The following is a 57671-nucleotide window of genomic DNA, read 5'->3' as shown; positions in this document are numbered from 1 at the left end:
GAGCTAGGTAAGAATAGTGCGGGTTTCTATATCGACTTTCAGACATCTTCTCCAGAGATTACTGTTCAGTATCAGGTGGCCGGCGGACTCAATATGCCACACATGCCAACAACTGCTGTCAGCGGCGTGGATCTTTATGCCTTTGATACAGCAAAAAAGGAATGGAAATGGGCATATGGCAACTATGATTTTTCGGACACCGTCTCTTATAAATGGAAGAATATCGGTCGTAATGAAAAGTTTAATTATCGCTTATATCTTCCATTATATAATACAGTTAAGTGGTTAAAAATCGGTATTCCAAGCACAGCCGAATTTTCATATACGCATACTACTCCAAAAAAGCCAATAGTCGTCTATGGAACATCAATTGGCCAGGGGGCCTGTACGAGTCGGCCAGGTTTGGCTTGGACCAATCAAGTTGGACGTGCATTTGATCACGAAGTAATAAACTTATGTTTCTCGGGAAATGGCCGATTGGAAAAGCCAATTTTGAATGTGATGAATAGTGTGGATGCTGCCTGTTATGTCCTGGATTGTATTCCCAATCTCGCTATTTCGAAGTTTTTAACAGAAAAGCAGTTGGATTCTTTGTTGGTCTATGCGGTAACATTTTTAAGAAAAGAACATCCGACTACGCCTATTATTTTGACACAACACAGTTCTGGAAATATTGAACAGGTTTTTAATGAAGATAAAAATGCTGAATATCAGCAAAGCAGCCGGGTATTGAAAGCCACGTTTAACAAATTACAGTCAAAGGGTGTTCGCCAGCTTTTTTTGTTATCGAGTCAAGAGCTTAATTTGGATCTGAACTCTACGGTTGACTACGCGCATCCAAATGATGAAGGGATGGAAAGAATTGCAAATGCTTATATAAAGTTGTTGAGAAAAGTTTTAAATTACCACTAAAAAGGGAAGTTTGGACTTCCCTTTTTAGTGGTAATTCTTTTTGAATTTCTATTTCTTTTTCATTTTCATGGTCATTTTCGCTTTTTCACCGCCGCCATAATTAAAAGTTTTGGCATTGCTTTCTTTCTTTTGGTGAAATGCTCCTCCACGAGAACTATCTGTCTGGTCTTCTTCCTTATTGACCTTTTTCTTCTTATCGGTGGTCGAGTTATATATGGAAACATCTTCGGGTAGCTCTAATATGTCCATCCTTTTACCAACGGCCTGTTCGATTTTTTTCACCATAGGTAATTCCAGGTCCGTAGCAAAAGTCAGTATTATCGTTTCTTCATTCTCTTCATTCTTGAGGAGGTGATTTAAGAATTGTTCCTTTTCATTTGGTAATTCAAATTGGAAAACGAACGGAATAGCGGAAAGATCGATATCATTTGTGTTTTCTCTCGCAATGATCAATACACGAGATAGATTATTTTCTTTGAAGTCTTCAATGGCTTCATAACCGAAATCGTCGTAAAATAATGGATTGAGTACTGCAATTTCTTCTTTATTGCTGCTGAATAAGTGACTGGCTAATTTCTGAGCCGTAAGTTTGGTGTTTACAAAAACGACTACTTTCTGAAATACTTCTTTATCTTGCAGCAGATGATTTAATAAATTGATTTTTGTTGTGAAATTAGGGACATGATATACGAGCAAATCCAAGGTGTCAACAGTATCGTTTTCGAGTTCGTCTACCTCTATGACGGCATAATCTTCATTCATGAAATTCTCTACCATGTCATAAAGTTTCTGGTGTTCAACCGTACTGAACACGATATGTTGCACTTTACCACAGCTTTCTGCCAATTCGCGTAAGGGCGTTTGCATCCCTTGTTTGATAATCTCTTCTGCATCATCGATAATTAACGTCTGAATTCGATTGAGATTTAATGCTAGTTTAAGATAAATCGCTCTAGCACGATTTGGTGTAGCTACAACAATGTCCTTTCCATCAACTAATTCTCCGATTTCCTCTTCCATACTGCCTGAAGCGCGTAATCCAATGATGCGAAGATCTCTATTTTTGCTTAGTTGGTGGAACTTTTCAACGATTTCGTCGATACGTTCTTCATTTGGCGCCAAGATCAAAAACTTTGGAGCTTCATCTGTTGTGAATTTCAACTTCATCAAGGTGGTTAAAACATAAGTTGTGGTTTTACCAGCTCCTTCAGGAGCGATGGCAATGACATCCTGTCCACCAAGAATTCTGGAAATGCACCTACTCTGAATTTCCTTTGGAGCCAGATAACCGAGTTCAGTCATCGTAGCAGTCAATCTTTTGCTAAGTTTTAGTTTCTCTAACGACACGTATCCTTTAATTTATGTAAGTTACAAAAATACAAATTTAGATCTTACATCACCTAATGTGTTCCCATTTTTGAAAACAGATTGATAACGATGACTCCAGCGATGATTAAGACCATACCAACAATGGCTGCTGTATCGGGCATCTGTTTAAATAAAAACATACCCACCAGTGTAATCGCTACAATTCCAACTCCTGACCAAATTGCGTAGGATATACCCACAGGTAAATATTTCAGGGTGATACTTAAAAAGTAGAAAGCAATGATATACCCTACAATACTGATAATAGTAGGTTTTATCAGGGTAAAGCCTGCAGACTTTTTGAGGAAAGTGGTTGCGAAGATCTCAGCAGCTATAGCAAGAAATAAATAGATATACTTCATTGTAGCAAAGGTATGATTTTTTGTTTAGCAAGTCCCGTCTGATTTGCATATCGAGCGCATCTGTTTAACTTGTATGTTCGATAATTTATTGTGTATAAAGCTAAATTTATCTAAGTTTGGACTATTCACATAGCTAGCTACAACAATTGATTTTATGGGGTATGTTCAGAATATTTGGTATTCAATTCTAATATTTTTTCTTTTTCTGTGTCCATGTTGTGCTGTATTTGCGCAAGAACAGCTGCAGGAGTTAAAGAAATCGTATTACAATCTTCCTTTAGGAAGCAGAGAGCGGTTTGTACTGACGGGAAAATACGCACAGGCCCTGTATTTTAATAATGATAAAGCCCTGGCTGGTCAACTACTCCATGACAATATTCAGTTGGCTAGAAACTATCCTGATAAGCAGTATTATGCTTACTTGAATTGTATTGCTGCGATGAATAGCTTTAATGATCATGCTTTTGAAAAATCGAGATTTTATTTGGAACATGCTAAATCTGTGCTTCCGATTGTCAATGAAAATGGAACAAAAGGATATGTATATTACTGTGATGGATGGATTATGACACGGCAGAATAGAGAAGATGAGGCAGTTGCCCAATTTCACAAAGCGATTTCTTATTTAGAGAAGGCACCGCAGACAGAGGCAAATATCGCTCGTAAATTGGCCGTTTATAAAGAACTAACAGCAATCTACGCCAATCAGCGTAATTATGATTTTCAAGAAAAGTATACTTCATTATTGTTGGAAACGGCTAAAGCAGGTGGGAATGTCAATAGCTTATTTGATGCCTACATGCAAGCTGGTTATTTGTTTGAAGAACAGTACAGGTTAAATAAAGCGAATTTTGATCTATTGCGTAAAGCTGAACAACACTATCTTGATGCGTATAGCTTGGTGAACAAGAATGATAAACATCTTATCAATCCAACGGATCTAGCCTATGTTTCCGTTAATCTTGCAAATTTATACCACGAGTTTTATTCGGATAGTGGTGTTAAAAAAGCGATAGCCTACGCTAAACAAGCTTTAGATATCGCTGCTGAAACTGGACAATATGCCATCACGATACCCGCTTATGGTATCCTCGCGGATGAAGCTTTCAAAGCTGGCGGTCGTGATGAAGGTAAGAAATACCTGCAAAAAGCTTTGGATAATCTTAATCGAGAGCCGCATTATGATTATCAGGTCGGGTTAAGTCTATTTAGCAGACTGGCTGAAGTAAGTGTTGAAGAAGGAAAATATAAAGAAGCGTTCAACTATCAAAAAAGCTATATTGATGTATTTGAAAAAGCTTTTAATTCGGATAAACTAGATAAGACCAAACAGCTGGAGCTGAAGTTTGAGCGAGAATTACAGAACCAAAAGTTAATGCGTCTTCGTTTGGAGGGAGAGAAAAAGGAACAGCAGATTAAGTTGATGAAAGCTTTGAATGACAGACAGCATCAACTGGTTGAGAATTTGAAATTGAATGAACTGAATCGTACCCAGCAGCTTAAAGTATTACAACTCGAAAGAGATAAAAAGGAGCAAGATTTGCAATTAAGCCGACTGGAAAATACGCAACGTTTACAAGAGCTTGACGTGTCAAAAAAGAAAATTGCTTTTAAGTCGCGAATGAATTCGATTTATATTTGGTTATTTATTAGTTGTTTGGTTGTCATCGTTTTGCTATTTTACGCCTATTGGCAGCGTTCCAATGCATTGAAACAGCGGGAGCATTTGCATCGATTAGAAATGGAAAAGAAAAATCAGCAACACGCGATTGAAAGCCTGACAGCAATGCTCGCTGGGGAAGAGAAGGAGCGGACGCGCCTTGCCCGTGACCTGCATGATGGGTTGGGTGGTTTACTGTCTAGTACGAAGTTAGGTTTATCGGAGCTTAATAAGGCTACTTTAGAAAAGGAATCCGTACAGGAAGGAATAGATCGAAGCATTGGTCTGTTGGATGGGGCGGTAGATGAACTTCGTCGGCTTGCCCATAACCTTATGCCTGATCTAATTGTGAAATATGGTTTGAAGGAGACTTTAAGAGACTATGCAAGTCGTATGAGCCAGGTTACATGTCTCGTTGAATGCGAATTTCTACAATTTGAATCAACGTTGAGTACTGAACAGGAAATTTCTTTATATCGAATTATTCAGGAATTGGTCAATAACGCATTGAAACATGCTAGTGCTTCCAATATTTTAATACAGCTTTCTTCACATAATGAGCGTTTACATATCACAATTGAAGATGATGGCAAGGGTTTTGATATAGAAAGTGTCGATTTGCAGCATGCAGCAGGAATGCATAATGTGCGTTCAAGACTTTCGTTTTTAAACGGCGAAATGAAGCTTATGTCTGATTACGGCTCGGGTACTACGATAGAGTTGGAAATACCCATGGTTTAACTTTTAGAAAAATGATAAAAATAGCGATTACAGACGATCATCCCTTGTTGCTTGAAGGATTGAAAAACATTATCAACGCGCATGAAGATTTTGAAGTTGTCGGCATGTATTCTAGCGCAACCGAGCTGTCGAAGAATATTGCTGTAGACATGCCAATGGTACTGCTCCTCGATATTAATCTACCGGACGCTAACGGAATAGATTTAGTTAAAGGCTTGAAAGAGAATAACAATGGTCTGAAAATAATCGCGTTTAGTGTACACAATGAATTTGCTGTCATCAATAGTATTCTAAACGAGGGAGCCGATGCCTATTTACAGAAAAATGCAAATGGCGATGAAATACTGACTGCTATTTCACATGTTATTGTTGGAAAGCGCTATATCTGTGAGAAAACCCGTACTATTTTGAATAAGAAATCGGAGATAGGGCTAAAGCAGGTGCCAAAATTGACACGTCGTGAAAAAGAAGTGCTCCGTTTCGTAGCGAAAGGTATGACAACTAATCAAATTGCTGAATCTCTCTTTATCAGTTCGCACACAGTAGAAAGTCATCGCAAAAATCTAATGGAGAAATTTCAAACGAAGAGCGTTACTGCCGCTGTAAAATCTGCCCTGGAATATGGTTTAATTCGAGAATCTTAAATGGAATTACCAATTCCCTGATTTCAGGGGTGAAAAAAGCGCTATTTGATTGATATTTTTGATCTCGTTATTTTTAGGTTGAACGTGTCAAACTCCAATATTGAAAACTAAACACATACTTTATGTCAAAAAGGCAAATAGTTTCATTAGCTGAATTGTAGGATTTTTATATTGAGTTTGCTTCAACCATACATAGTGTGGTATAGGTTTCTGTTAGCGTATCCAACGCGATAGATTTAATTCATTGGAAGACTAGGGTTCCCTTTTGACGGGTATTAGATAGGCAACTCACACTTATAGATTGAATCGATATGATAAAAAAGACAATAGTTTGGACGATAGGGATTGTTATACTTTTGATAATTACCGTATGGGGAATATACATACTCAGGCAGCAAGAGTCTTACAAATCATTGGTCCATAAAGAAAGTAAAGCATTATTAACGGTATCATTGGATGATATTTTGTTGAATCAGTTTTTTAATAAATGGAAGATATCACAAAAAGAAAGTTTGAATTTCGGCAAAAGGCTAAGTAAACTTCAAGATAATGGCATTGACATTAAAGCGAATGTCTTTCTTTTTGCTTTGGAGGAACATCCAAAAAATTTTTATGCTTTTTTTCAGCTAAAGGATAAACAGCAATTCTTATTTTTTCTAAAAGAAGTCATACAAGTAGATTCTATCGAAAGAGGCGACGATTCCGGGATGACGTATGCGTATGATCGGGCGAATAAAATGGCATTTGTGTGTAGAGGAAATGATTTATTGATTGGTGTAGGTTTTGATCTTGATAAAAAGAAGGAAGAGATGCTGCAGCTCATTCAATCAAAAGGCGATATGGTAATTATTAAACAATTTATCGCCGATCCGAGCACACTTACCGGCCAATCTGTACGTTATAGTGATTTATCCACTAAAAATTATGTTGAATTCACATTGAAAGGTGATCAAGTTGATGTTTATGGTGAATTTACCTCAAAAAATTGGAACTTTCCGAAAGAGTTCCTTGTCAGGGAACTTGCATCGACACAATATATTGCAAAAGCTTGGGTCAATATCCCTACGAATCAACTGAAAAATAAACTAAAACAAGCGTTTGCAGAATTTCCGATGATGACCGATTCTCTTATCAAACATTTGGACGGTAGTTATATTGATATTGAAATATTAAAAAATAAGGTAACTCAGACGGATACTATTATCAATTATGCGGTTGATGAGAATTTTGAAACGGTCGAAGAGAAAACGCTATATAACACACTTGTTCCAGAAATAAGAATTACCATGCGGGGAGATAGTAACCTCAACAAGTTTCTGCCAAATAAGCTGTTCTACCAATGGTTTAAAAAGCAAGATAAGGGATTCAGTATATTGTCGACATCACAGGACGTAAACAGACTAAACGGGAAGTATAAGAAGACTGATGTGTTATCTCATGTTGCGATTCATCTGGCGGACTGGCCAAATGAAGTCAAAGTGTCGACCATTTTAGTACTGAAAACCCTTGTTTCAGATCTCATCCTTAGTCTAAAAGTCGTAAAACAGGATCGATTGGTTCTGGAAGGTACTCTAAAAGACTATTCGCATTAAAACGTATAAAGGACAAACTTTCTCGACTACTTAATGGTTTGTTGTAGAGATAAAACGCGAAAATATGGATATCAGAACTAGGAGTAGCAGTAAAATAAAAACGTATTGGCGGATTTTGAAAAGTACTGTTGCGGGATTTCTCAATGAGGATTCAATGAAGTACAGTGCGTCACTATCTTATTATACGGTTTTCTCGATCGGTCCAATATTCGTTCTAATCATTGCCTTGGCTGGAATTTTTTATGGAGAGGATGCCATCGAGGGGAGGGTGTTTATGGAGTTACGCGGTTTTGTGGGGAATAGTGCTGCTAAGCAGATTCAGGAGGTTATTCAGAATTTACAATTGTCAGGAAAGTCAAATCTGGCATTGCTGATCAGCGGCGTTACCTTAGTTTTAGCGGCAACAACAGTTTTTGGGGATATCCAAAATTCCATCAACAAGATTTGGCACGTACGCGCGAAGCCAAAGAAAGGTTGGTTAAAATTAGTTCAGGACAGACTTTTGTCTTCATCATTGGTTATAGGATTGGGATTCTTACTGGTCGTTACACTTATTGTTAATGGTGTGATTTTGGCTTTAACGGATCAGCTGCAGCGTTACTTTCCAGATATGACAGTTATGTTAGTGAACGGGATTAACTTTGGTTTATCCTTTGGAACTATTTTTCTTTTGTTCAGTGTCATATTTAAAATACTGCCGGATGTCAATATTCATTGGAGAACGGTTCGTGCTGGGGCTTTATTTACCTCAATTTTATTTGTGGTAGGCAGGTACTTAATCGGGGTGTATTTAGAACATTCGGCTACACAAGATACTTATGGTGCAGCGGGCTCGTTTGTGTTGATCTTGTTATGGGTTTATTATACAGCCGCGATCCTGTATTTTGGTGCTATTTATACCAGAGAATATGCGACAGTAATGGGTATTCCAATAGAACCTTCGCCATATGCTGTTCATGTCGAAACTCAGGAAATCGAACGAGATGTTGCTGAAATTCCTCCAGCTCCACTAACGCAACAAGAACAAACTATAGTGATAGAGGAAGTTCCAAAGTATCCAAAAAAATAATAGCTGTTGAATAGAAATACTTCTATATACGCTGAGCAAAATGGGACGAAGCGTATATGCAAGAAACTTTATTCAAATGACGAGAACTATTTAAATTCGATGCGATAATCAAAAGTGAATTCGCTAAAATAGCAACCAATGTGGTTTCCCCGCCTGCGGGGGACACCACATTGGTTCTTTTATTTTATTAACTTAGGAAGTCAGTCCATTTTTGTTCAGATTCTGCTGAAGCAAGTACAGTTGCTAAAAACTTCATGCCCCGGACACCATCACTTACGGTCGGGAAGTCAGTCTCTTCTTCTGTAGGAACTTTACCTTCCATGGACGCTAAAAGTGTAGTTGCAAAATTTCTATAGATATTGGCAAATGCTTCAATATATCCTTCTGGGTGTCCAGCAGGTAAGCGTATATTATGTTGTGCAAGTGGCGAAAGGTATGGTTGGCCCGCTCTAAAAAGCTGAGTCGGCTGATCGATATGTTTGACGATTAGTGTATTGGCATCTTGTTGGTTCCATTCTAAACCGCCTTCCTCACCATATACTCTAATTTTTAAGGCATTTTCTTCTCCGGCAGCGACCTGCGAGGCAGATAACACTCCTGATGCACCGTTTTCAAATCGAAGTAAAATATTGCCGTCGTCTTCCAGTTTTCTCCCGTCGACGAAAGTTTGTAAGTCGGCACACATTTTAGTTATTTTCAGACCTGAGATATATTCTGCTAAATGTGCCGCGTGCGTTCCGATATCACCCATACATCCGCTTTTTCCACTTTTTTCGGGATCTGTGCGCCAGAATGCTAGTGAGAGGCCGTTTTCGATGAGTTTACTGAGCCAACCTTGTGGGTACTCAACCATAATCTTTCTGATTGGCCCTAGTCGACCTTCCTTCACCAGTTGACGGGCCTGTTTTACCATTGGATAAGCGGAGTATGTATATGTCACACAAAGGGTTAATCCTGTTTCCTCCACTTTTTCTTGAAGTAAACGTGCTTGTTCAAGTGTTAAAGTCATCGGTTTTTCGAGGACGACATGAAAGCCATGGTCTAAAGCCATCATCGCCGGTTCAAAATGAGCAAAGTTAGGGGTGACGATGCTGACGAAGTCCATGCGTTCTTGCGCAGGGCGCTTGCTTTCTTGGAAGATCATTTCCTGATAACTTCCATAACTTCTTTCTTTTGGAAGTCCCAAAAGTAATCCAGATTCTTTTGCAACAATAGGATCAGAGTTTAGCGCTCCACAACATAATTCAATATGGCCGTCGATTCCGGCAGCCATACGGTGAACAGCACCAATAAAAGCATTTTTTCCTCCGCCTATCATACCCATTTTAAGTTTTGTAGTGCTCATAAAGTTAAATTTATAATGACGAGATCATTTATTTTACAAACCCAATAGTTTGCGATTGAGGCTATCATTTGTTTCTACTGCCGCGAAATTATCGAATGCCTTATCGGTAACCCGTATAATGTAGTCTTTAATGTGGAGGGCACCTTCCCGAGCACCATCTTCAGCATTTTTAAATGCGCACTCCCATTCGAGTACAGCCCAGCCTTTAAAATCATACTGTGTAAGTTTGGTAAATATGGCTTTAAAGTCAACTTGTCCATCGCCAATTGATCTAAATCTACCAGCTCTAGCTTGCCAGTTCTGGTAGCCACCATAAACACCCTGACGGCCAGAAGGTGTAAATTCAGCATCTTTAACATGAAACATCTTAATTCGCTCGTGATAGATGTCAATAAATTCGAGGTAATTGAGGCATTGAAGGACAAAATGGGAGGGATCATAAAGGATGTTTGCCCGTTTGTGATTATTTACGTTCTCGAGAAACAGGTCGAAAGTAAAACCATCGTGCAGGTCCTCGCCCGGATGTAATTCATAACAGAGATCGACATCATACTGCTCGCATTCATCGAGTATGGGTAACCATAATTTGGCAAGTTCCGCAAATCCTGTTTCAATCAGGTTGGCTGGTCTTTGTGGCCAAGGGTATATAAATGGCCACAATAATGCGCCACTAAAGGTTGCTAATGCTTTCAGGCCAAGATTGTGAGAAGCCTGTACGGCATATTTTAATTGTTGTATGGCCCACTGTTGTCGGGCTTGAGGATCCTGATGCACCTGCTGTGGTGCAAAGGCATCAAAGAGATCATCAAAACTTGGGTTTACAGCGATTAGTTGCCCTTGAAGATGGGTTGAGAGTTCAGTGATTTCCAATCCATAGGACTGTACTTTAGCTTTTAGGTCGAGTGCATAGCTTTTATCGCACGCTGCTTTTTCCAGATCAATAAAACGAGCATCTAAGGTTGGCAACTGAATACCTTTATAGCCGAGCGCTGAGGCCCATTGGCAGATATTTTCTAAGGAATTAAACGGGGGTTCATCGCCGATAAATTGTGCGAGAAAGATGGCAGGACCTTTAATTGTTGTCATATTTATTATGTTTAGAAAAGACCATATCTCAGACTGAAAAGATTTATATTCTGATTAGTTTGAAGCAATGATTTAGTCTCTAGTTTATACTATTATAATCTGGTTATTCAAGTTACGTACTTGTTTAATACAATATTACAAAAATTCGCAACCGGTTGCAATTAAATCAAAAAAAAACCTTAAACTTGTTTAGGGAGTCTATTCTACTTTGGTGGTGGAGCGGATAAGCCCTCTGTGCAGGGTAAGTTTACCGACAAACTTTGCAATGTTTTATGTTGGAAAATAACTCATTTTGAAAAGGGAGTTTTCCAACAAGTAATAACCAATTAAACCAACTACAACTACATGGCTAATAATGTATATGATGCTATTGTCATCGGGTCTGGAATCACTGGTGGCTGGGCAGCGAAGGAACTAACAGAGCGGGGCCTTAAAACCATAATGTTAGAAAGAGGACGCAATATTGAACATATTAAAGATTATCCATCCCCCAACAAAGATCCATGGGATTTTCCACATAGTGGCCGTGTACCATTGGATATTGCGCAGCACTATTTGCCATTTGGAATTAGAAATCAATGGATAAACGAAGGAAATATTGATTTTTGGACCAATGAAACTGAAAGTCCATATAAGGAAATAAAACCCTTTAATTGGTTCAGAGGTTATCAGGTTGGAGGGCGGTCGCTTATGTGGGGGCGGCAGAGTTATCGTTTGTCAGATATTGATTTTGAGGCTAATAGCAAAGATGGTTACGGTATAGATTGGCCTGTACGTTATCGCGAAATAGCACCCTGGTACAGTTACGTTGAGAAATTTGCCGGCATCTCTGGTAATAAAGACGGAATAGCAGTGCTGCCCGACGGTGACTTTATGCCGCCGATGGATATGAACGTTGTGGAAAAAGATCTTGCTGCACGACTGAAATTGCATTACCAAGGCAAACGGCATTTTATAATTGGTAGGGTCGCCAACATAACAGTTCCGCATCATAACCGCATTAATTGCCAATACCAAAATAAATGCTGGCTTGGCTGTAATTTTGGCGCTTATTTTAGCACACAATCTGCAACATTACCTGCTGCGATGAAGACAGGGAAATTAACGTTACGTCCATTTGCCATCGTAAAGAATATTATTTATGACCCTGATACGCAGCGAGCTAAGGGAGTGGAAATAGTAGATTCGGAAACGAATCAGACGTATGAATATTTTGCCAAAATTGTTTTTGTATGTGCGTCGACTTTAAATTCCACCTGGTTATTAATGAATTCCGCTACTAATATATGGGAACATGGTCTCGGAAGTAGCAGTGGGGAGCTGGGGCATAATTTAATGGATCACATGTTAAATAGTGGTGCTGGCGGAAGCGTAGAGGGATTTGAAGACAAATATATTTTTGGACGAAGGGCTAATGGATTATATGTTCCCCGATTCGTTAATGTTCCCGGAGATCGTAAGAAGAGAGATTATGTTCGTGGTTTTGGCTATCAGGGCGGTGCTTCAAGGCCACAATGGACGGGTGAGGTGGACAATATGAGCGTGGGCGGGGCCTGGAAAGATGCTATTACTGAGCCTGGCGGCTGGAAAATCGGATTCACTGCTTTCGGGGAAATACTGCCATACCACGATAATAGAGTCGTATTGGATTCGTCTATTCGTGATAAATGGGGACTTCCTGTATTAGCAATAGATGCAACGATCAAGGAGAACGAGCGGAAGATAAGACGCGATGCCAGTAATGAAATGGTGGAAATGTTAACATCAATTGGTGTCAAAGATGTAAAGACCTACGATAATGGGTTCAGTATGGGGCAGGGAATTCACGAAATGGGCACAGCACGAATGGGCAATGATCCAAAAACATCCGTACTGAACAAATTTAATCAAGTATGGGATGCAAAAAATGTTTTTGTGACAGATGGGGCATTTATGACTTCTTCATCATGTGTGAATCCATCACTAACATATATGGCATTTACCGCAAGGGCGGTAGATTTTGCCGTCAATGAGCTAAAAAAAGGAAATCTTTAATATTTTCAAATTCTAACGCCCCCGTTAGCTTAATTGACTGCGGGGTCAATTAGCGAAATGGTTAAACTCATAAACTTTAAAAGATTTTTGTTATCAAAGATTAGCGTTGTAAAATGCGTTCCCGTTTTCATGGTCAAGCTGGTACCGCCAGGGTAAGCGCTTCCATCATCAAGCTTCTTCTGTTTGACTTCGTGACGACTGAATTTTGAGAGCGCCTCCTGGAGGGTTGTTTTGTTCATTGCTAGATCGAAAGGTAGCCCCTCTACAACCAAAAACTTATCTTCAGGAATATCAAAAAAAAGTTCAATAACAGTTTTATCATCGCCGTAATTGCTATACAGTTCTAAACCAGATTTAGTGATCCATTTTGCATACTTTTCCTCATTGGCATCTTCATAAAACTCCGTTTTGACATCCAACGCCGTAGCAATTTTATCCACTGTCTGCGGAAATATAAATTCTCGATTTTTATTTAACATGGTCCGTAGATCCACTCTGTTTTGGGCAAAAGCAGTTGTCGCAAGCAGTAAAAGAATCATGTTTAATGCGAAGCCTTTTATTTTTATCATCATCTTGTTGTGTATTTGAAGTTTTGTATTTCAATGCAATTAAAATAATTAAACGGATAAAAATATACAATAGTATGCTATATCTTTTTTTTAAAATCCACTAGACGTTCACCTATGGAAATTCAGATCGCTAATGGGATCGTATTCTATTATTTAATGTAACCCCAAAAGTGAATATAATAGGTCTTTTTTATTGCTGGCAATAGGAATAATTTTTCCATTCGAAAGCTGAACGATATTTCCATTTAGCGACTGAATATAATCTGTATTGACAATGAATGCTCTGTGAATTCGAAAGAAACTGGAATTGTGTAAAATTTCTTCCATGGCTTTCAAGGTAGATAATGTCTGATTCGTACCATTAAGCGTGACAATGGTCAAGTAATTTCCCTGAGCCTCGATATAAACAATATCCTTTAGCATTAATCTGATAAACTTACTTTCACTTTTTATGAAAATGCGATCTGTTTTTACAGCACTGTTTTTTAGCTTTTTAAGTGTATCTAGTTGTTCCTTTACTCTGTTTACAGCTTTTAAAAACCGATCGAAACGAACCGGTTTAATTAGGTAATCCGCGGCTCCTTTTTCAAATCCGTCAATGGCAAAATGCCGATGTGCTGTGATAAAAATAAAGATGGGTTGCTGCGCTAGGGTTTCCAATAGGTCTAAGCCCGTCAACTTGGGCATTTCAATATCACTAAACACCAAATCAATGGGATTATCTTGCAAGAAGCTCATGGCCTCGACTGGCTTTCCGAATGTTTTTCTCAGTTCCAGAAAGGGTATTTGATTGACGAAATCCGTAATGAGTTCAATTCCTAAAGGCTCGTCATCAATGACGATGCAGCTATACTTTTCAATCATGCTGTAATGTGATATTTAATACAACTTTAAATTCACCGCCAGTATCTGTGATTTGGAGATCGCTCTTTGTCGGATAAATGAGATGGAGACGTTTTCTTAAATTTTTAATACCGATACCTTTAGACGGAGCTATTTTTGTTCTATCTAAATTATCATAGTCATTTTTAATTTCAAAAATAAATTGATCTTTGGTAATGCTAATAAAAAGTTGGACAAATGAGTCCTCTCCATTTTTAAGTCCGTATTTAAAGGCGTTTTCGATTAGATTAAATGTCAATAATGGCGCAATTGTTAGGCAAGCAGCATACTGTCGGCCTTCGATTTTCAATACAATTTTATAGGTTTGCGGATGCCGCATTTTTTCCAGTGAGAAGTAATTCTCAATAAAATCGAGCTCTTTGCTTAAGGAGACATATTCTGTATCCGAGTCATATAACGTATATCCCATTATTTCCGATAAATTTAAAACAACCTCCGGCGCTGTTGGATCTTTTTTCATGGTCAAACGATAGAGATTATTAAGCGTATTGAATAGAAAATGTGGATTAAGTTGAGCTTTCAGAAAGTCTTTTTCTACTTGGATGTTTTCCAGTGACAACTTTAACTTCTGCTCTTGAATTCGCATCCTGTCTTTGTTTATTCTTCTCATATCAATTAATATTTTGGTAAAGAAAAAAGGAGACATCGAATAGATAGCAGATAATGCATTTAATGTAATCACCTTGAAACTGAAAACCGACCAAAGATTCGGAATGAAGTTTTTTTCTTTGCCCATTAATGGGTATAAATTAGATAGGTCATAACCGTATTTGTAGGCTAGTACATAAAAAAGATTATTAATAAATAACCAAATAAAAATACATACCGGCGATGCTACAAACGGTACTATCCATAATTTTGAATTTCGCGCATAGGGTATGATCCAATAGAAAAAGAGATAAAATACAACAAGTGATGAAATCAGGACGCGGATCGATAAAAATAAGGATTGATTTGGCGGAATTGCTAACACATAGTAGTAGTTGCAGAACAGGAGCACCGTAAATAAGAACCACATACCAAAATGTAACATGATTCGAACACTCGGCGTATAAAATGTTTCAATATCCTTTGTTTTAACGAATGGATCTACCTGAGCGATAAATTTGGCAAGCTTATACTTTTTCATTGACCCTTATTTATTTTAATTTAGTAGCTCGTTGAGCTGCAAAGATAAAAATTGTTAACATTTATAATCTTCCGTTTTCCTCCATATTACTAGATTCCATTTTTTTCGCCTTAAACGCCGTGCCTTTTTTGAAATTATATAGTAAGGAGATGGAGCAAACCCGTGATTGTTCTTTGTGACTTATCCAAATTTTAGTATCGTTGAAATAGCTTGTTGCTGTATAGTTATTCGTATAAAAGATATCACTGATGCTTGCCTTGGCCACCAATTTATCTTTAATAAACTTTTTCTGGATCCCTAAATCTACCGACCCTATGGCTTTAGTTACAATATTTCCAATTAACATTTGAGGTGTATAGAATGCGTTTATATTAATACTATAGCCTTTGCCACATTTAATTTCCTGTTCAGTCTGTACGAGGAAAGAGGCTTTTTTTAAATTAAAGTTTGGAGAAGTGGAGCGGGTATGTGTGAACAGAATGGTATTCGTGCTTGACCAGAAGGGCAAGAAGTTTACCGGCACACTGATGGTAGCGGTCCATACCTTTTGAGTACCGACGTTGTCTTTAATGACGGTCAATAGCTCTTCTTGTGCCTGGTTGCGTATGATTTGTGATATGGCATTTTTTGTCTGTGAATAATTTAATGCACTATAGTACTTTTCCTTCCACAACCCACCAATTTCTATTGAATTTGTAAATTGTGGTCTCAAATAGGGGTTTCCTGTTTGCACGGAATAATTATCTATATAATATTTATATGGATTCAAATCAAAGTATGAAGGACGTCTAATTCTTCGATTGTAGGAAAAAGTAAGGTAGTTGCTTCCTTCCATATTTAGATCTTTCTTCAGAAAGATGCTTGGAAACCAATTAAAATAATGTTGTGAAAGATCTGCCTGCTGTGCTCCCCAAAGTCGTCCCTGAACGATGGATTTCTCGCCTCTAAGCCCCAATTGATAATCAATTTTTGCCCATTTTCCCGTGTAATTTGCGTAGGTTGCATAAATTCTTTCTTTATAAGCGAATTCGAAATCGAGCGCTGGACTTGGTGTCCAATGTTGATCGAAGACCTGATAATTATTGGTGTTTATGATATCTGTCGCTGTAGACTTTAAGCCAATAGATAAATTGTTTCCGTTTTTTACTATCCAGTTGTATTTCGCTTCGCCCGTAAATATTTTTGCTGTACTTGGATAATCTAATCTAAACAACGTATCGCTAATAACGCTACCAGTTGCATTCCAATCCGTGCTGTTGCTGATACTATTTCCAGTGCGTTTATTATGCGTATAATCGGCGATTATAGTGACTTTAGAGTGTAAACTGTCTGTTTCCCTAGCATAATTGAATCCAAGGTTTTGATAATTGGATTTCGATTCGGAAGGAAAACTGCCCGACGAAATGATATTTTTAGCTGGATCTTCGTAGCGCACTGTCGCACGGGCGACGGAGGGCCCCGTAAAATTACTGTATTGGTCCGTGTAGGCTAATCCGAAAGATTCCCTTTTCGAACGATCATATGTCACAACTGTTCTTATTCGGCTATTGTTGTTTGTTTGTGTATTGTCTGTTGTTTGACTGTATAGACCATTATTGGAAAAGTTTCTCTGCTGTTTTAGTTCTTCATAGGATTTAGCGTGAGCGTAAGCATAGCTTGCGGTTAAACCAATTTTGCCCTTTCGATAATTTAAAGCGGTGTAAGGATTGTATGAGGCATATTTTCCGAGGCCTAGTCCATAGTCGTTACCGATATAGCCATTGATTCCTTGCTTATCATTTTTCTTCAAAATAATATTAATTATGCCACCGCTGCCTTCTGCATCAAATTCCGCTGAGGGATGCGCCATGATTTCAATGCTTTGGATATCACTGGAACGTAATGACTGAAGGTAATTCTTAAGATCGCTTCCTGCCAGATTAATACTTTTTCCGTCTACAAGAATGCGTGTGCCCATTATGCCGTTAATTGAAATTTGGCCGTTATTGACAAACACTCCTGGTGCTATTTTAAGCAAATCTAATGCTGATTTTCCAACAGCATTGGCTGTTTGCCCCACATTCATGATGAGGCGGTCGATTTTTCGCTGTATGACCGGTCTGCGATGGTTTACCGTTACTTCATCTAGCACGAGGTTGGTTAAGCGTGATTTGGGAACTACAAATGCCATGGTTTCATTCGATTCCTTAATATCGATTTTTTGCTGCATTTTGAGTATTTTTTCAATATGAACTGAAGCGAGGTAAGTTCCTTTTTCGTTGATGAATAACTGAAAGTTGCCATACTCATCGGCTATTTTCTCTATTGATGTATCTTTCATTGCATGTAATGGCTGAAAGGAAACGGTCGCGTAGGGGACTGGATTTCCAGATTGATCGGAGACCTTTCCGATGACTGTGCTTTGAGCGAATAGCAAACTGTTAGTGAAAAATGTGATAAGAGTTACTACTATTAATTTGTTCATAAGTTTCGAATAATTACCCAAAGCTATATTCAACGATGTTTTTATTCAATTTTTTGGGATATATATTGGTTTTTTCGGGACGAAAGGAGTAAATTTAATGATAAGCTATTTTGAAATCTAAAGCTTTAGTTTTGATAATAGGGCAAAGCTTTAGAAATAATTGCCTCGAAAACAAATTGATGTATTGAACAGTTATAAATTAAGTGTACTTTCACAGCGTTTTTTAATAATGAAAGATTTCCATTCTTTATGATCACAACCAAATATTTCAACTATAGGCAAATATTCAATTTAGCAGGGGCACATTTGATATGGCTTACACTTTGGTGCTCGCTCGTGGCGGTTATCTATTATTTTTTTAACTGGCAGTGGATGATAATTCCATGGGTTCCCTTGGCATTGATCGGGACGGCTGAAGCATTCTACGTTGGTTTTAAAAACAATCAGGCCTATGATCGACTTTGGGAAGCCCGAAAAATTTGGGGTTCAATTGTTAATTCTAGCCGGTCATTTACAGCCATGTTATATGCCTTTAACACCGAAAATGGTGATTCTACCGATTTAGTAGAACGGAGAAAAAGGATTGCTTACCGTCATATTGCCTGGCTGTATACGTTGAGGGAGCAATTGTTGGTCCCAACGGAATGGGAGCACATTAGTTTGAAAAAATATATTGGTTCTATGAATGTTAAAAGAAACAGACTTATAAAGGCTGGTTTTCCTGATTACAGTAGGACATCTATTTTTTTGAATAAATATCTTTCTACTGCGGAATTCAATGCACAGCGTCAATACAAAAACTTTGCTACATATTTGATTTCCCAACAAGCTAGGGAAGTAAATGCCTTGAAAAATGATAAGGTCATCTCTGATTTCAATCAAACTCAATTACAGAACTGTTTAAACCAATTTTATGATTATCAGGGGCAGGCAGAGAGAATCAAAAAATTTCCTTCGCCGCGGCAATTTGCGAGTACAGCATTTGTGTTCAATGTTATTCTTATCATCCTGCTTCCGTTGGGTTTAGTGAATGAATTTGCAAAATTGGGAGATTGGGGTATATGGACGAGTATTCCGTTTTGTGTGGTCATAGGATGGATTTATATTGTGATGGAACTGGTGGGTGACTACACCGAAAATCCTTTTGGAGGACTGATGTTTGATATACCGATGCTATCGATCTGTAGAACCATTGAGATTGATATGTTGCAGATCATAGGAGACGAAGATATTCCAGAACCTATTGCTTCAAAAAATGGAGTTTTAGTTTAAGTTTCTACAGCATTATAGCTATGGTATTTTTGACTTCGGCGATCATAAATGAGCTATGCGTGCTTGCGATATGTTTTAGACTGGTCAATTTTGTTAACATAAAATTACGATAGTCTGCCATGTCCTGCACACATATTTTTAATATATAGTCGAAATCTCCACTCACATGAAAGCATTCTGTTACTTCCTGAAGGTTCATCACCTCTTTTTCAAAATGTAGGATAAATTCTTTTTTATGTTGCACTAATTTAACGTGACATAATACCAAGAAATCTTTGGCTATTTTGTGTTTATCAAGTACTGCAACATATCCTTTAATAATTCCCGTATTTTCGAGTTTACGTACACGTTCGTAGACTGCTGTTGCTGATAAGTTAAGTTTGTGGGATAGCTCTTTGGTTGTTTGTTTTGCGTCTTGTTGTAGGAAGAGCAGTAATTTTCGGTCAATTTCGTCGAAATGCATAGATTTATTTTTGGTTTAATGATTCTTTTTTTTAATCAGGTAGATTTTTTCACTAACTATTCTTTATATAATAGATTTATACTCTAATATAGCTATAATTTATTGTAATATAATTTAAAATTCCTCAATTTTAAAGATAAAAACATGGAAGATTTTAACGCAGCAAATGAAATTCAAGATTTGCAATATTTTGGTGAGTTTGGAGGTGTGAATCCGTCGATATCGGACAGTTCTACTTATACATTTCTTTCGGCTAAAACGATGTTTGATACGTTCGAAGGAAATGGGGAAGGCTGTTATCTTTATTCGAGACATTCATCTCCAATGAATTTATACTTAGCGCAGGCATTGGCAAAAATGGAAAATACCGCTGCAGCTAATGTAACATCTTCTGGGATGGGAGCCATAACTACGGTTCTCTTACAGCTCTGTAAAAGTGGCGACCATATTATTTCAAGTAGGACAATCTATGGGGGAACGTATGCTTTCCTCAAAAATTTTCTCCCACCTTTCCAAATTGAGACGACATTCTTGGATATTGATGATTTCGAAGCATTAGAAAATTCGATAAGACCCAATACAAAAATTTTGTACTGTGAAAGTGTGAGCAATCCGTTGTTGCGTGTGGCGGATCTGAGAAGGTTATCGACTCTCTGTAAAAAGTATAAGCTAAAATTGATTGTTGACAACACCTTTTCTCCTTTGTCAATTTCACCGATACGGTTGGGTGCTGATATTGTCATTCATAGCTTAACAAAGTTTATCAACGGTAGCAGCGATAGCGTTGGTGGTGTGTATTGTGCAAGTCAGGAATTTATCGACGAAACCAAAAACGTGAATAGCGGAGCTTGCATGTTGCTGGGACCAACAATGGACAGCTTACGCTCGGCGAGTATATTGAAGAATTTGCGCACACTTCATATACGGATGAAACAACATAGCTATAACGCCCTTTATTTAGCGGAGCGGTTTGAGCAAGATGGATTAAAGATTTCTTACCCTGGACTGAATTCTCACCCCAATCATGAGTTAATGAAGAGCATGATGCATGAGGCGTATGGATTTGGTGGTTTAATGACGGTGGACGTGGAAACGACTGAGAGAGCTAATGAGCTGATGGAGTTGATGCAGGCTGAGAATTTAGGATATCTTGCTGTGAGTTTAGGTTTTTACAAAACACTATTTTCCTGCTCGGGTAGTTCGACCTCATCTGAAATCCCTGAGCAGGAACGTTTAACGATGGGGATTTCCGATGGATTGATCAGATTCTCTATTGGTTTAGATGACGATATTGAGCGGACTTATAGGAAAATGAGGGCATGTATGCAAAAAGTTGGCATATTGTAATGATCATCACTTAAAGAAACTTTAAGACATTATGGCATGTTTTGAATGAATGGAAGGAAATTTCGCTATCAAATGGGGTTGAAATAGAATCAATTGTCACGAGCACATCAGTATTTCGAGAGTTAGCTGCATGAGGTGCAACGATATATCTTTTGGCATATCATTAGCTGTTCAACATATGTATTTCGTACAATATGGCAAAAAGACTTCTATTCATTTTATTCCTATTCATCGTAGGGGATTTCTATTTTTTTCAGGCTTTCATTACCGTTGCTAAAAGTTCAGTTTTTCAGAGCATATATTGGTGTCTGGATTTATTGTTACTTCTTGGAGTTTTCGCTCTATTTTTCTTGCGGAAGGCAGGTCATGAAATCCAGCGGTCAGCGACTAGTTTGATTACGGCATTTTTGATTGTTTTTATACCTAAATTGATCGCTATTCCATTTTTGCTCCTCGAAGATCTTACGCGTATTTTCCGCTCTTATCCGCCGCGTAGTGTTCTCTTGAGCGAGATCATCCTACTCTGTGCGGTGCTCATGCTACTGATTATTTTTTTCGGGCTAACGAGAGGTCGTTATTTTTATAGAGTACGAGAAGAAATTGTGAGTTTTCCAGATCTCCCCGAGGCGTTTAACGGCTTTAAAATTACGCAACTATCAGATATCCATTCCGGAAGTTTATCCGATATGAAAAGAGTGCGTAAAGGTATTGAGTTAGCAAATGCTCAGAACAGTGATCTTGTATTGTTTACTGGCGATTTGGTCAATAATAGGGCTTCTGAAATGGAGCCATGGGTTTCAGAATTTAATCGATTGCAAGCTCCTTTCGGCAAGTTTTCAGTTCTTGGAAATCACGATTATGGGGATTATGTGCAATGGGATAGTGTCGAGTCAAAAATTTCAAACCTGAATAGACTTAAGGAAATTCACCATGAAATGGGATTTAAATTATTACTGAATGAATCAATAGCAATTGAAAAGCAAGGAGATCGTATTTCTCTAATTGGCGTTGAAAATTGGGGTAAAGGTGGATTTCATCAGTACGGCGATCTTGCTAAGGCTACTATTGGATTGAATAAGGATACTTTCAAAATTTTGATGTCTCATGATCCTTCCCATTGGGATCATGTTACCTTGGATCACGATCAACATGTCCATTTAACCCTCGCTGGGCATACACATGGTATGCAGTTTGGGATCGAATTGTTTGGATTTAAATGGAGTCCAATTCAATATTTCTACAAACAATGGGCTGGGCTGTATCAAAAGCACGGGAAATATCTCTATGTCAATCGTGGATTTGGTTTTCACGGTTTGAGAGGGCGAATAGGGGTATGGCCTGAAATCACTGTTGTTACCTTGAGAAAAAGCGATTAGACGCAAGAGATAGTCAAAAAAACACTAGTAAGATATGCGTTCTAACAGGCTCATATCTTACTAATGGAAATATTACTGACGACCTCAAAATCTGACATTCGATAATCGTCGTCAAAGAATAGCCCGTTTATATACCGTTGTATTGGGTAGAATAAATCTGCGGGCGCGTTACCGAAAAAGGTTTTAAAATCATTCGGAATAGAATACAATTTATTGTATTGACCTTTCCCCAAGCTGATACCACCGATTTTTTTTAAATAACCGGTTATTTTGTGTTTATGTTGATCAGAAAATATTTCTGTTGTTTCGACAAAATAATCTTCAATATAAAAATTACGGATGTCCTGAAGTTTGAGGGCACTTTTTGGGTCTGGTTTAATGCGTCTAGCGTAGGAGACATCCACTAAAGTGCAGCTGGCTTTTTGTACCTTTGAAACATCAATAAAATACCCTTCATCAACCATCAGATGTTTACTATCTTTATATATGCCTAGCAGCATCTCATTGATCTCCCGGTCGGAGTAATCCGATATATTAGAAGATCTTCCTAACTTCTCAAATGCAAGGCCACTATTACTCCAATGTTTTCTAATTCTATTAAGCTCGTGCTGTTGAAAAGTTTTTATTTTCTCCATAAATACTTTGTATAATTTATCTTTAGGAATTTTAAAGATAAATCTAAAACTTCACTTTCGTTAATTTTCAAGGACGTTAAGTGTAATTTGAAACAAATCTAATTTAACAGAATCCACGTTTCATACGTTTGAAAAATATTAACGATCGAATTTCAGTGTATTTGGAGACTAGAAACAGTCTTATTAAGGGCATTTTATTGAGCCGCTACGCTGCAACAGCTATTTTGTTCCTTTAATCTGTATATCCAATGTGAACTCGTCGTCTATTGCTCGGTTGCCTAAATCGGAGAAGAAACTCGCAGAACGATACTGTATATCAAAATCCAAACGATTTACTTTTACGTCGACAGCTTCTGCGGCTAGACCATCTACCGTCGTGGTGACTTTTGCCGGAAATGATATTGATTTTGTTTTATTCTTGATCGTAAGATTACCTGTTATGATTGGGTTTGCTTTGCTATTGTCAACTTTACTGATGACAAATTTCGCGGTGGGATAGCTCGGGACATTAAAAAAATCTTCATTTTTTAAATGTCCCGTCAACTTGGGGGCATCAGCACACGCCATGGAATTCATATCTATTGTAAAGTTACCGGCTATGATTTTTCCTTTATCGGTTTGTATGCTGCCTTCTTGTAGATTTATAATTCCTACATGTCCACCGACGACTTTTTTGGCGCTCCATTTGATCTTCGAAGATTGGGTGTTCACCTTGTAATCGATTTTTTGGGCAAAAGCCATAGATGTAAAGCAAAGAACAGCCAGCGTTAAATTGATTCTTTTCATTGAAATGATTTATATGTACTCAAATATACACTGGCTTTTGCTTAATGTATATGTTGAAACTTACTTTATTGTTTGTCGAATGTCAATATTCCAATTCGGCTTCTTCATTCATCAGCAAGACCTATTAACTTTACACCAGTTAAATGAGGATCGAAATCATTTTCGTATCCAAATGTGGTTTATAAAAAAAGATGATATGATTAAATCGAAAGGTTATGCGGCAAAAGACAGTACTTCTCCACTTGAATACTGGGAATTTGAAAGAAGGGAGCTGGGTGTGAACGATGTATTAATAGATATCTTGTATAGTGGCATCTGTCATTCAGATATTCATCAAGTGCATGATGAATGGGGCGGTACACACTACCCGATTGTACCAGGGCATGAGATTGTCGGCCGCATAAGTGCGGTTGGTGCTGAGGTAACTAAATTTAAAAAAGGTGATCTCGCCGGTGTAGGCTGCATGGTTGCCTCGTGCGGTACTTGCGAAAACTGTAAAGCAGATCAACAACAATTTTGCTCAGAAAAGAAGACCGTCTGGACCTATAATAGCAAAGATGTGATGCATGATCACAGCTATACCTTTGGTGGTTACAGCAATAATATTGTAGCGGACGCAAATTTCGTGCTTCATGTGCCAGAATCGTTGGATATTAAAAAAGTTGCCCCGTTGCTTTGCGCCGGGATTACAACATATTCTCCATTAAAAAGATGGAATGTCAGCAAAGGCCATAAAGTTGGTGTATTGGGACTAGGTGGATTAGGGCATATGGCTGTCAAGATTGCGGTAGCGATGGGGGCAGAAGTTACCATGATTAGTCATTCGCCACGTAAAAAAGACGATGCGGCTTTGCTTGGCGCGCATAAGTTTTTAAATACGCACGAGGCCAATGAGATCAACGAGTTTTCATCGTATTTTGATTTCATTATTGACACAGTATCGGCTCCTCATGATTACAACCTCTATTTAGCCCTGCTGAAAACCAAAGGGGTTTACATTTGTGTTGGAATTCCGGCTGCTCCTATGGAGATTAATGGCCGGTCTATTATGGGGGGCAATAAGGTCCTAACGGCGTCCAGTATTGGCGGAATACAAGAAACTCAGGATATGCTCGATTTTTGTGCAGAGCATAATATTCTGCCCGAGACAGAAATGATCGATATTGACTATGTCAATGAGGCTTACCAAAGGGTATTGGACAGTGATGTTAAATATCGATTTGTAATAGACATGTCATCTATCGAAAAATAAGATATATAAGGGTCGACTCTCATTAGAGTGACCCTTTTTTCTACCCATCATTCGTTACTCCTCCACCGGCGAATGTTCGTTTTACGCTAGATTATTGATCCAGATACCTAATTGGAGCTTCGTTGCTTTATTAGTTCTTTAAACAGAGAATTCTTAGATTCTTCTTTCGGAATTATGCTACTTATAATGCGTTGGAAGATTGTTTTGTTTACGCCAGTGTTACGTTTTCCGAATTCGTTTTATGACAATTTTATGTGACAGGTTTTTGCGCGAGCGCGCCTCTAATAATGTAACTTTAATTTCCACACAGCAGTGTGATCCAGTTTTTTTAATGAATGGAACAATAAATAAATTGAATGAAAAAGATAGAAATACAACACACAGATTTGCAGATAGCACCACTAAATTTCGGCGGAAATGTTTTTGGATGGACGCTGAACGAACAACAGTCGTTTGAGATTTTAGACCAATTTGTAGGCGCAGGATTTAATTTTATTGATACGGCGGATACCTATTCGTGGTGGGTAAATGGCATAGGGGGGCAATCCGAGGAAATAATTGGTAAATGGTTGAAGAGCCGTGGCAATCGACAGGATATGGTAATTGCTACGAAAGTTGGCTCAGAAACTCAAGAGCATGGTTACGATATTTCAAAAAAACATATTTTAAAATCTGCTGATGATTCTTTGAGACGATTGGGAGTAGATCATATTGATTTGTACTACACTCATTTTGATGATAAGTTAACACCAGTGGAAGAGACACTATCGGCTTATGATGAACTAATTAAAGCGGGTAAGGTTCGATATATTGCAGCATCTAATTTGTCGCCAACAAGATTGATTGAAAGCTTTGATGCTGCCGAGAAGAATGATTTACCAAAATATGTGGCCTTGCAACCACATTACAATCTCGTTGAAAGATCAAGTTTTGAAACGGATTACGCTCCATTGGTTGAAAAGTATGGTTTAAGTGTATTTCCCTATTGGTCACTTGCGGCTGGTTTTTTGACTGGTAAATACCGAACAGAAGCTGACTTCGACAATACTACTCGCGGCGGTGGGATAAAGAAGTATTTCGACAATAAAGGAAAAGCTGTCCTTAAAGCCTTAGACTCGATTGCTGAAAAACATGGAGTACAGCAGGCTACTGTGGCATTAGCTTGGTTGTTGGCCAAACCTTTGATCACAGCACCAATCGTAAGTGCTACAAGTGCAACCCAATTGGAAACATTATTTGCCGCTCCAACGCTTAAATTGGATACAGAAGATATTCAATTGTTGAATGAAGTGAGTAAATGATAACTCTCGGTTTTATCTTTTAAGAACGCTTTGGTTCCCAAGTAATTTTTTAAAATCTCCATCCTTCGTGGAGATTTTTTTATTTACTGCTGGGGTTGCAACAAATTAAACAAGTAGCTATTTACCAATAATATTGCAGTTTGTTTTAATAAACACTATAACTGATTATAGTTTTATTTAACTTCGGATTTTCAATTTTAATATGGATTTTAATGCGCTATTTTCGAAAAAAAATGCCCTTGATCGTCTTTCGGAAAAGGATATCTTACAGACCCATGACTATCTTGAGTTTGTAAAAGCTTTTTCGCGGATCACCTACCAAAGTATTTACCTGATAGATTATCAAAGTAAAGGCTTTGAATACGTTTCTGATAATCCTCTTTTTTTAGCTGGTTTGACTGCTATGGAAGTAATGGAAATGGGATATGCTTTTTATGAGAAATATGTTCCTGCTGATGATTTTAACATGCTTATCAACATCAACGAAGCGGGGTTTGCCTTTTATGAAAAAATACCCATTGAAGAGAGAAAATTATACGTTATATCTTATGATTTTCAAATACAAAATGCTCCAAATAGACCAGTTTTGATTAATCATAAGTTGACGCCTGTCTTTTTAACAGAGGAGGGAAAAATATGGAAAGCCATTTGTATTGTTTCGTTATCCACCAATGTTTCTTCAGGGAATGTAGTGATCGAGAAACTTCATACTGATTTATTATGGGAACTAGATCTGTTAACAGGAAAATGGAAATCCCGAAATAAGATAAATCTCACAGCGCGCGAAATAGAAATATTGCGCTTTTATCATCGTGGACTTAGTATTCATGAAACATCCGAACGAATTTTCGTTTCCATCGATACGGTGAAATTTCACCGGCGGAAATTGTTTGAAAAACTAGGGGTAAGTAATATGAATGAGGCACTCGTCATTGCACTGAACAATCGGTTATTGTAATGATGAATGGAGTTGTGATCTCCAAAATAGTTTAATCGTGCCTCTTTATGAGGCACGATTAAACTATTTTTTTACCAGCAGTGGCAGATATTTCTCATAGCCTTCTTCTTTCATTTTATCCTTTGGAATAAATCGGAGTGAAGCACTGTTTATACAATATCTCAATCCTCCTTTATCAGCCGGACCATCATTGAAAACGTGTCCAAGATGTGCATCTCCCGTTTTGCTACGGACCTCAGTTCTGCGCATTCCATAGGAATTGTCAGATAGCTCGTCAATGATACCATCACTGATCGGCTTGGAAAAGCTCGGCCATCCGCATCCAGATTCAAATTTATCAGTAGAAACAAATAGTGGTTCTCCAGTGGTAATATCGACATAGATACCCTCTCTAAATTCATCATTATATTCATTGTCGAATGCACGTTCAGTCGCGGCATTTTGTGTCACATCATATTGCAATGGTGTAAGTACTTTCTTTAGCGTCTCTTTATCAGCTTTTTTGTAGGGTTTCTCGTTGTCCTGTATCACTTTTTGCGGATTTGCTTTGCGAGCCAGCTCAAATAAATCAGGGCTTATGTGGCAGTAACCGCCGGGGTTTTTGTCCAGATATTTTTGATGGTAGGCTTCAGCATCATAAAAATTCTGTAAAGGCTCTACTTCTACGACTATTTCTTTTGGATATTGACTTGCCAGTGCGGCTACGCGTTCTTTGATAATAGGGGCGTCACTTGTATTGGTATAATATATACCCGTGCGATATTGTGTGCCAATGTCATTACCCTGTTTGTTCAGTGAAGTGGGATCGATCGTTTTGAAGAAAAGGTCGATTAGTAGGTTGAGATCTACAATTTGAGGATCGTAGTTCACCTTAACGGTTTCAGTAAAGCCAGTTGTTCCAGTGGAAACTTGTGTATAAGAAGGATTTTGAAGGTTTCCATTGGCATAGCCAACCTCGGTTGCGGTAACGCCACGGACTTGTTTAAAAAAATGTTCGGTTCCCCAAAAACAACCGCCTGCGAAATAAATTACGTGATCTGTTTGATTTATAGTATTCATAGTTATCTGTTTTGTCAATTTTAAATCATTCCCCTTTTGCGAAAAACACACCTTAACAATTAGAAATACACCAAAGGCTATCGTAAGGAGGGTTATGAAGTGTTTCATGAGTATGAGTCGTAAGTTGTGAAACAAAATTGTCTGTTATTTATAGTGAACAAAGACCGTACCTGTATGTAGTAGTATATTATTGGATTTTCATTTGTATAGATTCTATGTGCTCTTTTTACAATTGTAAGACTAAGCATATCAATTCACGCTAAACTCTGACAAAATGATAGTAAAGAATAGATTTACTCGCAGCATAGTTGGCAGGTCATTTCAATTACATCTTCGATGTTGGTTCTTATCGACGTTCGAAGTGTATGCCGTATTCCCTTCTAAGCAGTTGGTTTTTCTACTAACAGCATGAGGGTAATTCTACCTTAGTTTGGGTAATATGAGCTGGAGAGGAGGGTAGTCCAACGCTAAAAATGGATCCTTTATTAGGTATGCTTTGAATGTTTACAATGCCCTTATTTCTCTCAATCAGATCCTTGCACAATACAAGTCCAACACCCGATCCAGGTTCATGTTCAGTTCCAAAGGACTTTTGCTGAATCTCATTAAATAGCGCGGCAGATTTCAACGGATTTATACCTATACCTTCATCCTGAATATGGATATGTGTATAGAGATCGTCCACACTAATGTAAATGTTGATATTCCCATTAACATAACTAAATTTTATCGCATTACTGATCAAGTTGCGCAAAATGATTGTCGTATGATCTCTATTGGCAATTATTTGTGTATCTGGAGGTATATCCAAGTTGATTTTGAGTTGTTTAGCTTGCGCATTATCATTGAAGCTTTTAATAATGTGTTGGATAATGGGTTTAATCAATAGTTTTGATGTGCTACAGTTCATGCCTTGCATATTGCTGCTGCCCCATTGCAGTAGGTCATCTAACGCCTGATTCTGTTGCGCGATCTGTTGATAGATTTGCTGAATATATTCCTGTGACGTGGTACTGTCTAGCATTTGGTTACGAAACATAAATACCAGTGCTTCAAGGTTGGCAAAAGGGCTTTTGATGTCGTGAGCAATAATCGAAAATATTTTTTCCTTGTCGCGATTCATAGATTCTAAATTAAGGCGCTGCTGTTCGATCTTTTTCATATTCTTATAGATGATATCAAGAAAAAAGTTGACCGCAACCACGATAAAAGCAAGCGCATTGATAATATTGAACACAGATCTTGATCTCGGAACTTGCTGGCTTAGTGGAAGTATATCGGGTAGCAGATATAAAAGTGAAATTAGAAAAGCTATCGTAATACAAAGGACTATATGAACCTTTCGGTTTTCATACATCAACATCGCGACGATCAATGTGCACAATAAAAAATATTCTCCACCATTTCTATAGAGCAGAGCTCCTGCGAAGAAAAATACAGAATTACTTGTTAATAATGTGGCCTTAGCGATGTTGTATTTCCCGTAATATTGAAGGACAAGCACTGTAAAGGCACATGTTGAATTGGAAAAATTAATCGCAGATAAAATATAGCGTTGATCGATAAGATTAAGGATTGCAAAGAAAATTGTTGGAAATAAACATAACAATGCAATCAGATTGATCATGTACACGCGTTTTAAATCGATGTATGACATGCCAGGATGTGCACCAATATGGGAAAATAGTTTCCAATATTTACGAAATTTATTCATAAAGACGCGTCGGATTAACTTATAATGTCTTAATATTCAAAATTAACATAAATCAGGAGTTCAACAATGATTTTTCAATATTTCATTGTTTCTATACTACGCTATTTGTCTCCCATATTGATTGCAGATAATCCTTAATCTAGCCGCTGTTAATAATTAATCTTGTGATGGTAATTTTTCAGCCATTCTTAATACGCCCCAAAATCAGCAAGATGCGAATAGAAGAAATCGCCCCAAGAGCTGGTAGATTCTATTTTAAGATAACGCGTGCTAATTGATTCGTTGAGATCGACATTAATCCAAGAACCTGAAACTTTTGTCAATTGTGCTGTTTTGATTAGGGTCCAGGTCGTACCGTTTACACTTGAATAGATATTGACATCTTTCATTGCTCCATTTAAATTATCGCGATTACGAAATGCAAGCCCCTTAATAGTGCGTAGATCTCCCATATTCACGGAGAAGAAATGTGGTTGGGGTGTTTGGGTTGATGACCATGGGGTATGCCAAACAGTGCTTCGGTTCATATCCAGGACATTACTCGCTGTTGATCCAGGCTCATTGCTGTCGCTTCCGACGATGGACCAACCTGTCGTCGGCAATAGTTTATAAGTAACAACTTTGGATAGATCGGGGATATTGTTGGTAAAGTTATAGGCGTAACGTGTAGTTGTACGAACACCATTGATGTGCATAAAGCCAATTCTCATTTCATAATTGCCTGTGAGGTCATAAAAATCAGCGAGTGGACATTCGAATCTAAAGCTATCCTGACCGATGATTTTTGTCGCCCAATGTACGGCATCATAATCGTTGTTCCCACCGAAGGGTTCTCTATCATGCCAAACAACAATATCATTGACAGGCTTGTTCGCTGTAAATTTTCCGGATATGATAATTGTATTGTTTGTAAAGCTCGAAGACAAAGATATAATTTCTGCTGATGCAGATGCATACCAATCACTTCTAGTCACAGAACTGAATACTTGACTATTATTAAATGTCGCTGCAGTGCTACTTGTCAGGGAGGTTGTTGAGATTCCATACGTGGAATTTCCTGAGCCCATTAAGGCTGTGCCTAAAGTTGGTGCCAATGTCTTATTCATTCTGTTGTGGCTGGCATTCAAGCCATGACCCAATTCGTGAATCATACCACCAATCCATACCGTTGCCTTCCACCCAATATCGCCGCCAATTCCCAAATTTTTAGCGTCAAGATTTACATAGTCCAATGCATAACAACTAGTACCCGTACCATAGAATGGAGGGCCGCCTGGATTTGCAGGATCGGTGTTGTAAGTCGGAATAATAATCAGGTTATGCTCGCTCTTCTTTGCTGATGGATTTTGACCAAAATAGGCATCTACCTCAGTTTTTACTGCTCCGTTGCCCCCAGAATAAGGGTAAGTTGCTTTTCCAAATTGCCCAGTAATGTAATGAATATTTATTAGCGTGTCATTGACTAGATCTAAACCAAAAGATTTTCGGCCAAATCCCTCACGGTCCATATTATTGGCAAACATATTTTGCGCATCCAATAGAATTCTGCTTAAACGTTTTCGGAAATTGGGAATAGAATCCACATCATTGGGAACGAAATAGATCACGTTCAGTTTGTAAGGGTTGCTGTTCCACTCATTGATCACGGTTGCTGTTGAGTTTTTTGCTTTTAGAGTGCCGACGCTCTCTGTTGTGTTTATCAAAGTTTTGCTACAAGACGCAGTAAGTAGAGCGAGGGAAGCTACTATTAGATTTAAAAATTTTCTCATAATGGTTTATATTGTGTATCAATAAATATAAATGAAAGGTCTTTTATTTCGGTGTAAGAAAATGAAGTTTTCTTACAATCAGTTTAGTCAATCGATTGATTAGTCAAGTTTGAGAATTGTTTTGTAACATTTTAAATTTCTGTCAATGAATTGACTTAACCAGGGATTTGAAAAAAAATGGGACAGAAATTGAGCTATTTACTTGGTAGTAAGTTTTCAGGATAGATTTTAATCACTATAGGCAACCAGGCCACTTTGCTTGCTATTTGCGAGGTGGAGAATCGGGATTAATCGCTTAACGTCAGCATCCATTTCTAATCCCTTATCGGAAATAAGTTGAAGAATCTGTTTAGTCATAACGGTATCGAGCCTGAAGTCCGTATGATAGTCAAACTGCTGAGCAATTATTCCTTTTTGCTGAAGTCTGTTGAAAGTTTTGAAGTCGAGTTGTCCAGCAAATTCTAGCCCTATCTTTTCGGGGAAATCTGGTTTCATCTGATAATCCGCTATTGTGTAAAAGTCTAACATATCAGTATTTTTTATTTTTCCAACCCGACCGACTTATATATCGAGCGTTAAGGTATTAAAACAACAAAAGCTAATCGAAAGATTAGCTTTTGTTTGTGATCCCGCTGGGATTCGAACCCAGGACCCATACATTAAAAGTGTATTGCTCTACCAGCTGAGCTACGGAATCGTACTTCGTTTTAGAACTATTGTTCGTTGTTTGAAGTGATGCAAAAGTAGGGCTTTAATCCTATTCCTGCAAATGTTTTTGGCTTAAAATCACGTTTAAACAGATAATAACCTGATTTTAAGTCGAAAAAATTAATAGTTTTCCAAATCCATGATTTCTTCTGCCAACTGTTCCCAGCTTTCCTGAAATTGTATCAATAATGCTTTCGCCGAGTTATATGAGCGCGTAGTGTCCTGTAATTTAGCGGCATCCGAATAAACCGCTTCATCGGCAAGCTTTGACTCTAATGTTTTGACCAAAATTTCCTGTTCTTCTATTTTTTGTTCAAATGATGTGAGTTCTTTATTCTTTTTGCTCAATAAACGCGTTTTATCTTCCGTAAGCGGTTGCTTTTCTTTCTTTGCTTTCGGTTCTTCCTTGGCTTTCTTCTCCGTCTTACCTTCAGGTTTGACAATCCGTTTTGCCGCCCATTCTTCATATTCCTGGTATGTACCGGGGTACTCTTTGATTTGTTTATCTTCTATGTACCAGATTTTATTCGCGACATTATCCAAGAAATAACGGTCGTGGGATACGACAATAAATGTGCCTTCGTATTGTTGTAAAGCCTGGATCAGAATGTTGACCGACTGCATATCCAAATGGTTGGTAGGCTCATCGAGTGCCAAGAAGTTGGCATCTGCCGTTAATGCTTTAGCAAGCGCCACACGTGATTTCTCGCCTCCAGAAAGGACTTTAATTTTCTTGAAGGCATCATCACCTGTAAAAAGAAAACAGCCTAGGATAGAACGTAATTCAGTCTCTGTATGTTTTGGTGCAAAGGCTTGTAATTCTGCAAGGATGGAATTCTCTAGGTGTAAGGCCTCAAGCTGGTGTTGCGCAAAAAATGTTTGCGACACATTATGGCCTTGCTCTGCCTTTCCTTCAAACTCGTGATCCGCGTCAGCCACAATGCGTAATAGTGTCGATTTACCTTTACCATTGGCACCAATCAAAGCGATTTTATCACCCTTTTCAATAATTGCTGAGGTGTTTTTTAATATCTCTAGGTTAGGGTAGGACTTGGAGATATTTTCCAAAGTAACGACATGGCGACCTGAAGGTTTTGAAAATTTAAAACTAAAGTTTACCGTTGGATTATCATCATCCACGTCGTCAATTCTTTCTAAGCGATCCAAAGCCTTGATGCGTGACTGAGCCATTTTTGCTTTCGATGCCTTGGCTCGAAAGCGCTCAATTAAGCGTTCTTCCTGTTTTATTTTTGCCTGTTGGTTTTTGAATTGATTAGCCTGAAGTTCATTTCGTAGTTCTTTTTCTTCAAGGTAAAAACTGTAGTTACCTGCATAAAGTGTTAATTTCCCTTTACGCGATTCGACCGTTTTCTTGATGATACGGTCTAGAAAATATCTATCATGGGAAACAATCACAATGGCACCATCGAACGCCTGAAGATAGTTTTCAAGCCATTTAATCGACGGTAAGTCCATGTGGTTGGTAGGCTCATCAAGCAATAAAATATCCGGAGTCTGTAAAAGGATACGGGCTAGCATGACCCGCATTCGCCAACCCCCGGAGAACGTAGCTAGCGGTCTTTTTTGCTCTGCTTCAGAAAAGCCAAGACCCGCTAGAATTTCATGAGCTTTAAATTCAATGTTATACCCATCTAGCGCTTCGAATTCTACCTGTTTATCACTCAATTTATTCAGAATATCATCGGAGTAGTCTGTTTCTAATTTACTAAGTAACTCTTCGATTTCGGTATGTAATTGATTTTGGCGTTCGAAAGCTTCCATTGCAACATGCAAAATGCTTTTGTCAGAATGGTAAGATAATAAATCCTGGTTTAAATAGCCAATCTTCAGATCTTTCGCCATAGAAATCGATCCTGATGTCGGTGTGTATTGACCTACAATAAGCCGAAGCAAAGTAGATTTACCTGTACCATTAGCGCCGATCAGGCCAACTTTATCTCCTGGTTTGATATGCCAGTTTGCTTCATCATATAGGGCGCGAGATCCTATTTCAAATGTTAAATTATTTATTGATATCATTTCAACTGCAAAAGTACAAAAGTAATGAATATTTCTTCTTGTTTGAGTAACTTTGCGATTATGTATAAATTAGTCAAGCCTATATTCTTTACAATGAATCCCGAGACGGCTCACCACAAAGTGACCGGAGGATTAAATGTTTTCTCAAAAATTTGGGGTGCAAAACAACTATTGAATGCTTTTTTTACAGTCGAAGATCCACGTTTGGAGCGCGAAGTTTTTGGGTTGAAGTTTAAAAACGCCGTAGGTCTTGCAGCAGGATTTGATAAAAATGCGGAGTATATCGCTGATATGGCTAATTTGGGATTTGGTTTTATTGAAATTGGAACAGTAACTCCTAAACCGCAACCCGGTAATGATAAACCTAGAATGTTTCGTCTGGTACCGGATGAGGCCCTGATCAATAGGATGGGATTCAACAATCAGGGGGCTGATGTCGCTGCGAATAGATTAAAAAACTTGACAGATCGTCAGGGGTTATTGATTGGAGGGAATATCGGGAAGAATAAACTTACGCCTAATGAAGACGCAGTCAATGATTATATCTATTGTTTCAATGCACTATTTGACCATGTGGATTATTTTGTCGTAAACGTCAGTTCTCCCAACACGCCTGGTCTACGCGATTTACAGGAAAAGGAACCGCTAAAACACATCCTGAACACCTTGCAGGAATTGAATAACAACAAATTAACTCCGAAGCCTATTCTACTTAAAATCGCTCCCGATTTAACAAACAGTCAATTGGATGATATCGTGGAGATTGTTATGGAAACGCAGATTGCTGGCGTTATTGCAACCAATACCACCGTCTCAAGAGATGGATTAAAGAGTGCAACGGCATTAACAAAGGAAGCGGGTGGAGTGAGCGGACGTCCTTTGACCAAAAGATCTACGGAAGTTATTCGATACCTAAGTCAAAAATCGAATAAGGCTTTTCCAATTATTGGTGTTGGTGGGATTCATTCGGCTAAAGACGCAATTGAAAAATTAGATGCAGGTGCTAGCCTTGTTCAGGTTTACACGGGCTTTATTTATGAAGGACCTGGTTTGATCGCCAATATTTGTAAGGGTATATTGCAGACAGGAAGGTAATAATGACGATGGCAGCTGATTTTGATCTGAAAGATTTTTTGGATAAGAAAGTTGAGGAATATAACCAACCTAATTTTATACCCAATGACCCGATAGTTATTCCACATCAATTTTCTGCCAAGCAGGATATTGAGATCATGGGTTTCCTGGCTTCAATTATGGCTTGGGGCCAAAGGAAGACGATCATCAATAAATGCAAGGAGCTTATTGATCGAATGGATGGTTCACCGTACGACTATATTATGAATCATCAAGAGCAAGATCTAAAAAGTTTGCTGGGGTTTAAACACCGTACATTTAATGACACGGATATTCTTTACTTCATTGAATTCTTCAAATATCATTATGGTCATTTTGAATCTTTAGAAGATGCTTTTCTGGTAGGACAGGAGCACAATAAGCGTATTGATGTGGAACTGGCGCTTAATGCATTTAAAATGTATTTTTTTTCACTGCCGGACTATCCCTATCGCACACGTAAGCATATAAGTAGCCCAGCACAGAAATCTACCGTTAAAAGGATTAATATGTTTTTACGTTGGATGGTTAGGCAGGATGACAAAGGCGTGGATTTTGGTATCTGGAAGCGCCTTTCACCAAAAGATCTGATCTGCCCTTGTGATGTTCATGTGGAGCGTGTAGCGCGAAAATTTGGTTTGATTACACTTGATAAAGTCAATTGGAAGACAGCGCAGGAGTTAACAGCAAACTTACGTTTACTTGATCCTTCGGATCCCGTCAAATATGATTTTGCCTTATTTGGTCTGGGAGTAGAAAGGGAGCTATAATAAGAAAGCCTGTATTTAATACAGGCTTTCTTATTATATGCCACTTCTCATCAAATAAATCAGAATAGCTGTCTTTCATCAGTATAGCGGACAGCAGTTCATTTAGGGGAAAGACTTTTCATTTAAATGATCGATCTTAATCAGTAAATCAACCAATCGATTGGAATAACCAAATTCATTATCGTACCAACCCACCACTTTGACCAAGCCCCCAACAATAGAAGTGAGTTGAGCATCAAAAACACAGGAATATGGGTTATTGATAATATCAACTGAAACGATTGGATCCTCTGTGTAATACAGCACTTCCTTCAATTCATTTTCGGCTGCCCATCGAAAGGCCTTATTAATTTCTTCAACTGTGGTGTGTTTTTCAAGGGTGCAAGTAAAGTCCGTTAATGATCCATTTAGTACGGGTACACGTATTCCAGCGCCGCCGAGCTTATTCTGTAAATGGGGAAAAACGTTGGTGATTGCTTTAGCCGCACCTGTTGTTGTTGGAATGATTGCAGATGACGCTGCTCGCGCTCTCCGTAAATCTTTATGTGGTGCGTCATGAAGATTTTGATCACCCGTCATGGAGTGCACCGTGGTAATATAGCCATCTTTTATGCCCCAATGGTCATCTAAAATTTTTACTAAGGGAGCAACATTATTGGTCGTGCAAGAGGCATTGGATAAAATGGATGCCGAAAGATCGATAGTCCGATCATTGATGCCGAGTACCACTGTCGGAATATCCTTGTCTTGTGCCGGTGCTGAGATAATTACTTTTTTTGCACCTGCTTCTAAATGTAAAGCTGACTTGGCACGTGTCGTAAAATGCCCTGTTGATTCTATCACAACATCGATACCTAATTCTCTCCACGGTAGCGTCGAAGGATCTTTTTGATTGGTAACAAGGATAGCTTTGCCATTGATAATGATGTGATTTTCATCGTGAGACACAGTGCCGTAAAAAGGGCCGTGCACCGAATCATATTTAAATAAATGGGCAAGCGTCTTTGTATCTGTCAAATCATTTATTGCAATGATTTTTAGCTCATCAGAAGCTCCGCGAAGAAAAATATTACGCAATGTATTTCTGCCGATACGACCGAATCCGTTGATTGCTATGTTGAGCATTTCAGATTATTTATGAAATTGGCTTATTGCTTCGTTGATATTTTTTTCGCCCTCCCAATGTGCTTTCAGCTTTCCATCCGCTCCATAAACATAATTCGCTGGGAATTGTGTCGGCACATGGATTTTTTGAATAAACGTCTGGTCTTTATCGATCAATACTTCAACATTCGATGCTTTGGATAATTTTGGAGCAAAACTGTCAAAAAAGCCCAATACTAACGCCGGGTCATTCATGGAGATATAATAGATATTTACATCTTTTAAACGATCCATGTTTTTTTCTAACTCGATAGCCTCATGCTGACAGTGGCTACAGCCTGGATCAAAAAGAATAAATACGGTATTCTTGTCTTTGGCGACATTCTCGTTTGTAACTCTTATCCCGGAGCGAAGTTGATAAAAAGTAAAATTAGGGAGAATTGCAGCTGGTTCGGAAGATTGGGTAGGGGCCGTCTGCCCGTGATCATGTCCCGCATGGTCATGATTTTCTGAAGCAGCCTCTTGTGTAGGCATTGTTGTACCGTCAGTTTTTGTTTTATTGTTATCGCCACATGAGTAAAGGATTCCAGCCATGAATACCGCTGTTACTCCTAAAACTATTTTTTTGTTCATAGATTACATTTGCTTTTAAATCAGTATCAATGATTTGATCTTTTCTTTCGTTTGCATCCAATATTAGATTTTTAAATAAAATCAGCGATACTCCAATACATTAACGAACCAAAACTATGAAAAAAAGCGGATTTTATACCTTACAATTTCATTTATGACAGTTTACTGGATATCGAGTTTGATCGTTAGATAGACTTCGATAGATACACTGCGATCCGCCTAGCCTTGCTTATTCGATGATATCTGGTTTCTCGCCTACGGACTTAGGTTCTATTAAGGACGTTGACTGAATAATTTCTGGTGCGCTTTTTCCGAATTCGATACTGTAAACTTTGAGAAGTACGCCAACACAGGATAGAATTAAAGGACCAAATATTAATCCCAGCATACCGAACAGATTTAACCCAAGTAAGACACCAAATACCGTAATTAGGGGGTGTACATCACCCAGCTTTTTTAAAATGGTAAAGCGGAGAACATTATCTATACTTCCTATAATAATGATTCCATACAAAGCAAGACCTATAGCACTTCCGGATTGCCCATTGGCGAGTAGAAATAGTGCAGCTGGTAAATAGACCACCATTGTTCCCAAAATCGGTATTATCGTGGAGACAGCCGTTAATATTCCTAAGAAAATAGGACTTTCCAACCCAAAAAACCAATAGCCAAGCCCGGCAACAATACCTTGACACATGGCTAAAATTGGAATACCAATAGCGTTGGATTTGACCATCATATCGAATTCTTTCCATAACTCAGCCTTACTAGCTTTGGTAAACGGAATGGCGTGATAAATAGTTTCTTCCAGCTTCTTGCTGCTTACAAGCATAAAATAAAGTACAAATAATGCAACCAGTAAGTTGACTCCAACCTCTGCGACGGAATTAAGGATGTTGGGGATAAATTTAGCTGCTCGCTGGAGTGTTTGCATCAATGCAGAATCTGAAAGGTCAATATTACTGAAGTAGGGACTGGATTTTAAATAGCTCTTTACAGAATCGAATTTCTGCATCAGTTCGTCTTTGTTGCTAATGACCTCTGTAACCTGGGGTACCATGTAGTTGATTAGCAGATAAAGTGGGCCAACCAAAAAGACAATTGTCAGTAAGATTAAGAGAATACTTGCCGCCGACTTATTCCATCTTTTTTCTTCCGTAAGCTTATAGTTGATTTTTCTAAATAGAATGTACAGCGTTATCGCTCCTAAAAAACCGGGTAAATAATAAAATAAGCTCGTAAAGATCAATATGCATATCGCTAGGATGATAAGGATAAGCATAATTTGATTAATGGAGTTATTGTTGATTTGTTTATATTTCATATAGTTGACAAATATACTGTCTTTGACCTATTTTATCGTATGACAATATTTCTTTAGAAAAGTTTTACAATGTTAAATTAAACTTCTTTTTTTCAAATCTTAGTTTTGGTTGTGCGGCATAAGAATCTCTCTTAAGATAGTCAGGATATCATAGTGCTTGATAAATAGCATGGACTGCGGAATGTGCGGGGAATCGGAACCGCTTCCAGATTGGAAATTATTGCTGTTCGTCTTGCTTCCCTTATGAAAAAAAGGATGAGACCCTTTTCCTTTTTTGCTGTTTGAAAATAAGCCCATAATCTTTGTATATTAGTTATTGCGGCCTTTCTGTAACGGATATGACCGCAATAACTAATATACAAAATAACTTTTGATCTTAATTAATAAAAATTTGACTACCGCGCTCTTCATCTTTTTCTATGGAAAGGGATATCGGAATTCGTTCTTTAAGCTCCTCAACATGGGAAATGATCCCTACAATACGATTTTCGCGGCGTAGCTCTAACAGGGTTTCAAACACAATATTGACTGAAGCGGTGTCTTGTGTCCCAAAACCTTCATCAATAAAGAAAAAGTTTTTGCTCGCGCTCGTACTCGACTGTACGCTTTCCGCGAGCGCGAGCGCCAAGCTTAGCGATACTTGAAAAGCCTGGCCGCCGGATAAGGTTTTTACACTACGGCTCTTCCCTTCATTCAAATAATCTATAATCTCAAACTCATTGTTTTCGTTGATCTGTAGACTAAGTTGATTTCGTGTCATACGGTGAAAACGAATATTGGCGTGGCCGCACAATTGACGTAGATAAATTGAAGAAACATACTGTACAAAACCGGCACCTTTAAATAGATTGAAAAGCTGTTTCAAATTTTCATTACGGACGTTTAGCTTCATTTGTTGCTGCAGAAGCGTCTCTTTTTTAGCGTAAGCAATCATCAATTGGTTGAGTTCCTGCCTCAGCTTGGCAACATTTTCAGTACTTTCTTTCAATTGTCGAGCGCTTTCCTCCAGCGCCTTTTCTTGTTCAATAAAGATTGTTTCTTCATAAACTTGACCAGCAAGCTTGTGTTCCAGTTGAGCAATTTGCGCCTTTACAGTTTCAAAATCAATTTGAAACTGCTCCAGCTCAAGTCGGATTTGCTGTACGGGTAAGTTTTGTGCAAGTATATGCTTAACCTCCTCGATAGCGTTAAACGGCGAGGCTAAAAGATGCTGCTGCAACGTGCCGTCAACTTCCAGAATTTCACTTTTAATTGTTTGAAGTCGTTCCGAGATGGCATTCACCACGCTATTTTGCCCTGCGAATTGACTGTTTAACTCGCTTAACTTATCGTTTATCGCAACAAACTCTTTTTCTACCGTAATATTTGAGTTTTTGATCGTGTTGTATTCTTCTTCGACAGTTTGGGCGTCTTTCGATTGGTAATCGAACCAGCTGAGCAGTTTTAAATTTCCAATATTTTGATTGATCTGTGCTTGCTTGCTTACTTCGTCGCGTTCAAATTGCCCCAGGGCCTTGTTGTATTTCTCCAGATTTTCCTCTACAGAAGCTAAAGCAGTCTGATAATCTGCAAGCTGATTTTCGAGGGCCTGGATTAGGGTTTCAATTTTGGAAAGCTCCTGTTTTTTGGAAGCATAGATGGATTCATCTGTGCTGCTGTAGCCTGTCCATACAAATTCATTGAAATGCACTATTTTTATGGACTTATGCAATTGAATTTTCGTATTCAGCTCGTGTTTTTGATCTGTCAAGGATTGCAAACGAAGAACAAGTTTGTCCACTTGGAATTTTTGATCCTGTTTTAGTTTTAGGAGTTCAGTCGTGTCGGTCATTAATTTTTCATGAGCAAGGATTTCTAGCGAAATATCCTGCCCATGGTTGACCATGGGATGTTCAATTGCACCACATAGGGGGCAAGGCGACCCTTCTTTCAAATTTTTAGCATATTGTGTTAGCCGTTGCTGTAAAAGCAGATGGGCCCTTTCATCCTGTAGCTTATTGAGCTTTTGTTCCAATTCCTGAACAACATGGGCATGGGTTGATTGAAATTCTTCCAGGTTGCCGCTGAAATTTTGTAATTCTCGTCTAATTTCGCTGGCATTGTTTTCTAAATCGACCAATTGCTTATTAAGATCGTTTTCTTGTTGTTGTATCCCCTGTTGTCTAGTATACCATTGGCCTAATTCCATCAATTCATGCGGCGAAGGTTTAGCACGCTTTAAATTCGAAATTTCACTTTCAGTTCCCAGGATTTTTGCTTTATAATGTATTTGTTGTTTTTTCGCTTCTTCGACAAAATGGCGCCCTTTCTCTGCGCGATCTTGCAAGCCTTTAATTTCATTGGAAAAGGTAATCAATTGCTGTATTAATTCAAGATCTAATTCCTGAATACGACGTTGCGGTAGTAGTTCATACCCCGGTTTTAATATATTTAAACGAGATTGATGCTCCTGTATAAGCTGTTGTATTTCTGTTTTTTTTACTTCTTCGTTCGCCAATTTTCTTTGCGTTGATCCCTTTTCAAGATCTAATTTTTCTTTGGACTTGAGACTGTGTAAAAATTTGGTCTGGGCCTCCTCAAACTGATTTAATTGTAGCCTTAAATTCTCCTTTTGTCCTTTCTGTTCAAGTAATTCTTCGTAACGTAATTTCGTCCGGTTCAATTCAAGGAAATCCGCTTTAAGTTTTTGGAGCTGCATGAATTTTTCATGCTGTAATTTATGCGAAGATTCTATGGACGCGAAAGATTGAAGTTCAGCCTGTAACTTTTCGCTGGTGGCTGTTACAAGGTCTGAAGTGATCTCTTCAAATCCCGACAATTGACCGTTCAAGTGATCTAATTCGGATTGATTTTTCTTATATAACGTAGAAACTTTATCCTGTAGGTCAAACCGATGCAATTGAAAAATCTCTTTCATCATATCTGTGCGTTCCCTGGCGCCAAGTTCTATAAATTCTTTGAATTGTCCTTGTGGAATGATGATTGTTCTTTTGAAGTTTTCATAGCTTAGTCCTATTATTTGTTGTGTATTACTGCTTTCTAATGGAACCCATGTTTCATTTAATTTCTCATAGAGCACGACGGTTGGCGATTTTACGTCATCGAAGTTTTTGGAGTTGCGTTTAAATTCGCGAGTAACTTTAAATGTGCGTTCTTCAAAATTGACAAAATCAAGCTCTATATATGACTTATTTGACTTGAGATTCATCATGTTATATCCACGTTTGTCGCGTGCATTCAAACGTTCTGTTTCCCCATATAACGCATAAGTAATAGCTTCTAATATAGACGATTTACCAGAGCCCACTGCGCCGAAAATACCAAAAAGTCCAGCTTCGGAAAGTGCGGTAAAATCGATCGTCTGGCGATCCTGATAGGAATAGATGCCCTCTAGTGTTAGCTTTAATGGAATCATGTAATTAAGAATTTAAAATTTCGCGAAATAGATCAATGAGATCGTCGTTGGGTGCCTGGTTGGCATTTTTGGATTTGAAATAATCTTGAAACAATACAGATATGTCTTGCTTAAGATTGATTTCTTTGGTGTCTATAAATTCGCTATCCCGCTCTTTAACCACTGGGATCAAATAGATTATCCCTGAATGTGCCTGATAGATCCGCTTGCGATCTTCCGCTTTCAAAAAGGTGTCGGATTTAAATGTCAATTCTACCAAAGCGTCTGGATTTTCTTCTAGCCAGGAAATGCAACTTTCAATATCCTCAAATGTTTTTCTAAATAATGGCTTACCTTGTGTGAGTGGGATTGGGGTTACGGCGGCCTGTGTATCGGGCGATACATCGACTAGTGCTACAAATTTGGTTTGTCCAGCTTCTGAAAAGCTATAGCATAGGGGAGATGATGCGTAGATGACTGGTTTCTCTAGAGAACCTATATTTTGATAACCGTGTAGATGTCCTAATGCGGTATATTGGACTTGTTCCGGAATAGCTTGTGAATAGATCAAGTCTGCATTTCCTATTTTGACCGGCTTTTCACCATCCGGCTCTTCCAAAAGTGGACGACCTAACTTATTCATATAAAGATGGGCAATGAGGATGTTAATGCCTTTTTCATCGCAATAGGTATCGGCAATTTTTTTCCATTCGGAAGACAAAACCTCATTTAGCTTACTTTCTTTATCTTCACCTAAGTATTGTTTTAAGCGGATCTCATTCGCGTAAGCGGTATGAAGGATTCGAATCGGATGCTCATAGTGAGGTAATTTTAAGACGATAATGCCTTTGTCTGCATGTACGACAGCGAAGCCTTCCGTAGCAAAAGGAGAGACGACGGCGCGCGGATGGCCGATTAAGATGATACCGGATGCCCTTGCCAACGGATCGGGTGCATCAACCAAATGTGGTGAATCGTGATTGCCAGCAATAGCAATTACAGGACGCATACCATCCTTGCTAAGACGTTTGATTGTTCTATAGAACAGCTCAATTGCTTCGACTCCCGGGTTAAAAGCATCGAATAGATCTCCGGCGATCACAACTAGGTCGGCATTTTCCTGATCGGCAATCTGAACGATCTCATCCATTACCAGGGTCTGTTCGTCTATTCGAGAGAAACTTTCCAGTCGTTTTCCAAGGTGCCAATCGGCGGTATGTAATATTTTCATGTGAGAGCTTCGATTTGCGTCAACAGTTACAAACTAAGATAAATTTGATCTGAAATGCAATTATAATTGGATGGAATCGTATAAATTACTGCTCATTCCTTACTATAGATTTAGCTTCGTAGTGGTAGCTTTGTAAAATACAGCCTGCTTAAAATGTTAAAATTTGTTAAATACGGGTCTGAAAAACCATTTAATTGTATTTTTAATGTTCCAGATTAAGCTAAATTTTATATACATAACGTATGCGAAAAGTTTATTTATACCTATGTGTTTTCTTTATGCTACTGATGCGTGTAAATGCGCAGGATGTACAGGCGATTAGAGGAGAAACGACGTATCCCTTTTTATTGAAAAATTCCGGGCTAGATTCTTCCACCACTGAGAAGCAACCTGTTTTTGTATTTTTGCATGGGAGGAGTCTTTCTGGGACAAATTTGGATCGTGTAAAGCGCTATGGTGTACTGTATGCTATCAATAAGGGCCAGGAAGTTCCAGGGATTATTGTTGCGCCACAGTCAAAGGGCGGCTGGGATGCAGATAAAGTAATGGAAATTGTGGATTATGTCATCGGACATTATAATGCTGACCCGGACCGTATTTATGTGTGTGGCATGAGTATGGGGGCCTACGGTACTATGGATGTGGCTGGAAAATATCCGGAAAGGGTAGCGGCAGCGGTGGCCATATGTGGTGGTGGATCCAGTCAGTATGCGTCCAATTTGACTCAGGTTCCTATTTGGTTGCACCATGGTACAGCCGATCGGGCAGTGCCAATTTCGGAATCTAAAAAGATTATGCGGGCTATAAAAAAAGAGGATCCAGATGCTAATGTGAGTTTGAATGTAATAAAAGGAGGTACACATGGGAGTGTAGAGCGATTATTTCACGACGATGCAATTTACAATTGGATGTTGAAATTTAGGAAAAGGCATAAGTCTTAAAAGATTTTGTCAACCGGCATAACGGCTTTGAATAATAAAAAAACCTGATGAATCATCATCAGGTTTTTTTTATTAGCCTTCATTGTTAAACATAGACTGTCTTTTATGAAACTGGGCCATCAGAATATTCGGTTGATGGATCAAGTGGGTTTTGCTTAAATATTCAGCGTTATCTGCGTAGATAAACAATAATGTGCCATCTTTGATGGTATTAATGATAGGGGCTGCAAATTCTCTCGGTACGGCAGGGCAGCCATAACTTTTTCCGAGTCTACCTAAACTCGCTATTGTTCCATTGCTACAATAATCTGCACCATGCATTACGACATATCTCGCTTTGGCATTATCATTTATGCCTTTCTCAAGACCATTTAGCACCAATGAATAGCCATTCTCACCATTGTAAGTATTTTCAGTCGTAAAGAAACCTAAGGAACTTTTGAGTGATTCCTGTTGATTCGAAAAATTTACCGCGTAATTCTCGCCGCTATTTTTGCCATGCGAAACTAACGTATTAAACAGTACCTTTTTCTGCGCAAGGTCTAATACTACTAGCCTCTTTTCAGTGGATGCCAGCGAGAAATCGATGACCGTCATAATATCTTTGTTGTGGATAGGAAGAGCTTTCCTGCCTTCCATTGCTTGACGAAACGCTTCGTATTGTAATACTTGCGCTAGGTTCATTTCATCGTATAAGGAATCAACTTCTGTGCGTTGACGTTCCACATTTATACGATGCTCGCTGGTTTCTTGCTGTGTTGTTTTTAATTCTTCCTGTGATGAAAGTGCTGTATTCAATGCCATCAAAAGAAACATAAACGTATTTCCCATTCTACTCCTTTTCTGTATAGATGTTTACAAAAGTAATAATTAAAATTAATACATATTTGATTTACAGAATGTTAAATATTGTTAATCGATAACTATGACGAGCGACGAAAAGTCTTTTGACCGTTTATAGACAAATTGAGCATGAGATGACGCATTTCTGACGCACATATGTGATTTTGGAATAGTTCCAAGACTTTCGCTATATTCGATGATATTGCCATTTGGGTTATTGACTGGAATACCGTGTATATATGCCCCAGCAGTAAACCGCGTGGCATAAGGCGCAAATCCACCATAAATTTTGGTTCCATCCTCGTAATAAAACATCTTTGATTTATGTTCTTGGACAACAAAGAGACCAGTAGGCGTTTCTTGAGCATGCGGAGGTTTATGTCGTCCACTGGTTGCTGGATTCATGCTTCTGACGAGCCATTCAATTCCAGCTTTTTCCAATGTACAGATATTTTGGTTTTTAATGTCTACGACTGTAACGAATTTAAATTCTATCGTATCGCGAATGATTTTAAGATAGCGCTTTGGTACACTGTATTTCCCTTCAAATGAAATACCTTCCACCGGAATCCTGTCTAGGCTGTCGGGGCCCTGAACACGGACGAGCCACCCATCGCGCCCATAACGCACCGCTTGATTGGTGTTAAGATCATAGAGTGGTGCGGCCTGATAACGCTCCACATTGAAGCTGTCGGAAACCCTTTTATAAGAATCCCGCTTGTAATCCGGAATTGTTGGCGCTTCACCTTTCTCATTTTGATAGTTTTGAAGTACAGCGTATAGCGAAGGAGTTTGTTGAAAATTCGTAACAAATGCTAAGCGCTCTTTAATTTTGTTCCATTGGAAAGTTCGTGTAGTATCTTTGTAAGGATAGGTATCTTCCAGGGTATATTTTTTATACTGTAGCTCTTTTTTGATAATTATATCTTCGTCTGTGATTAACTCTGCTTTTTTATTCAACTTTTCAGGCGCCTCTTTTTTTTGTTGCCTGTTGGGCGGCTGCGTCTTTGCTATATCCTTTTTACCCTGTTGGCATCCAGCTAAAAGGAAAATTAGACTTAGTACTAGACATGTTAATCTTGGACTCATATATGGATTTATAAACTATTGCTTTATGGTTTAAACTTAGATAAATTGTTGATGATTTGCAATTTTATTGTGGGTGAATAGGAACACTTTATGGGAAGACTGTCAACCATAGGTGTTTTTAAGAACGTAATGTGAACGAATGACATTGTCGTTTTTGGGTGATAATCGACCTGAATCTGTTCAAATGCTGACTTAATGAAAGTCAGATTAAAGAGATACATGTTTTTCATGAGCAATAAAAACGCTAGTTTTGTTAGTTGAAATACACGATATGGATAAAATTGTTATTTGTTCTGCGGCGATCCTCCATCCCAATGGTGATTTGTTGATGGTTCGGAAAAAGGGCTCCGCTTATTTCCAGTTACCCGGAGGTAAGGCAGCGCCTGAAGAGAATCAAGAGGAAACATTGATTCGTGAGCTTCGCGAAGAGCTACGATTCGATGTACGTGAAAACGATTTAGAATTTTTAGGTAGCCATACAGCACATGCTGTAAATGAGGTAAATACACTGGTAGAAGGTAATATTTACGTGATTAGATTGAAGGCGACTCAGTCTTTTGAAGCTTATGAAGAGCTGGTAGAGGTGGTTTGGATCAAACAGGACAATTGGCAAAGTTTTAAGCTAGCGCACCTGGCAGCAGAGTTTGTTGTTCCCCGTTGGCTGTCTGGAAAGCTGTAGATTTAAAAGAATGATGTAATCTTTAAATATCCATATTTTGGGATAGCAGTCTGGCTAAAATAAAAGAGCGGAGTTCCAGCTGAATTCCGCTCTTTTATTTGTTGATGAATATTCCTTCTAGAAACTATAGACGCAGGCTAATAGAAATTGTCCTGCAGATTTCGTTGGACTTAAATCATTTTTGATGAATCTTTCTGTACTTCCTTTGTCAATTCTAATCTCCGGGATAAATTTGAAGCCGTGATAACTATATTCTGCTGTTAATGTTGTAGCTAGAATATTAGCACTTGGGATACCATTTTCCTCTTCCTTATGTGTTTGGAAAAATTCTTCACGTAATCCTAATCCAAAATTTTCCGAAAAGTGAACTCTTGGATAGAGAGCGACGCCCGAATATCCGCCACCATCTCTCTTTTTATAATTGGTTGCATTTAAACCAAGGAAAAATTTGGGTGTGAAATCATAGTTAGCAACCAGGTCAACCAATGTTCCTGAACTATAATTTGCTTTTCCACCTGCTGAGGATCCGGTGAGAAAGTTAAGATAAAAGCTACTTTTATCATTGGGTGTATAAGCTAGCTGGGAGCCTACGTGCGACACACCGTTCATATCTTGGTAGACGTTCCAGTCGTTAAATATTCCGACCATTAGCGCCACCTTGTCGGAGAAACTATACGTTGCTTTCAGTCCCGCATCTTGAAAAGGTCCTGCACCAAAGAGATAAGATGTCGAATAATGAAAATTGTAGGTGGGAGATATCACTTCAAAGCCTACAAATGTTCCCATAAAACCTGCAGTAAGATTAAGTTTATCAGTGAGGTCGTAGCCTACGTAGAGATTTTGTATATGAAAGCTATTTTTATCATCGCCAGCTTGACCGTCCCCATTCATGATAGAGCGATATTGACCGCGAGGTCCAAAAGATAACTCGCCTACAAATGAAGCTTTTTTAAACTTCTTTTTAACAGCTAAATCCACCATTCCGATCGAAACGGAATTGTTGTCTTCTGTAAAATAGGTATTAATATTTGGTTTGTTTTGGAAGTCATATTTCCAATAGGTGTCAACGGATCCGGATATTTCGATTCCCTTTTCTTTGTTTTCTTCTTGTGATATCGCTGTATTTATAAGAAATACAGATAAAATTGCTGTTGTAAGAAGTTTTTTCATTTTTTTGGAGGTTTAAGTTTGATTTGTTTGGTGTTTTTGCTGAGTTGTTTTTCTAATTTCTCTTTTTTTTATACTTCTAAATTGATTTTTATAGATTAATAATGGTTTTTGTGTTTGTTATTGTGAAATTATGTAAAAAAAATCACAAAAAATAAATTATCATGGTATTTTTTTAATAAAAAGACTTTATATTTGATAAAAATCTAAATGATTATAGGTTTTTGTTTTGTTTTTGTATTTTTTCAACAATTTTATTAAAGTATTAATAAACACTAATCAGTTTAAACACATGAAAAAAATTATTCCACTTATTGTTCTAGTTCTTTTAGGAGTATTAGGACTTGTATTTCCTTCAATTGACTTGTCTGATTTAAATAAGGCAGAATTTGATACAGGGGATACAGCCTGGTTGTTAACTTCTTCTGCATTGGTGTTGATTATGACACCAGGACTTGCATTTTTTTATGGTGGTATGGTTAGCAAAAAAAATGTAATATCAACCATGATGCAAAGTTTTATCTGCATGTGCCTGATGACAATTCTTTGGGTCATCGTTGGTTTTAGCTTAGCTTTCGGTGACGATATCGGTGGTATTGTGGGTGATCCACGTACATTTTTTATGATGAAAGGTACATTGGGAAATGTTGCATGGGGAGCGCTACCAACCATACCTTTGGTTTTATTCGCTATGTTCCAGCTGAAATTTGCGATTATCACGCCAGCGCTAATCACTGGCGCTTTTGCAGAGCGTATTCGCTTCAATTCATTTATGCTATTTATTATTCTATTTAGCATTTTTATCTATATGCCATTGGCACACGCAACTTGGCATCCTGAAGGAATTTTAGCCAAATTTGGCGTTCTTGATTTCGCTGGCGGTACTGTTGTGCATATGTCGGCAGGCTGGGCGGCATTAGCGGCCGCGATCTACTTAAAAGGGCGCAAAATACAAGTTCATAATCCTGCACGTATCAGCTATGTGATATTGGGTACTGCTTTATTGTGGTTCGGCTGGTTTGGATTTAACGCGGGTTCTGCCGGAGGCGCAAATTCCTTAGCAGCTTATGCTTTTGCGACAACAACTACTGCCTCGGCTATGGCAGCTATGGCGTGGATATTTGTTGATATTATCCGCGGAAAGAAACCTTCAGCAATGGGTGCATGTATCGGTGCTGTGGTTGGGCTGGTAGCGATCACTCCTGCAGCCGGCTTTGTCAGTATCCCACACGCAATGATAATTGGCCTGGTTGGCGCGTTGGTCAGCAACCTTGTCGTTTATCTAAGAAGTAAAACAAGTATTGATGATACATTGGATGTATTCCCTTGTCACGGAGTAGGTGGTATGGTGGGTATGGTGCTTACAGGTGTATTTGCACATCATAACATCAACCCTGTGGTGGTAGACAACGGGCTGTTTTTTGGTGAAACCAAATTGTTCTTTGTCCATATGATCGCATTATTTGCCGTGTCCTTTTTTGCTTTCGTCGGCTCATTGGTTTTATTAAAAATTACTGACCTTATTGCCCCACTTCGTGTCGAAGAAACGGACGAAGAGCTTGGTTTGGATGTTACGCAGCACGCCGAAGCCTTGTAATTTAGATAAAGTAAACTGTTTATATGTTATCCCAAACAATCTTCTGCTTAGCAGCTGTATTGTTTGGGATATTTTTTGCACCTTTGCCAAGGTTACATAGCGGCTCAGATTAAGTATATCAAGCAAAAATTTTCTAAAAGTGAATGTATGAACACGGAGACCAAAGAAACATTGCGTTCTGATTTTGAAAAAATGATGCGTTATTGCATACAGACAAACGGAGATTTCGGATTCAATCTGTTTGGTGACTATGCGGTATCAGCGTTAAATTTCTACGTTGGGAGTTCTATTCTGACAATAAGTGAAAAGCATGAAGCAGCGTTGTTTTTGGCTAACCTTTACAATGCAGGAATCAGAAATGTAATAAGCCACAAAGACCTTCAAGAAATTGCAGACGTGATTGCACAGGACGCAACGTTAAATTACCAGTTGCTCGCTCCGATTTTTTAATTAATGTTTTGTCCATACAAGATCACCTGTCTTATAGCCACATTGAAGAGCATAGGTTAGAAACTCATTTCTAATTTTATCTGGAATATCGGTATCTCTGCCTAAAATCCACATATAATCGAGATTATCGCCGAAGATCAGGGCGTACTTGTAATCCGGTGTTATTTTGACAATGTTATAGCCACTGTAAAATGGGCCGAAGAACGATACCTTAAATGCTCCTTCATTCGGACTATTGACAAATTTGGCTTTTCCAATAGATTGTTTCCATCGTTCTTTCTCTTCGGAATATCCCTGGTTATTTACGCGGATCGTACCATTTTTATTCTTACTATATTCGGCGGAAACCTGACTTAAGCCAGTTTCCCAACGAAAGTCGAGCCGGGCTATTTCATACCACTTCCCGAGATATTTATCCAAATCGAATGGATCGACAACATCGGGCCGCGAAATGACAGGTTTAAGGGCATTGTATGCGACTGTTCCTAGTGCTACCGTGGCCAAAAGCAAGAGTGATTTTTTCTTATCCATATTCATTTTTTTCGAAATTATTTGTTAGTAAAACAACAATTTTAATACCAATAAGGTTTAGAGAAGCCAGGCTATTTTATTAATTTTGTTGACTTAAAAATTGTATTGGTGTATTCAAGGGAAGAGATAAAACAATTAAAACATTCGTTCTGGACGAAGTTTGGTCAATTTATGGCATTACATTTATCTGCGGATGGAGAAAAAGCAAATTGGATTAACTACAAAACAGGTGTTAAGCATTTGTATTTTAAAATGGATGCAGATAAAAATGAAGCGAGAATCGCGATACAGTGGTCGCAGCCGGATGCTGGTATCAGGGCATTGATGGCTGAGCAGTTTCTTCAGTTTAGAGCTTTACTGCATGATCTGCTCGGAGAAGAGTGGATTTGGGAGATGGATGGAAGAGATGAATATGGAAAGCCAATTGGTCAGATTTATACCACTATGCAAGGGCATAGTGTTTTTAGAGAAGCGGATTGGGCCGAACTTATTTCGTTTTTTAAGCCCCGAATGATTGCGCTGGATGAATTTTGGTCGTCCGCAAAATATGCGTTCGACTTATTTAAATAAATTTAATTTAACTATACAAAGATGGGGTTGATACCCATTCAAATCAACAGTTTAAAAACCGGCTAAATTGCGCTGGAAGTTGATTTGAGGGGAAAAACAGCATCATTTAAAACAACTATTCAATGAGAAAAATAATTAAGGGTTTGCTCGTGTTGACTTTGTGCTTTCAGCTTTCATCGGTATTTGCATGGGGAACGATCGGACATCGTGTGGTCGCTGAAATTGCAGAACGTCATTTGACTAAAAAAGCGAAAAAGAATATCGGAAAAATTATTGGTCAGCAAAAGCTTGCTTATTGGGCCAATTGGGGTGACTTCATTAAGTCGGATCCTAATCCCGAATTTAAAAAATTAGGCAATTCACATTTTATCAATTTAAATTCCAATTTACCATGGGCAGAGTTCCAGTTGGGGCTTGAAAATTCTGCCGATGAAAATTTGTATAAGACCGCTATCCGCATCGAACAGTCTTTCGCTGATAAGACTATCGCTATGGAACAGCAGAAGCAAAATCTTTATTTTTTGATCCATATCTTAGGGGATGCGCATCAACCCATGCATGTAAGCCGTGCTGAAGACCAGGGGGGAAATAAGATTGAAGTAAGCTGGTTCGGAAAAAAATCAAATATCCACCGTGTATGGGACAGTGATTTAGTGGATAACGAAAAATATAGCTATACGGAGTACGCAACAGTGCTCGATGTGAATAGTAAAGAGCGAAACCTACAATTGGCGGCTGGAGAACTTTCAAATTGGCTCTATGAATCCAATCAATTAGCGGAAAAAATATATGCTGATGTAGCAAATAATGCCAATTTATCCTATTCGTATGTTTATCAAAATAAAGATGTGATGGAACAATGTATGTTGAAAGGTGGCTTACGCCTGGCTAAAGTTTTAAATCGGATCTTTGGTTAAGATATCGCTTATAAGTTTTATAGAGAAAGGCTGTAGACTAAACGAAAATTACCAGTAGAAATCAGAATTGGATTCGGGCGACAGCTTTAACGTATTAATTCCAAAAAAGGAGACCAAAATCAGTTAGAATTTGGTCTTTTTTTATGTAAGCTCCATAAAACTTCAAAAATTATTTGTTATCAAGTTGATGAGATAGACTTTTAATACAGCTTCTTTTTTCTTGGTATATATTATCTTTTGAAGACCTAAAACGGTTTTTATGTTTAGGTTTAAACAATGCCCAAAGATCATTTGTTTTCTTCGTAATAAATCAAAGTTCGATGACTATTTCCCAATTGCTTAAAAAAATTGTTCCATTTGCCAAACCTTACAGGCGATTGATCTTTTACACCTTACTTTTGACTGTCGTAGGATCTTTTGCCGCGCAGATCAATGCTTTTATCTTGCGCTATACAGTCGATCGAATTAACGATTTGATGGTCGCCAAAGAGCCTTTGTCTAAGGGTATGTATATCGTTGGAATAATCAGTATCATTTTGCTGGTTAAAGAGATCATCTACACGATCGTTCAGTTTGGACAGAAATTTTATGGTGAGAAACTTCGTATCTATATCGCAAGGGATTTTTCTCAATCTATTGTCAATCGTATCTTGACGTATAAATTAGCCTTTTACACGTCCTCAGACAACGAAAGCGGCAAATTGGCCACTCGCATAGACGCTGGGATAAGTTCATTAACGCGGTTAGTACAGAATTTTTTTATTGATATTTTACCGTTATTTGCAAATGCGATTATTGCGCTTATCTGTATGTTTTACGCGAACGTATATGTAGGTTTGGTTGGGGTTGCTGTCATTCCCTTATACCTGTACATTGGGCAAACCCAAGCATCAAAACTGACCGGATTTAGACGGCAAATGCGGAAATATCGTGAATCCAAAAATAATCGAATTATTAGTTTGATCGATTCCATATTAGTGATCAAATCATTCGTTCGGGAACCTGAAGAGGCCAAGCGGCATGAAACGATCCAATACGAGATGACTGAAAATCAAATGGCAACTCGGAAAACTAGTTTTCTATATGATAGCATTAAGAATTTCGTCGAACAGATTGCCGTTGTTATTATTATTGTTTTAACATCCTATCTAGTGCTTTCGGGGCAGATCACTATTGGGGCAATCATGTTTCATATTATGTTGTTTAACAACGTTTCTGCGCCAATACGTCAGCTTCATCGCATTTATGACGAGGTCAATGATGCATTGATCTATTCGGAGTCTTTTTTTGAAATCCTAGAGTCCGATGAGCAGATCGAATCTAGAGGTGAATATAGACCTGAGCAGATCAGAGGGCATTTGGAACTTAGGAATGTGTTTTTTGAGTACCCAAACGGTACTGTCGCTTTGAAAGATGTAAGTTTCGATATCAGACCGAATGAAATTACAGCTTTGGTCGGTCTAAGTGGAGCCGGGAAGAGCACGATCATCAATTTATTGGATAAATTTTACGAACCTGCTGAAGGCCAAATTTTTTTGGATGGAGTGGATTTGGCGAAATATGATACCGCATTTCTTCGTCAACAAATTGGAATGGTATTGCAAAAAAATCACATTTTTAAGGGAACGATTTTGGAGAATATTGAATATGGAAAAATTGGGAGTTCAAAAGATGAGATTATGGAAGCCGCTAAGAAAGCCTATATTCATCAACAGATCATGGAGCTTCCAAAAGGTTATGATTCAGATGCGCAATCTTTATCCGGTGGTCAACAGCAACGGATAGCCATCGCACGGCTGTTCCTAAAAAATCCGCCGATTATCTTTTTGGACGAGCCAACGGCGAATTTAGATGCTATCGCTACCGAGCAGATTAAGAATAGTCTGGATGCCATAAAAAAGGATCGTACAGTAATCATTGTTTCTCATAGTATCTCTCAGATCATTGACTCCAATGCGATTGTTGTAATGGAAAAAGGTCGCGTCGCCGAAAAGGGCAAACACGAGGATCTTTATGCGCGTAAAGGCACGTATCACGCTATTTTTTCTGCCATGGCCAATAGTTTGAATCTGAGTAAAATAAGTAAGACATTGCATGGTGGCGGAAGATAAAGACTATGGTCAGGCCGATCGGCTATGTAAGATCATTCCCATAACCACCATGACAATCCCAATGGAGGAATAGCCATTTGGAAGTGCAGCATGTAAAATAAGGATTTCGCCAATTAAAGTAAAAATAACTTCCATCGCCTGGGTGGCTTCTACGGCAGCAAGTGCCTTATGGTCGTGATGCACAAGATCGGTCGCTGTAAAAAATAAAAGTGTCGCTATCACGCCCGAACATAGCGCAACTAGGAAGGTTTGCAAAAGCTGACTATCTGTTGGTAATCCATTTTCTGAATAGCCAAATAGACTAAGCACGATCCAAAAAGGCATACTACAGATTGTCATGCCTAACGTGCGCTGAAAAGCATCTAGTCTATTCCCTGATATTTTCATCATTTTACGGTTGCCTAAAGGGTAGGCGATGGCACCAACCAATACTGGAATTGTCCCCAACAGCATGGTATTTAGCGAAGTGGATTGAGCCTCCGCAATTTGCATGAGAAGGATGCCGATAAAAATAGTAATAGAAAACAGGAAGGAAGCTTTTGATATTCCTTTTCGATACCCCCTCTTCTCGATTAAAGGACCAATGAACATACCGGCAATGATGGTAAACTCGAAGGTACTCGCCACGAGCCAAGAGGGGCCGTAATTGGCACCAAAGGTTAGCGTTGCATAGAACAAACCGAAACCAATCGTACTCCACAGCAGCCATTGGACTACATTTGATCTTATTTCTTTCAATAAACTACGGAGATTTCCCCGGATAGCGACGATAACGAACAATATGGGTAACATCCAAATAAAACGTAAAGAGGCCGTCCATTGCCAACTTCCGCCGGAGACGGCCATAATGCGATTGAGAACAAAAGTACTGGCAAAGAAAAGCGCCGCTAAAGTCCCTAGAAGGATAGCATTATTTTTATTCTTTTTTAGTGTAAATTGGAAAAGCATAATTAAAGTGAATAGGATGTATACTTCAATTTGTGAAAGTAAGCAAATGCCCCTTTAATTGAAAATGAAACAAAAAGTAATTGATTTTTATCACGATTTTCTCATTTAAAATTCCTTATTTTGCCTAATCAATAAAACAAGTAGTAAGAAAATTAATCAAGATGATTATACAACCAAGAACTAGAGGTTTTATTTGTTTAACCTCGCATCCACAAGGGGCTGCGCAAAACATTAAAAATCAAATTGAATACGTAAAATCCAAAGGTGAAATCGCGAATGGACCAAAAAAAGTGTTGGTAATCGGTGCTTCAACTGGATTTGGTATTGCATCTCGGATTTCGGCAGCATTTGGTTCTGGAGCTGCTACAATCGGTGTGTTTTTCGAAAAACCTGCAGCCGAAGGCAAACCTGGTACTGCCGGATGGTACAATTCTGCAGCTTTTGAGAAAGAGGCGCATGAAGCGGGATTATATGCCAAAAGCATTAATGGGGATGCTTTTTCTGATGAAGTGAAAAAGCAAACTATCGAGCTTATTAAAAAAGATTTAGGACAGGTTGATTTAGTGGTTTACAGTTTGGCTTCACCACGCCGTACTCACCCCAAGACTGGTGTCGCACATGCTTCTGTTTTGAAACCAATACAAGAGCCTTTTACCAATAAGACTGTAGATTTTCACACAGGTGTAATTTCAGATATCACCATTCAGCCTGTCGAAAATGAAGAAGATATTGCTAATACAGTAGCAGTAATGGGAGGAGAGGACTGGAAATTCTGGATTGAAGATCTTAAAGCTGCAGGCGTATTGGCTGAGGGCGCGAAAACCGTCGCCTACTCTTATATAGGACCTGAACTTACTTATCCAATTTACCGTAATGGTACTATTGGCCGTGCCAAAGACGATTTAGAAGGAACAGTGCCTGCAATAAATGCTATTTTGAGCGATATTCATGGTGTTTCTTATGTATCGGTTAACAAGGCCTTGGTTACGCAATCGAGTTCGGCTATTCCTGTTGTTCCTTTGTATATTTCTCTTTTGTATAAAGTGATGAAAGAAAAAGGTATCCACGAAGGCACAATTGAGCAAATGCAACGTTTATTCGCTGAGCGCCTTTATACTGCTGACGGAAAAGTTTCCCTCGATGAAAAAGGCCGTATTCGTGTTGACGATTTGGAGATGCGTCCGGATGTTCAGGCAGAAGTTGCAGCATTATGGGAAAAAGCAACCACTGAAAATTTAGCAGAAATTTCAGATATTGAAGGCTATCGCAATGAGTTTTTCAATTTGTTCGGATTCAATTTCGATGGTATCGATTACAACGCTGATACAAATGAAGTTGTTGGAGTGCCGAGCATTGAAAGCTAAAATACACGAATTAGCATAAAAAAAGAACGGCTGATAGGTGAAAATTCAGCCGCTCTTTTATGAAATATATCTTCTGTAAATCGCTTTTATGACCTATGCTGTCGCTAAGCAAGTGCTTTTCTTTTCGTATAAATAAGGTTTCCAACCACCGCAAAGCCAATAGCAACCATAATTGAACTAAAGTGATAGATAGCGCCCATCCCCATATTGTTTGCCACAAAACCGATCAGAGGCCCCGTGATTCCCAAAGAAATATCAATAAATAGACCATAGGCTGCTAAAGCCGAGCCCTGTTGGCTTTGGTCGACTCTTTTAATCGCTTCAACACCAAGCGCAG

General features: G+C 38.4%; 50 protein-coding genes, 1 tRNA gene and 1 pseudogene (2 of these 52 cut by a window edge). 22 read left to right on the top strand and 30 right to left on the bottom strand.

What is annotated here, in order from left to right; translation table 11 throughout:
- On the top strand, positions 1-912 hold the 3' portion of the coding sequence (locus tag J2X77_RS07270; protein WP_209579169.1) for an SGNH/GDSL hydrolase family protein. Its footprint begins 189 nt before the window's first position; 912 of the gene's 1101 nt are visible here — the last part of the coding sequence; the start codon falls outside the window, past its left edge; it ends in the stop codon at positions 910-912.
- 48 nt (positions 913-960) lie between these two features.
- On the opposite strand, the gene J2X77_RS07265 is transcribed toward J2X77_RS07270, so the two are convergent.
- Together J2X77_RS07265 and J2X77_RS07260 are read right to left on the bottom strand one after the other, a co-directional pair.
- Positions 961-2259, bottom strand: coding sequence for a DEAD/DEAH box helicase (locus J2X77_RS07265; RefSeq protein ID WP_209579170.1), 1299 nt, complete (start codon positions 2257-2259; stop codon positions 961-963).
- A gap of 53 nt (positions 2260-2312) precedes the next feature.
- Positions 2313-2642 carry a multidrug efflux SMR transporter gene (locus J2X77_RS07260; protein ID WP_310079898.1) on the bottom strand — a complete coding sequence of 110 codons (330 nt, stop codon included), beginning with the start codon at positions 2640-2642 and terminating at the stop codon, positions 2313-2315.
- A 154-nt stretch (positions 2643-2796) separates the two neighbouring features.
- On the opposite strand from J2X77_RS07260, the gene J2X77_RS07255 reads away from it, so the two are divergent.
- The 4 genes from J2X77_RS07255 to J2X77_RS07240 all read left to right on the top strand — a co-directional run bounded on the left by J2X77_RS07255 (position 2797) and on the right by J2X77_RS07240 (position 8348).
- The gene (locus tag J2X77_RS07255) at positions 2797-5043 is read left to right on the top strand and encodes an ATP-binding protein (protein WP_310079896.1); all 2247 of its coding nucleotides are present in this window, start codon (positions 2797-2799) and stop codon (positions 5041-5043) included.
- Positions 5044-5054: 11 nt separating this feature from the next.
- Complete coding sequence (locus tag J2X77_RS07250; RefSeq protein ID WP_209579173.1) at positions 5055-5687, top strand: response regulator transcription factor; 633 nt, start codon at positions 5055-5057, stop codon at positions 5685-5687.
- Between the two features lie 311 nt (positions 5688-5998).
- Complete coding sequence (locus J2X77_RS07245; protein ID WP_310079894.1) at positions 5999-7279, top strand: hypothetical protein; 1281 nt, start codon at positions 5999-6001, stop codon at positions 7277-7279.
- Between the two features lie 64 nt (positions 7280-7343).
- A complete protein-coding gene (locus J2X77_RS07240; RefSeq protein WP_209579175.1) occupies positions 7344-8348 on the top strand; it encodes a YihY/virulence factor BrkB family protein in 1005 nt (334 codons plus the stop codon).
- Positions 8349-8535: 187 nt separating this feature from the next.
- Here J2X77_RS07240 and J2X77_RS07235 read toward each other — a convergent pair whose 3' ends face one another.
- A complete protein-coding gene (locus J2X77_RS07235; RefSeq protein WP_209579176.1) occupies positions 8536-9693 on the bottom strand; it encodes a Gfo/Idh/MocA family protein in 1158 nt (385 codons plus the stop codon).
- A 33-nt stretch (positions 9694-9726) separates the two neighbouring features.
- Complete coding sequence (locus J2X77_RS07230; protein WP_310079890.1) at positions 9727-10779, bottom strand: sugar phosphate isomerase/epimerase; 1053 nt, start codon at positions 10777-10779, stop codon at positions 9727-9729.
- A 345-nt stretch (positions 10780-11124) separates the two neighbouring features.
- Here J2X77_RS07230 and J2X77_RS07225 point away from each other — a divergent pair, with 345 nt between their 5' ends.
- Positions 11125-12813, top strand: a complete 1689-nt coding sequence (locus tag J2X77_RS07225) for a GMC family oxidoreductase (protein ID WP_310079888.1) — start codon at positions 11125-11127, stop codon at positions 12811-12813.
- A 29-nt stretch (positions 12814-12842) separates the two neighbouring features.
- Here J2X77_RS07225 and J2X77_RS07220 read toward each other — a convergent pair whose 3' ends face one another.
- From J2X77_RS07220 to J2X77_RS07205, 4 genes are all read right to left on the bottom strand, one after another.
- Positions 12843-13385, bottom strand: coding sequence for a hypothetical protein (locus J2X77_RS07220; protein ID WP_209579179.1), 543 nt, complete (start codon positions 13383-13385; stop codon positions 12843-12845).
- Positions 13386-13535: 150 nt separating this feature from the next.
- Complete coding sequence (locus J2X77_RS07215; protein ID WP_209579180.1) at positions 13536-14246, bottom strand: LytTR family DNA-binding domain-containing protein; 711 nt, start codon at positions 14244-14246, stop codon at positions 13536-13538.
- Positions 14239-15414 (bottom strand): sensor histidine kinase, encoded by a 1176-nt coding sequence (locus J2X77_RS07210; protein ID WP_209579181.1) that lies wholly within the window; start codon positions 15412-15414, stop codon positions 14239-14241. The genes J2X77_RS07215 and J2X77_RS07210 overlap by 8 nt, the downstream gene beginning before the upstream one ends.
- Before the next feature lie 61 nt (positions 15415-15475).
- On the bottom strand, positions 15476-17878 hold the full coding sequence (locus tag J2X77_RS07205; protein WP_209579182.1) for an outer membrane beta-barrel protein: 2403 nt from the start codon (positions 17876-17878) through the stop codon (positions 15476-15478).
- Between the two features lie 249 nt (positions 17879-18127).
- Between J2X77_RS07205 and J2X77_RS07200 the strand changes: the two genes are divergently transcribed.
- Positions 18128-19150, top strand: a complete 1023-nt coding sequence (locus J2X77_RS07200) for a bestrophin family protein (RefSeq protein WP_209579183.1) — start codon at positions 18128-18130, stop codon at positions 19148-19150.
- A gap of 4 nt (positions 19151-19154) precedes the next feature.
- Here J2X77_RS07200 and J2X77_RS07195 read toward each other — a convergent pair whose 3' ends face one another.
- The gene (locus tag J2X77_RS07195; protein ID WP_310079885.1) at positions 19155-19613 is read right to left on the bottom strand and encodes an Lrp/AsnC family transcriptional regulator; all 459 of its coding nucleotides are present in this window, start codon (positions 19611-19613) and stop codon (positions 19155-19157) included.
- Between the two features lie 144 nt (positions 19614-19757).
- Here J2X77_RS07195 and J2X77_RS07190 point away from each other — a divergent pair, with 144 nt between their 5' ends.
- Both J2X77_RS07190 and J2X77_RS07185 read left to right on the top strand, forming a co-directional pair.
- Positions 19758-20960, top strand: coding sequence for an aminotransferase class I/II-fold pyridoxal phosphate-dependent enzyme (locus J2X77_RS07190; RefSeq protein ID WP_209579185.1), 1203 nt, complete (start codon positions 19758-19760; stop codon positions 20958-20960).
- A gap of 194 nt (positions 20961-21154) precedes the next feature.
- Positions 21155-22336 (top strand): metallophosphoesterase, encoded by a 1182-nt coding sequence (locus J2X77_RS07185; protein WP_310079883.1) that lies wholly within the window; start codon positions 21155-21157, stop codon positions 22334-22336.
- Positions 22337-22386: 50 nt separating this feature from the next.
- On the opposite strand, the gene J2X77_RS07180 is transcribed toward J2X77_RS07185, so the two are convergent.
- Entirely contained in the window at positions 22387-22971 is a 585-nt protein-coding gene (locus tag J2X77_RS07180) for a hypothetical protein (RefSeq protein WP_209579187.1), read from the bottom strand.
- A 219-nt stretch (positions 22972-23190) separates the two neighbouring features.
- A complete protein-coding gene (locus J2X77_RS07175; protein WP_209579188.1) occupies positions 23191-23757 on the bottom strand; it encodes a YceI family protein in 567 nt (188 codons plus the stop codon).
- A 196-nt stretch (positions 23758-23953) separates the two neighbouring features.
- On the opposite strand from J2X77_RS07175, the gene J2X77_RS07170 reads away from it, so the two are divergent.
- From J2X77_RS07170 to J2X77_RS07160, 3 genes are all read left to right on the top strand, one after another.
- Entirely contained in the window at positions 23954-25009 is a 1056-nt protein-coding gene (locus J2X77_RS07170) for an NAD(P)-dependent alcohol dehydrogenase (RefSeq protein ID WP_209579189.1), read from the top strand.
- A gap of 356 nt (positions 25010-25365) precedes the next feature.
- The gene (locus J2X77_RS07165) at positions 25366-26310 is read left to right on the top strand and encodes an aldo/keto reductase (RefSeq protein WP_209579190.1); all 945 of its coding nucleotides are present in this window, start codon (positions 25366-25368) and stop codon (positions 26308-26310) included.
- A gap of 202 nt (positions 26311-26512) precedes the next feature.
- A complete protein-coding gene (locus J2X77_RS07160; RefSeq protein WP_209579191.1) occupies positions 26513-27268 on the top strand; it encodes a response regulator transcription factor in 756 nt (251 codons plus the stop codon).
- A 63-nt stretch (positions 27269-27331) separates the two neighbouring features.
- Here the strand turns inward: J2X77_RS07160 and msrB are convergent, their stop codons facing one another.
- The 7 genes and pseudogenes from msrB to J2X77_RS07130 form a co-directional block, all read right to left on the bottom strand.
- Positions 27332-27796 (bottom strand): peptide-methionine (R)-S-oxide reductase MsrB, encoded by a 465-nt coding sequence (msrB, locus tag J2X77_RS23705; RefSeq protein ID WP_409050307.1) that lies wholly within the window; start codon positions 27794-27796, stop codon positions 27332-27334.
- 63 nt (positions 27797-27859) lie between these two features.
- Positions 27860-28327, bottom strand: a pseudogene (msrA, locus tag J2X77_RS23700) (peptide-methionine (S)-S-oxide reductase MsrA); the annotation flags it as partial.
- 400 nt (positions 28328-28727) lie between these two features.
- Positions 28728-30041: a sensor histidine kinase KdpD gene (locus tag J2X77_RS07150; RefSeq protein ID WP_209579193.1), complete on the bottom strand. Its 1314-nt coding sequence runs from the start codon at positions 30039-30041 to the stop codon at positions 28728-28730.
- 188 nt (positions 30042-30229) lie between these two features.
- Positions 30230-31810, bottom strand: a complete 1581-nt coding sequence (locus tag J2X77_RS07145; RefSeq protein ID WP_209579194.1) for a discoidin domain-containing protein — start codon at positions 31808-31810, stop codon at positions 30230-30232.
- A gap of 228 nt (positions 31811-32038) precedes the next feature.
- Entirely contained in the window at positions 32039-32338 is a 300-nt protein-coding gene (locus tag J2X77_RS07140; protein WP_310079877.1) for a hypothetical protein, read from the bottom strand.
- A gap of 96 nt (positions 32339-32434) precedes the next feature.
- Positions 32435-32507, bottom strand: a tRNA-Lys gene (locus J2X77_RS07135).
- 131 nt (positions 32508-32638) lie between these two features.
- Entirely contained in the window at positions 32639-34558 is a 1920-nt protein-coding gene (locus J2X77_RS07130; protein ID WP_310079875.1) for an ABC-F family ATP-binding cassette domain-containing protein, read from the bottom strand.
- Positions 34559-34618: 60 nt separating this feature from the next.
- Here J2X77_RS07130 and J2X77_RS07125 point away from each other — a divergent pair, with 60 nt between their 5' ends.
- Together J2X77_RS07125 and J2X77_RS07120 are read left to right on the top strand one after the other, a co-directional pair.
- Positions 34619-35653, top strand: a complete 1035-nt coding sequence (locus J2X77_RS07125; protein WP_310079873.1) for a quinone-dependent dihydroorotate dehydrogenase — start codon at positions 34619-34621, stop codon at positions 35651-35653.
- 2 nt (positions 35654-35655) lie between these two features.
- A complete protein-coding gene (locus J2X77_RS07120) occupies positions 35656-36441 on the top strand; it encodes a TIGR02757 family protein (protein ID WP_209579198.1) in 786 nt (261 codons plus the stop codon).
- 102 nt (positions 36442-36543) lie between these two features.
- On the opposite strand, the gene gap is transcribed toward J2X77_RS07120, so the two are convergent.
- The 6 genes from gap to J2X77_RS07090 all read right to left on the bottom strand — a co-directional run bounded on the left by gap (position 36544) and on the right by J2X77_RS07090 (position 44127).
- Positions 36544-37566, bottom strand: a complete 1023-nt coding sequence (gene gap, locus J2X77_RS07115; protein WP_209579199.1) for a type I glyceraldehyde-3-phosphate dehydrogenase — start codon at positions 37564-37566, stop codon at positions 36544-36546.
- Between the two features lie 6 nt (positions 37567-37572).
- On the bottom strand, positions 37573-38178 hold the full coding sequence (locus J2X77_RS07110; protein ID WP_209579200.1) for a thioredoxin family protein: 606 nt from the start codon (positions 38176-38178) through the stop codon (positions 37573-37575).
- Between the two features lie 229 nt (positions 38179-38407).
- The gene (locus J2X77_RS07105; protein WP_209579201.1) at positions 38408-39502 is read right to left on the bottom strand and encodes an AI-2E family transporter; all 1095 of its coding nucleotides are present in this window, start codon (positions 39500-39502) and stop codon (positions 38408-38410) included.
- A 99-nt stretch (positions 39503-39601) separates the two neighbouring features.
- Positions 39602-39799, bottom strand: a complete 198-nt coding sequence (locus J2X77_RS07100) for a hypothetical protein (RefSeq protein ID WP_293886435.1) — start codon at positions 39797-39799, stop codon at positions 39602-39604.
- Between the two features lie 79 nt (positions 39800-39878).
- Positions 39879-42917: an SMC family ATPase gene (locus J2X77_RS07095; RefSeq protein ID WP_310079872.1), complete on the bottom strand. Its 3039-nt coding sequence runs from the start codon at positions 42915-42917 to the stop codon at positions 39879-39881.
- A gap of 4 nt (positions 42918-42921) precedes the next feature.
- Complete coding sequence (locus J2X77_RS07090) at positions 42922-44127, bottom strand: exonuclease subunit SbcD (RefSeq protein WP_310079871.1); 1206 nt, start codon at positions 44125-44127, stop codon at positions 42922-42924.
- Positions 44128-44369: 242 nt separating this feature from the next.
- Here J2X77_RS07090 and J2X77_RS07085 point away from each other — a divergent pair, with 242 nt between their 5' ends.
- Entirely contained in the window at positions 44370-45068 is a 699-nt protein-coding gene (locus J2X77_RS07085) for a prolyl oligopeptidase family serine peptidase (protein WP_209579204.1), read from the top strand.
- A 72-nt stretch (positions 45069-45140) separates the two neighbouring features.
- On the opposite strand, the gene J2X77_RS07080 is transcribed toward J2X77_RS07085, so the two are convergent.
- Together J2X77_RS07080 and J2X77_RS07075 are read right to left on the bottom strand one after the other, a co-directional pair.
- The gene (locus J2X77_RS07080; RefSeq protein ID WP_310079870.1) at positions 45141-45899 is read right to left on the bottom strand and encodes a murein L,D-transpeptidase catalytic domain family protein; all 759 of its coding nucleotides are present in this window, start codon (positions 45897-45899) and stop codon (positions 45141-45143) included.
- Positions 45900-45980: 81 nt separating this feature from the next.
- Positions 45981-47000 carry a L,D-transpeptidase gene (locus tag J2X77_RS07075; RefSeq protein WP_310079869.1) on the bottom strand — a complete coding sequence of 340 codons (1020 nt, stop codon included), beginning with the start codon at positions 46998-47000 and terminating at the stop codon, positions 45981-45983.
- Positions 47001-47271: 271 nt separating this feature from the next.
- Between J2X77_RS07075 and J2X77_RS07070 the strand changes: the two genes are divergently transcribed.
- On the top strand, positions 47272-47679 hold the full coding sequence (locus tag J2X77_RS07070; RefSeq protein WP_209579206.1) for an NUDIX domain-containing protein: 408 nt from the start codon (positions 47272-47274) through the stop codon (positions 47677-47679).
- Positions 47680-47796: 117 nt separating this feature from the next.
- On the opposite strand, the gene J2X77_RS07065 is transcribed toward J2X77_RS07070, so the two are convergent.
- Positions 47797-48849 (bottom strand): porin, encoded by a 1053-nt coding sequence (locus J2X77_RS07065; protein ID WP_209579207.1) that lies wholly within the window; start codon positions 48847-48849, stop codon positions 47797-47799.
- Positions 48850-49138: 289 nt separating this feature from the next.
- On the opposite strand from J2X77_RS07065, the gene J2X77_RS07060 reads away from it, so the two are divergent.
- Together J2X77_RS07060 and J2X77_RS07055 are read left to right on the top strand one after the other, a co-directional pair.
- A complete protein-coding gene (locus J2X77_RS07060; protein WP_209579208.1) occupies positions 49139-50443 on the top strand; it encodes an ammonium transporter in 1305 nt (434 codons plus the stop codon).
- A gap of 147 nt (positions 50444-50590) precedes the next feature.
- Complete coding sequence (locus J2X77_RS07055) at positions 50591-50893, top strand: hypothetical protein (protein WP_209579209.1); 303 nt, start codon at positions 50591-50593, stop codon at positions 50891-50893.
- Here the strand turns inward: J2X77_RS07055 and J2X77_RS07050 are convergent, their stop codons facing one another.
- Complete coding sequence (locus tag J2X77_RS07050) at positions 50894-51424, bottom strand: lipocalin family protein (protein WP_310079865.1); 531 nt, start codon at positions 51422-51424, stop codon at positions 50894-50896.
- A gap of 108 nt (positions 51425-51532) precedes the next feature.
- On the opposite strand from J2X77_RS07050, the gene J2X77_RS07045 reads away from it, so the two are divergent.
- From J2X77_RS07045 to J2X77_RS07035, 3 genes are all read left to right on the top strand, one after another.
- A complete protein-coding gene (locus J2X77_RS07045; RefSeq protein ID WP_209579211.1) occupies positions 51533-51994 on the top strand; it encodes a DUF4268 domain-containing protein in 462 nt (153 codons plus the stop codon).
- A 122-nt stretch (positions 51995-52116) separates the two neighbouring features.
- A complete protein-coding gene (locus tag J2X77_RS07040) occupies positions 52117-52911 on the top strand; it encodes a S1/P1 nuclease (RefSeq protein WP_209579212.1) in 795 nt (264 codons plus the stop codon).
- Positions 52912-53231: 320 nt separating this feature from the next.
- The gene (locus J2X77_RS07035) at positions 53232-55022 is read left to right on the top strand and encodes an ABC transporter ATP-binding protein (protein WP_209579213.1); all 1791 of its coding nucleotides are present in this window, start codon (positions 53232-53234) and stop codon (positions 55020-55022) included.
- 9 nt (positions 55023-55031) lie between these two features.
- Here the strand turns inward: J2X77_RS07035 and J2X77_RS07030 are convergent, their stop codons facing one another.
- Positions 55032-55970 carry a multidrug resistance efflux transporter family protein gene (locus tag J2X77_RS07030; RefSeq protein WP_310079862.1) on the bottom strand — a complete coding sequence of 313 codons (939 nt, stop codon included), beginning with the start codon at positions 55968-55970 and terminating at the stop codon, positions 55032-55034.
- 161 nt (positions 55971-56131) lie between these two features.
- Between J2X77_RS07030 and fabV the strand changes: the two genes are divergently transcribed.
- Entirely contained in the window at positions 56132-57334 is a 1203-nt protein-coding gene (fabV, locus tag J2X77_RS07025; protein WP_209579215.1) for an enoyl-ACP reductase FabV, read from the top strand.
- A 104-nt stretch (positions 57335-57438) separates the two neighbouring features.
- Here the strand turns inward: fabV and J2X77_RS07020 are convergent, their stop codons facing one another.
- Positions 57439-57671: the final stretch of an MFS transporter gene (locus tag J2X77_RS07020; protein ID WP_209579216.1), read on the bottom strand. The gene runs 952 nt beyond the window's last position; the window shows 233 of its 1185 coding nt (coding positions 953-1185); its start codon lies beyond the right edge, outside the window; its stop codon occupies positions 57439-57441.

The organism is Sphingobacterium sp. 2149, from assembly GCF_031455655.1.
Taxonomy (GTDB): domain Bacteria; phylum Bacteroidota; class Bacteroidia; order Sphingobacteriales; family Sphingobacteriaceae; genus Sphingobacterium.
The sequence above is the reverse complement of the archived record's forward strand: the minus strand, read 5'-3'. Positions and strand labels throughout refer to the sequence as shown.

What these genes read in the sequence shown, in the direction of transcription:
- J2X77_RS07260 (WP_310079898.1), bottom strand. Translation starts at nt 2,642, where the DNA reads ATGAAGTATATCTATTTATTTCTTGCTATAGCTGCTGAGATCTTCGCA.
- J2X77_RS07255 (WP_310079896.1), top strand. Translation starts at nt 2,797, where the DNA reads ATGGGGTATGTTCAGAATATTTGGTATTCAATTCTAATATTTTTTCTT.
- J2X77_RS07250 (WP_209579173.1), top strand. Translation starts at nt 5,055, where the DNA reads ATGATAAAAATAGCGATTACAGACGATCATCCCTTGTTGCTTGAAGGA.
- J2X77_RS07245 (WP_310079894.1), top strand. Translation starts at nt 5,999, where the DNA reads ATGATAAAAAAGACAATAGTTTGGACGATAGGGATTGTTATACTTTTG.
- J2X77_RS07240 (WP_209579175.1), top strand. Translation starts at nt 7,344, where the DNA reads ATGGATATCAGAACTAGGAGTAGCAGTAAAATAAAAACGTATTGGCGG.
- J2X77_RS07235 (WP_209579176.1), bottom strand. Translation starts at nt 9,693, where the DNA reads ATGAGCACTACAAAACTTAAAATGGGTATGATAGGCGGAGGAAAAAAT.
- J2X77_RS07230 (WP_310079890.1), bottom strand. Translation starts at nt 10,779, where the DNA reads ATGACAACAATTAAAGGTCCTGCCATCTTTCTCGCACAATTTATCGGC.
- J2X77_RS07225 (WP_310079888.1), top strand. Translation starts at nt 11,125, where the DNA reads ATGGCTAATAATGTATATGATGCTATTGTCATCGGGTCTGGAATCACT.
- J2X77_RS07220 (WP_209579179.1), bottom strand. Translation starts at nt 13,385, where the DNA reads ATGATGATAAAAATAAAAGGCTTCGCATTAAACATGATTCTTTTACTG.
- J2X77_RS07215 (WP_209579180.1), bottom strand. Translation starts at nt 14,246, where the DNA reads ATGATTGAAAAGTATAGCTGCATCGTCATTGATGACGAGCCTTTAGGA.
- J2X77_RS07210 (WP_209579181.1), bottom strand. Translation starts at nt 15,414, where the DNA reads ATGAAAAAGTATAAGCTTGCCAAATTTATCGCTCAGGTAGATCCATTC.
- J2X77_RS07205 (WP_209579182.1), bottom strand. Translation starts at nt 17,878, where the DNA reads ATGAACAAATTAATAGTAGTAACTCTTATCACATTTTTCACTAACAGT.
- J2X77_RS07200 (WP_209579183.1), top strand. Translation starts at nt 18,128, where the DNA reads ATGATCACAACCAAATATTTCAACTATAGGCAAATATTCAATTTAGCA.
- J2X77_RS07195 (WP_310079885.1), bottom strand. Translation starts at nt 19,613, where the DNA reads ATGCATTTCGACGAAATTGACCGAAAATTACTGCTCTTCCTACAACAA.
- J2X77_RS07190 (WP_209579185.1), top strand. Translation starts at nt 19,758, where the DNA reads ATGGAAGATTTTAACGCAGCAAATGAAATTCAAGATTTGCAATATTTT.
- J2X77_RS07185 (WP_310079883.1), top strand. Translation starts at nt 21,155, where the DNA reads ATGGCAAAAAGACTTCTATTCATTTTATTCCTATTCATCGTAGGGGAT.
- J2X77_RS07180 (WP_209579187.1), bottom strand. Translation starts at nt 22,971, where the DNA reads ATGGAGAAAATAAAAACTTTTCAACAGCACGAGCTTAATAGAATTAGA.
- J2X77_RS07175 (WP_209579188.1), bottom strand. Translation starts at nt 23,757, where the DNA reads ATGAAAAGAATCAATTTAACGCTGGCTGTTCTTTGCTTTACATCTATG.
- J2X77_RS07170 (WP_209579189.1), top strand. Translation starts at nt 23,954, where the DNA reads ATGATTAAATCGAAAGGTTATGCGGCAAAAGACAGTACTTCTCCACTT.
- J2X77_RS07165 (WP_209579190.1), top strand. Translation starts at nt 25,366, where the DNA reads ATGAAAAAGATAGAAATACAACACACAGATTTGCAGATAGCACCACTA.
- J2X77_RS07160 (WP_209579191.1), top strand. Translation starts at nt 26,513, where the DNA reads ATGGATTTTAATGCGCTATTTTCGAAAAAAAATGCCCTTGATCGTCTT.
- J2X77_RS07150 (WP_209579193.1), bottom strand. Translation starts at nt 30,041, where the DNA reads ATGAATAAATTTCGTAAATATTGGAAACTATTTTCCCATATTGGTGCA.
- J2X77_RS07145 (WP_209579194.1), bottom strand. Translation starts at nt 31,810, where the DNA reads ATGAGAAAATTTTTAAATCTAATAGTAGCTTCCCTCGCTCTACTTACT.
- J2X77_RS07140 (WP_310079877.1), bottom strand. Translation starts at nt 32,338, where the DNA reads ATGTTAGACTTTTACACAATAGCGGATTATCAGATGAAACCAGATTTC.
- J2X77_RS07130 (WP_310079875.1), bottom strand. Translation starts at nt 34,558, where the DNA reads ATGATATCAATAAATAATTTAACATTTGAAATAGGATCTCGCGCCCTA.
- J2X77_RS07125 (WP_310079873.1), top strand. Translation starts at nt 34,619, where the DNA reads ATGTATAAATTAGTCAAGCCTATATTCTTTACAATGAATCCCGAGACG.
- J2X77_RS07120 (WP_209579198.1), top strand. Translation starts at nt 35,656, where the DNA reads ATGACGATGGCAGCTGATTTTGATCTGAAAGATTTTTTGGATAAGAAA.
- gap (WP_209579199.1), bottom strand. Translation starts at nt 37,566, where the DNA reads ATGCTCAACATAGCAATCAACGGATTCGGTCGTATCGGCAGAAATACA.
- J2X77_RS07110 (WP_209579200.1), bottom strand. Translation starts at nt 38,178, where the DNA reads ATGAACAAAAAAATAGTTTTAGGAGTAACAGCGGTATTCATGGCTGGA.
- J2X77_RS07105 (WP_209579201.1), bottom strand. Translation starts at nt 39,502, where the DNA reads ATGAAATATAAACAAATCAACAATAACTCCATTAATCAAATTATGCTT.
- J2X77_RS07100 (WP_293886435.1), bottom strand. Translation starts at nt 39,799, where the DNA reads ATGGGCTTATTTTCAAACAGCAAAAAAGGAAAAGGGTCTCATCCTTTT.
- J2X77_RS07095 (WP_310079872.1), bottom strand. Translation starts at nt 42,917, where the DNA reads ATGATTCCATTAAAGCTAACACTAGAGGGCATCTATTCCTATCAGGAT.
- J2X77_RS07090 (WP_310079871.1), bottom strand. Translation starts at nt 44,127, where the DNA reads ATGAAAATATTACATACCGCCGATTGGCACCTTGGAAAACGACTGGAA.
- J2X77_RS07085 (WP_209579204.1), top strand. Translation starts at nt 44,370, where the DNA reads ATGCGAAAAGTTTATTTATACCTATGTGTTTTCTTTATGCTACTGATG.
- J2X77_RS07080 (WP_310079870.1), bottom strand. Translation starts at nt 45,899, where the DNA reads ATGGGAAATACGTTTATGTTTCTTTTGATGGCATTGAATACAGCACTT.
- J2X77_RS07075 (WP_310079869.1), bottom strand. Translation starts at nt 47,000, where the DNA reads ATGAGTCCAAGATTAACATGTCTAGTACTAAGTCTAATTTTCCTTTTA.
- J2X77_RS07070 (WP_209579206.1), top strand. Translation starts at nt 47,272, where the DNA reads ATGGATAAAATTGTTATTTGTTCTGCGGCGATCCTCCATCCCAATGGT.
- J2X77_RS07065 (WP_209579207.1), bottom strand. Translation starts at nt 48,849, where the DNA reads ATGAAAAAACTTCTTACAACAGCAATTTTATCTGTATTTCTTATAAAT.
- J2X77_RS07060 (WP_209579208.1), top strand. Translation starts at nt 49,139, where the DNA reads ATGAAAAAAATTATTCCACTTATTGTTCTAGTTCTTTTAGGAGTATTA.
- J2X77_RS07055 (WP_209579209.1), top strand. Translation starts at nt 50,591, where the DNA reads ATGAACACGGAGACCAAAGAAACATTGCGTTCTGATTTTGAAAAAATG.
- J2X77_RS07050 (WP_310079865.1), bottom strand. Translation starts at nt 51,424, where the DNA reads ATGGATAAGAAAAAATCACTCTTGCTTTTGGCCACGGTAGCACTAGGA.
- J2X77_RS07040 (WP_209579212.1), top strand. Translation starts at nt 52,117, where the DNA reads ATGAGAAAAATAATTAAGGGTTTGCTCGTGTTGACTTTGTGCTTTCAG.
- J2X77_RS07035 (WP_209579213.1), top strand. Translation starts at nt 53,232, where the DNA reads ATGACTATTTCCCAATTGCTTAAAAAAATTGTTCCATTTGCCAAACCT.
- J2X77_RS07030 (WP_310079862.1), bottom strand. Translation starts at nt 55,970, where the DNA reads ATGCTTTTCCAATTTACACTAAAAAAGAATAAAAATAATGCTATCCTT.
- fabV (WP_209579215.1), top strand. Translation starts at nt 56,132, where the DNA reads ATGATTATACAACCAAGAACTAGAGGTTTTATTTGTTTAACCTCGCAT.